Origin of the sequence: Bacillus sp. V2I10, from assembly GCF_030817055.1 — a bacterium.
In the GTDB taxonomy this organism is placed as follows: Bacteria; Bacillota; Bacilli; order Bacillales; family Bacillaceae; genus Bacillus_P.
Genome location: NZ_JAUSYV010000001.1, coordinates 5,056,536 through 5,114,206, shown reverse-complemented (window position 1 = coordinate 5,114,206; position 57,671 = coordinate 5,056,536). Strand labels below are relative to the sequence as shown.

Here is a 57,671-nt window from a genome sequence, read left to right as displayed (position 1 = left end):
CAAACAGCAGGGTTCGATGTGGTTCCGTATTCTGGTAAAAGGCCGGTCAGCTCATGGCGGAACAAGGTATGAAGGAGTTAGCGCCATTGAAAAGAGTATGACCGTAATAAATCACATTCGTGCTCTGGAAGAAAAGCGAAATGCACGCATCAGTGATCCGCTTTATCAGAACACACCTATCCCGATTCCAATCAATGTAGGCGTCATTGAAGGCGGTAATTGGCCTTCCTCCGTTCCCGACCTTGTGAAAATTGAAGGAAGAATGGGTGTTGCGCCAGAGGAAACGATGGAGCAGGCGAAGAACGAAATGGCTGAATGGCTGTTCCAGATAAAAGAAGTTGACGAATGGTTTAAGGATCATGCTCCCGTTTTAGAATGGTTCGGAGCACGCTGGGTTCCAGGGGCAATTGACGCGGAACATGAACTGATGAATACGCTCGTCCATCAATATCGGCAAGTTGCTGGACAGGATCCGGTCATTGAAGCTTCTCCGTGGGGGACTGATGGAGGATTGCTGACTCATGTCGGTGAAACGCCTGCAATTGTTTTTGGTCCTGGAGCAACAGAGGTTGCCCATTATCCAAATGAATACATCTTACTAGATAACGTATTTACAACAGCGGAGATTATTGCCCTTACTTTAATTCAATGGTGTGGTATTGAAGGGGAGTAAAAATCGATTTGAGAATGATGTGAATCGAAAAAAGTAAACGGAACAAACGAAACCATAAATTAGGAGTTCCTGCTGGAACAATTTTCAATGAAATTAACAAAAATCCATCAATTCATGTAGGGAGTGAGGAATGTCGTACCAATTGGACGAGACATTGAAGAAATTGAAGATCAACCCTTTTTGATTTACACACGAAGGATAGAAAAAAATTTAGTAATGAGATTTGATGTCTAAGCTCCGTTTCCTTAAAAATCCAGTAAAGTGAAGCTTCCATTTGGGTAGTGGAACGAATCAGGGTCTTAAGTTAGAATAGGAAATGACTCTACTATCTGCTGTTAAGACAATTCTCTTTTATTATTTCTGAAAATTTAAAATTCAAATGAATAGTAGGTGGGAACCAAATGGACATGAATCTCATTGAAAATCAAGAACCGACAGTTAAAAGAAAATTGAAAGCAAGGCATATGTCTATGATCGCAATTGGAGGTTCTATCGGAACTGGCTTATTTTTGGCAAGTGGTGCAACCATCCAAAGTGCAGGACCTGGCGGATCTCTCACAGCATATGTATGCATAGGAATTATGGTTTATTTTCTTATGACTAGCTTGGGGGAAATGGCGACATATATGCCTGTATCTGGATCATTTTCTACCTATGCTACACGCTTTGTAGATCCCGCATTTGGTTTTGCGCTTGGCTGGAATTATTGGTTTAACTGGGCGGTCACCCTTGCGGTGGAAATAGCTGCGGCAGCTATCATTATGAAATTCTGGCTGCCTGAAGTGCCAAGCATTATTTGGAGTGCATTGTTCCTTGGACTCATCTTTATTCTAAACGCTCTATCCATTAGAAGTTATGGTGAATCAGAATATTGGTTTGCCCTAATAAAAGTCGTGGCCATCATTGTTTTTATCATTATTGGATTATTGACAATCTTGGGGATTTTTGGCGGAGATATGATTGGGTTTGAAAACTTTACTACGGGTGAAGCTCCTTTCAAGGGAGGATTTTTATCGATCATCAGTATCTTTCTTATCGCTGGATTTTCTTTCCAAGGTACAGAACTAGTTGGTATTGCTGCTGGCGAAAGTGAAAATCCTGAAAAAAATGTTCCAAATGCGATTCGCCAAGTATTTTGGCGCATCTTATTGTTTTACATCGGAGCCATTTTAATACTTGGTTTGTTAATTCCATATACGAGTCCAAGTTTATTAAGCGGAGATTTAGAAAATATTTCTGTAAGCCCTTTCACACTCGTTTTTGAACGGGCGGGACTTGCGTTTGCGGCTTCTGTCATGAATGCGGTGGTTTTAACATCGTTACTATCTGCAGGGAACTCTGGGCTTTATGCATCAACTAGGATGTTATGGTCGATGGCAAAAGATAATCAGGCTCCAAAGTTTTTAGCAAAAGTTAACCGCAGAGGAATCCCGATGAATGCTTTGATAATCACGACATTAATTGGAGGACTGGCTTTTTTAACGTCTGTTTTTGGGGATCATGTATTTACATGGCTTTTAAATGCTTCAGGATTAACGGGATTTATCGCTTGGATTGGAATTGCCGTTAGCCATTATCGTTTTAGACGTGCGTACGTAGCACAGGGCGGTGACATAAACGAGTTAAAATACAAAGCAAAATGGTTCCCGTTCGGTCCGATTCTTTCATTTATCCTTTGCATGGTTGTCATTGCAGGACAGAATTACGAGGCGTATTTAAGCGGCAGTATTGACTGGTATGGGGTCGCAGTCTCCTACATTGGTTTACCATTATTTCTAGCGATATGGTTAGGGTACAAGGTTTTTCATAAGACCAAATTAATTTCATTGAAAGATTGTCATTTTGAAAAATCACTGTAGGAAATATAAATAGAGTCTAGCAGCAGATAGAAGAAAATGATATCAAGTATAACCTGAGGTCCCTGCGGGACTCAGGTTCTTTTATTTAGATTGAATTCAGCAATAATTATAGAAAGAAATGTATTGCTATTGCTTGAAAACCTTGATAATAACAAAGAGAGAAAACGGGATAAATCGAATTGAGAAGGTTTTGAATATCAAGGTTAAATAAAGAACACACATATTTGATGTATCTAAAATGTGCGTTCTTTTTGTTTTCATATGTTTCCTTATCAAACATAAATAAAAATAGAATAAAGCTATTTTTTATTTACTTGACGTCCGCTTTTTTTTTGGCTCTGTGAACTTGTATTGCCGATAGAATATTCGTTTCCTGATTCAACATCATTTCTTAGATCCTGTTTCTCGATTTGATCTCTTGTCTGATCCTTATTCTGCATACCTTGTTTAGACATTCCTTTATCCATCTCGCTTTCAAATATAATCATCTTTAATATGCTCAAAAATAAGGAAAAAAATGATTAGTTTGATCAAAAGAAAATTACGGTGGATTCCTAACGTTGTAAATGGAAGAAGAGCATATGCACGGACACCTGGTGATTCGAATTGTATCCTAGAGAAGAAATAACGCCTGAATTAGGAGTTTACTGGAAAAAGGGAAGTAAATGCTGAATTTATGAGAGTATCTTAAAGATATTGGCGAGTAAAATGGTGAAAATGGAAAGAAAAAGCACCAAAATGGAAAGTAAATATCTATCACAGTAGTTACTGCTTAAAAAAACAACACATTCAATGTGTCGATGAGTCAGTTTGCGTTAAAATCATCTGTACTCACACCATTTTGACTTCAGCCCCATCAGCAATGCTTTTTAATACAATATTTCAAATGCAGAAAACGTCTCAGAATCACGTTCCTCTGTTACAGAAACGTTTTCTGCATTGGAATATCTATTTCCTTTTTTTAAAGCATTCAGAAAAACTTCTAAATGTCCGCTTTGTCCTTGAGCCATGATTTCCACAGACCCGTCTTCTCTATTTTTCACCCAGCCTGTCAGTTCGTTTTCCGCAGCTGACGTTTGGGTGTGAAAACGGAATCCGACTCCCTGTACTCTGCCAGTTACAATTATATGTAATGTTTTCATAGTAAAATCGCCTCCTTTTTTGTCTTTTCCCGCTGTTTTCTTATTATAATCAAAATATAAGTGACTCAAAGGAGATGATGCAGTTGAAATGGGAGAATGAAGGATATATCGTATCAGATGACAAAACGCTGCTTCAAATGGGAACAATAGAAGCTTGGCTCAGTGAAGCGTATTGGGCAGCAGGCCGCTCTAGAGAAATCATTATAAAAAGCATCCAACACTCCTTGTGCTTTGGAATGTATGATCCAGATGGCAGGCAAATAGGTTTTGCCAGAGTCATAACAGATCAGGCGGTTTTTTCGTGGATTATGGACGTGATCATTGATCAAGAATTCAGAGGAAAAGGCCTGGGAAAAAAGCTCGTTGAATGCATAATCGAACATCCGGACATTTTGCATACTAAAATGGGATTAGCTACAAAGGATGCTCACGGGCTTTATCGGCAGTTTGACTTTGAAATGGATGAGTGCATGAGGAGGCCACTCTTATAAAAAGCTGCGTTCGCATAGATTGCATAAGTAGACTCATTCACGTCTATCAGTAAAGTTTCGTGTTGCTTTCTATAAAATCGCTCAAAACTCACTCTGAAATAACATTTGAACGTACTTAAAACGACCTGAAAAGCAACGAAGTTTTTAGATAAGAGCCTATAAAAATATCAGCCCGTATGCAAATAAATGCAGCGGGCTTTTCTGCTTAATGTATCATTCTTTTTCTTAATCCGACAGCTACAGCCTCTGCTCGATGCTTCACCCCTAATTTTCGAATGACGGCACTTATGTAATCCCGGAAGGTAAATTCGCTGATCTTCATGTATGAAGCCATTTCTTTCATGCAATATCCATTTGCAAGATGCTGAAGCACTTCCGTTTCCCGGTTGCTTAATATGTGGTTTGAATGGGGAGCCGCAAATTCATGAAAGTAGTGGGATAGCTGCTCTGCGTGATTTTGAATCGAATGTTAACGGCCAGTGTAATGATCGGCGAGAACACAGCCTATGACGTTGCTTACCTGGCTGATTGGAATTATGGCAAGAGTTGAAAGCTTAAATTGATTAATATATTTTTTGGGAAAAGGAACGTTATTTTGTGTGAGGTCAATGAGCTGAAGCTGATTATTCTTAAGGGCATTGTATACTGGCGGGATGTAGTTCAGAGGGCGATTTAGAGAAGGTTATCCCGGCTGTTGCGCTTGATCCTGCAGCTGTGTCTTTTCCAATGCCGTCTGAATTGATCTATGCAATCAGTCAAAAGGTTGTGCCTGCGGGGGTGAAATGAAGAATTGCCCAGAGCATCCAATTTGGATGCTCTTTTTCAGGGTTTTAGGTACTCATACAGCATCTATGATACCCTGAAACAGGGAAAATCCATGTCTTAGGTACTCTTACGGCGTCTATGATACCCTGAATAAGGCAAACTCCGGGTTTTATGTACTCATACATACCCTGAAACAGGAAAAATCCTGGTTTTAGGTACTCATACAGCGCCTACGATACCCTGAAACAGGCGAAATCCATGTCTTAGGTACTCATACGGAGCCTATGATACCCTGAAACAGGGAAAATCCTGGTTTTATGTACTCATACGGCGTCTATGATACCCTGAAACAGGGAAAATCCATGTCTTAGGTACTCATACGGCGTCTATGATACCCTGAAGCAGGGAAAATCCTAGTTTTATGTACTCATACAGCGTCTACGATACCCTGAAACAGGCAAAATCCATGTCTTATGTACTCATACGGCGTCTATGATCCCCTGAAACAGGGGAAATCTTTATTCCTCCTATCTGGGTACTCACGTAATATTCGGGTGCAAGCTCTAAACTTTTAAATGTGCTGGCACCATCTTTGTGGGAAAATAATGATAAATAGTCAAAGACAGGATGGGGAAGCCGTGAAAAATAAGAGATATGCATTGGAATCACTGAATGTTGGCCTGCCGAGGAAGGTTTTATATAATGGCCGTGAAATTGAAACGGGAATATATAAGGAGTCTGTGGATCGGCAGCTTTTCCTCTCTAAAACGAATTTTGAAGGAGATGGCCAGGCAGATCTCGTACATCACGGAGGAGAGGACAAAGCAGTTTGCGTGTATTCGTTTGATCATTATTCTTTCTGGGAAAATGCCTTGAGTATGCGATTAGAGCCGGGAGCTTTCGGAGAAAACCTTACAGTCAGATGGCTGACGGAGGAAGATGTATATATTGGCGATGTTTTTCACCTTGGAGAAGCTGTAGTAGAAGTAAGCCAGCCGCGGCAGCCGTGCTTTAAGCTTGCTATGAAACACCAGGTGAATGATTTGCCGGTTCAGGTTCAAAATACGATGTTTACCGGCTTTTATTTTCGTGTTTTAAAAGAAGGAAAAGTCAGCAAAGAAGATGCTTTGGAGCTGATTGAATCACAAGCAAACGGTGTTTCCATTGCTGCTGCTAACCATATAAAATACCATGATAAACAAAATACGGAGGCTATAATGAGAATCCTTGAAGTAAAAGCATTGTCAGACAGCTGGAGATCTTCTTTTGAAAAAAGGCTTTAGAGATCAGTAAAAAGCACACGGACTTATGACCGTGTGCCAGCTGTACTTCTTTTCTCATAAACCGAAAACATCAACCAGTAGAGCAGCGCACTTACGCATGCAAGGATCCCGAAAATGGCAAACGTCCATTGAAAACCAAACCAGACCGTCATCGGGATGGAAAGCGGGGCAATCGTCCGCCCTACGGTATATCGAAGACTGGCTGCGGCAAAATATTGTCCTCGCATGTGTTCAGGAGCAAGCTTTGAGACGAAGCTTTGCTGCAAACCTGCGGTCATCAGTTCAGCAAATGTAAAGAGCGCCATAGCAAAAATAAGTCCCCAGATAAAGCTGAACTGTCCAAAGAGGAAGATCGACACTCCGTATAAAATAGAGGAAAGAATAAAAACGTTCCTTTCTTTATAGGCCGTCATCCACTTAGTTACGGAAATGGTCAGGATGGCTACAAGCAAGCCATTTTCTGAAAGCAGAAACCCGAAAGCCTGCTCACCCCCGAGAGAGACGGACCAATCTCCAATTGAGAACAGCTGCTCATTCTGCACGGTTTCTTTTGTATACACAGGAATCAGCATATCAAGCTGCATAAAGGTTTGAGCTGCAAGCACGCCTGCACCAATATAAAGAAGGAATGCTTTATCCTTAAAAATAATCTTATACTCCCGAATCTGATGAAGAAGAAATTCATACCACTTGGAGCCGCTGCCAAGCTTGCTGCCGGCAAAAGGGGCGGTTTCGCGCGTCCATAGAAAAAGCAATCCTGCAAGCAAGAAACAAACGACCCCTGCAAACACCAATAATTCAAAGAAATAATTCACATAGAAAATAGCACCCAAAATCGGGCCAATGACGACGGCCAGGTTAATGGACGTGTAGAAGACGGCAAACACATTGCTTCGGTCTTTTTCTTCTACGACATCTGCAATCATGGCCTGACTTGCCGGCCAATAAAATGATCCGAAAACTCCTGCAAGCGCAAAGCAGAAAAAACCAAGAAGCGGAGCTTCAAACCATGGGGAAACGGAAAGAGCAAACGTAAGAAATGACAGTCCCTGACCAACAGCAGACAGCACCATCATTTTCTTCCTTCCGAACCGGTCCGCGCAGTAGCCTCCCATTAAATTCGCCATAACAGAAAAAACCTGCGAAAACACAAGCAGAAATCCTGCCTGCTCCTTCCCGAATTCCTCAGCAAAATAAATCGTCAAAAAGGGGAAAAACATCCAATATGTAATATTCATCAATGCTTCGCCAAATAAGCGTATTTTTAAATTTCGGTCCCAATCCCTAAGTCTCATGCTGCTATCCTCGCTTTTTCAAAATCACACCTTCTCTATGATACCCCTCAGCTGAATAGAAGAGCAACGTATTCATGCTTGTGAATACCTTTAAGAGATGATAAGTTTTAATGAAAGACCGTTTTGGATATATTTATAGAATAAGAGAGAGAATCACCCGCTTTAAGAAAGGAGTAAATCTATGGAATTCAAACTTGATCACATCGTTCATTTTGTTGACAGGCATCCACTTGAAGCCGCAAATATGTTCATAAAACACGATTTACATGCTGTTATGGGCGGACGTCATGAAAACTGGGGGTCTCACAACAGCCTGTGTTATTTCAGCGATCTGGCCTACTTGGAGTTTCTTGCTGTTGAAGACCGCAAGAAAGCAAATGCGGCAAATAATCCGCTTATTCACCGGCTGTTAAAGCAGCGTGCTGAAGGCTTGGGGCAGCTTGCAATCCGGACTGACCGGATTGAGGAAGTGAAACAGAAGCTTGAAGAAAAGGGGCTTGAGACAGGAGAAGTCATTGATGCCAGCAGAAAAAGAGAGGATGGCAGCTTATTAGAATGGAAAATGCTCTTCATACAACAAAGTGATGAAGACTGTCCGCTGCCTTTTTTTATCCAATGGAACCAGACAGATGATGAACGGAAGCAAGACTTGTATAAGAACGGTGCTTTGGGGGCTCAAAACCTGGACGTATCTATTTCAGCCGTACATTATATCGTAAAAGATTTAAATTCCGCTGTTACCAAATGGAGAAAATACTTTGATTTGCCAAGGGGAGAGGAAACGGTGAATGATGAGTGGCGAGCAAGAAGCTATGCCATCAAGCTTCCATCCTTTCAGCTCATTTTTACAGAAGCATCCGGAGCAGGCACCGTTCAGCAAATGCTTGCGAAGAAAGGCGAAGGTCCATATTTGGTTGAATTCGATCCGCCGGTTTTTAAATCCTACTATCAAATTTGCAGCAGTATGTTTAAATAAAAAATCCGCTTCCTTTCTATCTGGAAGCGGATTTTTTATTAAAGAATGGTTGATCTTCTTTTATCTTATATCCTTATTTAATTGGCTTAACCACAATAGCCTGAGAGCTTTTTTTAATCAGACAGTCTTTTAATTCCTCTTCGGAAACCATTCCAAGTGTAAGGGCGGCATCAATTTTTTGCTTGTCAGGCTGTTTTACTGAAATAATACAATCAGTTAAATTTAAGTCTTCTAAAACCTTGACTGTTTTCTCAGGATGATATTGTTCTGAATGCCGGATCTGCCTCTGAATCTTATAATCACCGATTCTCTCTTCCCCTTTACAGAGATTTCCGTGCGCATGATCAAAAAAGGAATTGAAGATTTTTTTCATCTCTGCAAGTTCCTCTTCAATCCTTTTCGCCTTTTCATTCAATAAAGCATATCGTGCAACCATTTCCTCAGGAATTTGAAAGGTTTTTGAATCGCTCATTTGGATGCCTCCGTTTTTCGTGTGATTCTAAACTATATGCTATACAGCCTGGATGTAGAACGTTTGTTTGATTCTTTGTCATGAAACATCTATATTTTAAGAAGGAATAACGCAGCTGATTGTATAACCTAAGAAAGAGAAGGATTTTTAAGTGGAGGGAGAAAAATGGATTTGTTCACGATTCTTTCAGAAGATAAAATTAAACAGGCGATAAAAGATGGCGAGTTTAAACAGCTTCCCGGTATGGGAAAGCCTCTTGAGCTTGAAGATTTGTCCCATATCCCGCCTGAACTCCGAATGTCCTATAAAATGATGAAAAATGCGAACATGATGGATGAAGACATCGAGCTGAAAAAAGCGATTCATACGTTAGAGCAGCTGATTGCCCAATGTCCGGATGAAATGGAGAAAGAAAAGCTGCAGGTGCAGCTGAACGAGAAAGCATTTCAGCTTGATAAAGTTCTAAAGAAAAGAAATACCTTCAGTTCAAGAGCTTCTGCTTTTTATAAAGATAAGATTTATTCGAAATGGTCCTAATAGACATCGATGATGGAGTGATTCTCATGAACGTCGTCTGGTTTAAACGTGATTTACGAATAGCTGATCATAAGCCGCTTGCTGACGCAGCTCTTTATGGGGAAGTTCTCCCGCTGTATGCAGCCGAACCATCCATATGGTCTGGAGAAGACTATTCTGCAAGGCACTTTCAGTTTGTCCGGGAAAGCTTAGAGGAACTGCAGGGTGCTTTGGAAGATAGGGGCGGCAGGTTATTCACCTATATGGGGGAGATGGAAGAGGCGCTTTCTGCACTCTTTGAAACATATGGCCCATTCACTTTGTATGCTCATGAAGAAATGGCAGGGCCACGTGTACATGACAGGAATGCAAGAGTGAGAGAATGGATGAATGGTAGAGGTCTCAGGTTTTTGGAGTATCCTGTTAATGAAAAAAACAGCGGAAGAAAACTTCAGGAAAGATGGAACGGTTTTTGTCGAAGTAAGCATTTCAGCCGCACTGAGCATGTCGAAGTACCAAAAACCATTCCAGAAAGCTTTTTCATTGGGGCGGAAAAACTTAAATCTTTTCCTGGCAGTGGGGAACCAATCAGATTTGGCCAGCAGGGCGGTGAACAGCAAGCGCTTGAAACGCTTGAAACCTTTTTGGAGGAACGATTTCACTTATACGAAGAGCATGGTTCTAACCTTCTTCAATCAACTGTTTCATCAAGCAGGCTTTCGCCATATTTGGCATGGGGAAATATTTCGTTTCGTACAGTTGTCCAGAAAACGTCGATAAAGATAGAAAATTGTGATAATTTGTTTCTTGTGAAACAATTAACATCTTTTCAGGAGCGGCTTAAGGAAAGATGGAAGCTGATGGAGCAGGAAAATCTCCTTGAATTGCTGCCTTTGCCTGATGAAAAAGGTGCAGGCGATAATTTGTTTTTGAGATGGTTTGAAGGGCAAACTGGGATTCCCATGATAGATGCATCAATGATTTGTCTTCATAAAACCGGGTGGATCCCCTCAAAATATCGGGGTATGCTCGCGTCTTTTGCTATCAATACGCTTTCTCTGAACGTGCAAAAGTGTTCGGATTCGCTAGCTTCCCTTTTTCTGGACTATGAGCCCATCATTCATGTTCACCAGATTCAAAAGATGCAGGAGAAAGTGCAGGATCCAGTAAAAATAGGAAAAAAAGAAGATCCAGACGGGGTTTTTATTAAGAGATACTTACCAAGTCTTTCGAATGTTCCTGCTAAACATATCCATGAGCCTTGGCATTATCCCGGTTTTTTTCGCTTGGATTATCAGGCGCCAATAGTAGATATTAAAAAAGTGAATCAGGCTGCAAGGAAAACCAAGTCGGGTATATCAGAACGACCTTCAAAGTCCTCTGATCATGAACAATTGAAATTCGATTTGTGAAAGGAGATTTCTTTTGTACGTAGTAGGAATTGATCTGGCCGGACCTGCGAATCATCAGGATACCGCAATGGCGATTTTTAAGAAGGAAGGGAATGTCCTTGTCCTTCAGAAACTTACCATTAATAATAGTGACAGAAAAATTATTGAAACAATTGGAGCGCTTTCTTCTTGCGGAGAAGAGGTCATAGCAGGATTAGATGCCCCTTTATCCTATCAGGACGGCGGCGGGGATCGTCCCTCTGATAAAGAGATAAGAAATGCTATAAGAGCAGCAGGACTTTATCACGGCTCGATTATGCCGCCTACCTTCCATCGAATGGTGTATCTGACTCTGAGGGGGATTGGCCTAAGCAGATCTCTGCAGAAACTGAACGCATCCATTGTGGAGGTTCACCCTGGAGCTGCTCTGGGACTGAGGCTGAAGGAGGAAGACCGCAATCTTGCTCTTACATATAAAAAGAATGATGAATCAAGGCTTCATCTTATTCCTTATTTTGACCAATGGGGAGTGAAAGGAATAACTGCTGAATCCATTGATTCAAGCCACGGGCTGGATGCATGTGCAGCTGCCCTGGCTGCATGGCACTGGGGAGATCCGGATTATATGCCGAAGTTAAATGTGCCGGCATCACCCCCTTTTCATCCATTTGATTTTTGCTGCTGATTTAAACCACGCTAAATAGGGCGTGGTTTTTTGTTTGAGGAAAAGGGGTTTGGGCAGTCAAAGGGCAAGCTATATTAAATCATCACTGCAGACTCAAAAAATATTAAATAGAGTGCTTTTTTGAAGGAGTTAGAGGGTATGGATAAATGAAGTGTGTGAACACAAGATTCACGAACGAAAAAATGGAAGGATTTGGTAATATCCTGTATAACAGGATAAGCAGCCAGAAAAATGAAAACGATTACTCTTTTTTGTTGACAACATGTATATACAGGAATACAATGAGCTAGTAACTTGTATATACAGGAAGGCAAAAGAATATAAATTGCTGACTCTTTTAAGCAATACTAGGTTAATAATGAAAACGATTACGGGAGGTTGAAAAAGATGAGTGTGAACAAACAGGAAGTCCGCGATATCGTCGATGCTGTCGGCGGCAAGGACAACATTGCAGCAGCTACCCACTGTGTCACTCGTTTACGATTTGCTTTGAAAGATGAAAGGAAAGTGGATAAAGAAAAACTGGATCAGATTGATATGGTTAAAGGATCTTTTTCAACAAATGGCCAATTCCAGGTAGTGATTGGACAAGGTCTTGTTGATAAAGTTTACAAGGAGATGGCAGAACAAACGGGAATGGGCGAGTCTTCAAAAGAAGATGTAAAAGATGCAGCTTCAAGCAATTTGAATCCTCTTCAAAAAGCCGTTAAAATGCTGGCTGATATTTTTATTCCGATTTTGCCGGCTATCGTAACGGCTGGTTTGTTAATGGGAATAAATAATATTCTGAGCGGTTCGGGAATTTTCTTTGATGATAAATCTCTGATTGAAGTTTATCCGCAATGGGCTGATTTATCAGGCATTATCAACTTGATTGCGAATACAGCGTTTACATTCCTCCCAGCTCTAATCGGCTGGTCGGCTGTGAAACGCTTTGGAGGAAGTCCGCTTCTTGGGATTGTTCTCGGTTTAATCCTCGTGCATCCCGATCTTCTGAATGCATGGGCATATGGGGAAGCTCAGGCTAAAGGGGAGGTTCCGGTGTGGAACTTATTCGGCCTCGAGATTGAAAAGATCGGCTATCAGGGGCAAGTTCTTCCTGTTCTGTTTGCCTCTTATTTACTCGCTAAAATTGAAGTCTTTTTAAATAAAAGGGTACCTGATTCAATTAAGCTATTAGTGGTTGCCCCAATTACCTTATTAGTGACTGGCTTTGCTGCTTTCATCTTAATTGGACCAATTACGTTTGCAGCAGGAAACTTCATTACTGACGGTGTTATTGCCATTTTTGATAACTTTGCAGCTCTTGGCGGTTTGCTCTATGGAGGTTTCTACTCACTGCTTGTTGTAACAGGCATGCATCATACTTTCCTTGCAGTTGACCTGCAGCTTGTAGCAAGTGCTGGAGGCACATTCTTATGGCCGATGCTTGCATTATCGAACATCGCACAGGGTTCAGCGGCATTTGCCATGATGCGCATTGTGAAGGATGAAAAACAAAAAGGTTTGGCTCTGACTTCAGGAATTTCGGCTTACCTTGGTATTACAGAACCTGCTATGTTTGGTGTGAATCTTAGATATCGCTATCCATTCATCGCTGCCATGATCGGTTCTGCAATCGCAGGGATCTTTATTACAATCAATCATGTAAAAGCATTCTCAATTGGTGTAGGGGGAATCCCTGGATTCTTATCCATCCAATCTGAATACTGGACGGCATTCTTTATCGGAATGGCCATCGCAATCGTTGTGCCATTCGTACTGACTTACGTATTTGCCAAGTTTAATTGGAAGAAAAAATAATAAACAAAAAGGACAAGCCATTGTCCTTTTTGCCGTTTAAATCTAAAAGATGGTGGTGCATGTGAAAATGAAACAGCCTTGGTGGAAAAAATCAGCGGTTTATCAAATTTATCCGAAAAGCTTTAATGATACGAATGGGAACGGAGTAGGCGACATTCAGGGCATCATAGAAAAATTAGATTACTTAAAAGAGCTCGGCATTGATGTTGTATGGCTGACGCCAATTTATGAATCTCCTCAAAAAGACAACGGCTATGACATCAGCGACTACTATTCCATTCACGAAGAATATGGAACGATGGAGGATTTTGAATCTCTTTTACAAGAGGCTCACGATCGCGGGATTAAAATCATCATGGATATCGTTGTAAATCATACTTCTACTGAGCACGCATGGTTTAAGGAAGCACAATCATCAAAAGAGAATCCTTACCGTGATTTCTATATTTGGAAAGAAGGAAAGGAAGACGGCTCTGAACCGACGAACTGGATTTCAAAATTCGGCGGCTCAGCATGGAAGCTGGATGAAAATACAGGCGAATACTATCTCCATCTGTTTGACGTCACTCAGGCTGACTTGAACTGGGAGAATGAAGAAGTCCGCAGAAAAGTCTATGAAATGATGCAGTTCTGGTTTGAAAAAGGTGTAGACGGCTTTAGACTTGACGTGATCAATCTCATTTCGAAAAATCAGGATTTCCCGGATGATGACGGAAGCACAGCTCCTGGCGACGGCCGCAAGTTTTACACAGACGGTCCGCGCGTGCATGAATATATGAAAGAAATGAACAAGGAAGTTTTCTCGAAATATGACAGCATGACGGTTGGGGAAATGTCTTCAACTACGATCGAAAACTGTATTAAGTATTCAAATCCGGAATCTAGAGAACTTAGCATGACATTTAATTTTCATCATTTGAAAGTGGATTACCCGAACGGGGAGAAATGGGCACTGGCAGATTTTGATTTTGGTGCACTCAAGCAAATTCTTTCAACATGGCAGGTGGAAATGCACAAAGGCGGAGGCTGGAACGCACTGTTTTGGTGCAACCATGATCAGCCGCGGATAGTTTCAAGATATGGAAATGACGGTGAATACCGCATCGAGTCCGCTAAAATGCTTGCGACAACGATACACATGATGCAGGGAACTCCTTATATTTATCAGGGGGAAGAGTTTGGCATGACTAATCCAAAATTCGAAAGCATCAATGAATATCGGGATGTAGAAAGCCTGAATACTTTCGAAATTTTGAAAAACGCAGGGAAGTCAGAAGAAGAGATTATTGAGATTTTAAAAAGCAAATCGAGAGATAACTCACGTACGCCTGTTCAATGGAATGATTCCAAGCATGCCGGATTTACAACAGGAACACCTTGGATCAAACCTGCAAGCAATTATCCGGAAATCAATGCCGAGAATGCTCTTCAGGATGAAAATTCAGTTTTTTATCACTATCAAAAACTGATTCAGCTTAGAAAAGACATTGATTTAATCACTTACGGAGATTATGAACTGATTCTTGGGGATCACTGCAAGCTGTTTGCTTATGTGAGAAACGGTAATGGAGAGAAGCTGCTGGTCATCAACAACTTCTATGAAAAGGAAACAGTATTTACTTTGCCGGATCATTTTGATGCAGCAGGATATTACAGTGAAATTCTTATCTCCAACTATCCTGATTCTGCGCAGACATTTAAAGAAGTGACATTGCGCCCGTTTGAGTCCATCGTTTATCATCTTAAGAAGTAATGGTAAACTAATAGTGGTGGTTAAAGATGAAAACAAACAATAAATATTTGGCAATTTTTCAGGAGCTATCAGACAGGATTAAACAAGGACTTGTAAAAGTGAATGAAACCTTGCCCTCTGAAAACGAGCTCGCCGTGCAATATGAGACTTCAAGGGAAACGATTCGCAAGGCCCTTAATCTTCTTGCACAAAATGGATACATTCAAAAAGTTAAAGGTAAAGGATCAATTGTTCTCGATGTAACGAAAATGAGCTTCCCTGTTTCGGGTCTCGTCAGTTTCAAAGAGCTTTCGCAGAACTTAGGAAGAACCTCTCAAACAGCAGTTGAGAAATTCGGCCTCATCAAACCAGGTGATTTTATCATGCAGCAGCTGAACCTCGGTGCACGTGACGAAGTCTGGGAGGTTGTACGCTCAAGAAAAATTGACGGCGAGAACATCATCCTTGATAAAGATTATCTCAATCGCAGGCACATTCCTTTTTTATCAAAGGAAATATGCGAGGACTCGATCTATAGCTATATTGAAGAAGAATTGAAATTAAAGATCAGCTTTGCAAAAAAAGAAATTGTTGTGGAAGAGTGCACAGAGGAAGATTATCAATACCTGGATTTAAAAAATTTCCAGCATATTGTCGTTGTGAAAAATCACGTTTATCTGGAAGATACAAGTCTGTTTCAGTACACAGAATCACGCCACAGAATTGATAAATTCAGATTTGTTGATTTTGCGAGAAGAGGACATTAAAAAGTCAGGCATGTGCCTGGCTTTTTTTTATGAGTATATATGCAGAATTTGATTGGCAGAAGACCGATAAAATAGCGATTTAAACTGATAAAATTGTAATTTTAAAATGTGAAGTAAAACTGATAAAACATCGAACAAGACTGATAACATTTTGGGGTTGGCTGATCACGACAATTTTTTGCTTCACTTTCCACACCTCATTCAATCTGTCATTATACTGTTAGCATTCACAGACACCAAAGTTTCAATATACTCTGCATAATTTAAAAAACTTTTACAGAACTTAAAACAGCAGCTTTACATTTTTCACCTATGATGGAAGGGAATAATATGATGGAAAAAAGGGAAGTGAAGGTGATTCCATGTGGATTATTGTTTGTTCCATATTCGCCGTTTTTTTAACTATCCTCGCTGTGTCCTGTTTTTTCAGCAGCATGATTACCGTTCCTAGAAAAGTGGCATACGAAAAAACGTATTTGCTTGGAGTAGAGAGCGGAGAAATCAATACTGATATTTTTGAAAGCGCTCAAAAAGAAGAATGGTTTATCGACTCTTTTCATGGCTATCAAATTCACGGAATGTGGTTTCCTGTATCTGAGAGCAAAAAAGCCATCATTATCGCACATGGAATTACCTGGTCTCTGTTCGGGAGCTTCAAATATGTAGAAATGTTTCAAAAAAGGGGATATCACGTGCTCCTATGCGATCACCGTTTTCATGGTTTGAGCGGAGGAGATCACACATCTTTCGGTTATTATGAAAGTGATGACTTAAAAGCATGGGTGGACTGCCTTCATGAAAAATTGGGGAAAGATGCTTTTGTAGGGATTCTTGGGGAATCACTTGGAGCAGCTTCTGCCCTGCAATATGTAAAAAAAGATCCAAGAGTCGCGTTTTGCATCGCGGATTGTGCATTCAGCGATCTGACGGAATTGCTGAAAACAAGGCTCAGAATTGATTTTAAAGTTAAGTTTTACCCGCTGATCTCCTGGACCAGTATTGTAACAAAGATTCGCTATGGCTGGGGATTTGAAGAAATAAAGCCTGCCCGGGACCTTGAACATACGAAAACGCCGATTCTTTTTATTCATGGAAAAGAAGATCATTTTATCCCGATGAAAATGACGCTTGATATGTATCATTTGAAAAAGGGAATAAAGCAGCTGTATTTAGTTCCAAAAGCAGGGCATGCCCAGGCTTTTTTAACAGATCCTAAAGGATATGAGAGAAAGGTTCTGGAGTTTATTGCAACTATAGAAAAGTATAAAGAGAGTGCAGCGGAGATGATATAAGGTTGAGACTGATCAGATGGGTCTTTCAGCAATTTACTCCATAAAAATAACCTCTTCTCGTTTTGAGAAGGGGCTTTTCTTCATTATTTATTCCCTAACCTGCGTCTTTGAATGAAGTAAAAAATGCTTCCTGCAAGCAAAATGCTTAAGCCTGTCAGGATAATGTTGAATGAGCTTGTTGCCGTGTGAGGAAGTCCGTTCCCTCCGTTATTGTGATTGCCTTTATCAGGGCTGTTTCCATGTCCTGGGCCGCTGCCCGGGTTATTTCCATTCCCGGAACCTTTGCCAGGACCGTTTGCATCAGCTGATTCTAATACGGTAAACTCGCTGAAATGGCTTGTATACCCATAAACAGTACCGTCTTCATAGACTCCATCCAGTTTTTTAAGTTTTTCTTTTTCACGGTCCACATAATAGACTCGAGGATTTTCAGCATTTTCAACGAAGAAGGCAATTGCCGCTTCCTCTTTGAATTTAGTCAGAGCTTGTCCATCTTGTGTGAGCGTAAAGTCATATGTGTCAGTTAATGCATCTTCGATTTCTTCCGTTTTTGCAAATGAAATACTGGTTTCTTTTTCTTCAAGATTTGAAAGCGGAATATCAAGTCCGACAGCTTCATTATTGAAAGACAGACTGGATTCTTTCGCTTTTAATGCTGCGATTTGGCTGTTTGTGAACTTCAGTTCAACTGCATCAAATTCAGATGTTCCGAAAAGGTCGATCAGGACTTCATTTGTATGTTCAACATACGGAATGAAAGTATCATCAAATGTAATCGTTGCTTTATTGTCTTGAACATCAACTGAAGGTGTGAAATATTCCATAATGCGTCCTTCAATTTCTGGCTGAACGGATTTTTCTGCTACAAGCTGCTCAAGGAACACTTCATAATCTACGAAGAAAAGATCTTCAGCATAGGAGGCTTCCTTAAAGACATCATATCCGTCACCGCCGGCACCCATAAATCCATTTGTTGCAATACGGTATGATTTTTCCAGCTCTATAGCAGAGAAGGTTCCATCTTCATTCTCGACTTGAACATCCATTATTCTCTCTCCTGCAGGAAGACCTTTAGAGAAAGAGAACTTAACTCCTGCAACTTGAGGGAACTGTCCTTTTCCTTCTTCTGCCGCACTTACTCCGTGCTCAAGTGCTTCGACAATCTGCTCCCCTGTTACATCAAGAACAAATAATGTATTTCCGAAAGGCATGACCGTCAATACTTCTCCGAGATTAATATCACCTTCGTTGATGGATTCACGGATTCCTCCGCCGTTTGTAATCGCGAGCTGAGCACCTTTTGCTTCTTTCGCTTTTGCAAGCATTCCATCAGCTATCAGGTTTCCAAGGTTTGTTTCTTTTGAACGGACGTTTTCGCGTTTTCCGTCCAGAGCAACTTTTGTATGTCCGACTACTTTATCTTTAAAGCTGTTAATCTCTTCTTTGTAGCCATCCAACAATGCTTTTGCTTCAGGATCTTCTGCTATTGTTTTATCGATGGCAATCAGTTCAGTACTTGATTCAGCAGGAACGACTAAACCATCTTTGTTAAAGGCAACATCAAGTTTACCGAGGAACTTGCCGTAATCCTGCACTTGGGCAACAATCGTAGGCGTTTCATCCTCATCTACTACTTTTAATGTATCGACTAGTGTATGTGTGTGGCCGCCGATAATCACATCAATTCCTTCAACTTTTTCAGCAAGCTCAAGGTCTTTTTCGTATCCAAGGTGAGTAAGAGCAATTACCTTATCGACTTTTTCTGTTTCTGTAATGGTTTTTATTGTTGCTTCAGATGCTTTGATAGCATCCTTGAATACAATGTTTTCACCAGGGCTTGAAGCTTCAGGCGTATCTTCTGTTGTCAGACCGTAGAGAGCAACCTTCTCCCCATTCACATCAAGAATGATGTAGGGATAGATAACGCCTTCTTTTTTCAATGGAAAGTCTTTAGGATCTTTTACTAAATCACTCAATTTTGGTTCGTTGCCTACATCTACATTGGAACTGACAATCGGGAACTTCGCTTTTTCAATAAAAGCTCTTAATACATCAGGTCCTTTGTCAAACTCATGATTTCCAAACGTCATTGCATCATATTGCATCATGTTCATAAATTCGACATCGGCAAGTCCGTTCCATCTAGTAAAATATAAATCTCCTGAGAATACATCGCCGGCATCTAATAAAATGCTGTTTTCCTCTTGTGTACGAATTTCTTTTACCTTTGCAGCACGTCGGGCGACGTCATCAAGATGTGCATGTGTGTCGTTGGTGTGCATAACAGTTAATTTCCAGCTGTCAGAAGGAGGCGTGACTTCGCTGCCTTTTAAATCAAGGGAATACTTTGCAAACCCATCAGCTGCTTCTCCTGCATATCGGATATTTTCCGTTTTTTCGGCAAAATCCTTTGCAGCGGGAGTTGATTCAAATACAACTTCAGCATCTCCCTTAATTGGAGCGATTGACCAGTTTCCGTCAGCAGAAGGGTTGATTGTCTGTTCTTCTGTAATATAGTTCATTAAGGCCTGACGATTTTCATCTGCTGAAATGTACGCAATATTTTCTGACTCCATGTTAGGGAATCCGCCGCCTCCGGAAGCACGGTAGTTATTAGTAACAATTAAAAACTCTTGCTCCGGGCTGACTTCCTTGCCTTCATATTGGAAGTTAACGATTCTGCGTGAATCAGCGTTTATCACTTTTCCATCGGCCGAGTATTTAGCGGGCTTTGTCACATCAATTTGATAGGTAACGCCGTCAATGACGTCAAAGTTATAAGATCTGAAGTTTGCATCAAGCAATGGCTGTTCGCCTGTTTTAGCAGGATCAATCTGATTAAATTGTCCGGCAGACATCTCTAGCCATTCCTTTACTTGAGATCCGTTCAGCTTTATGATCTGCACGGTATTGTCGTAAAGATATAAATCACCGATATTTTTGATGGCCAAATCGCCTTTTGCAATATTTGTGTAATAATCAACACCGTTGCGTCCGCCGGCTTTAAACGGTGCAGCAGCGGAAAGGATCGGCAGCCCCTGTAACTTAGGATTTTCGGCAGCGATTTTTTTCGCATACCATGTTTGAGCATCGTTTACAATCTGCACTGAAGGATCATCCTGCACTAAAGCAAAGAAGCTGTTAATGGGTGCTTCTGTTGTTCCTACTGCTTTTCTTACATAGTTAAGAGTGCTTTCGTGAGTTGATTTGATTGAATTTACGATTTCTTCATCTTTAGTTGTGACAGAAGTGATTGGAGCAGCAGTTGACTGAGAATCATTAACCGTCCATTTTCCGTCTTTTTGGCCTAATTTCAAATCGATTATACCTAAGTGGCTTCCCCAGTTCTTAGGCATGACTACCGGCACGCCGTTTACTGTCCCTTTAGCATTGTCGATTTCAGCAATTCCATTGTACTTTTTGTCTCCGGGGAAAAGACCATGCTGATGACCTGATACGATTGCATCAATGCCTGGTACTTCCTTAGCCAAATCAAAGACCATATTTTCAGATCCTGCAGCCTGCGAAGCGGTAACTATTCCAGTGTGAGCCATGACAACAATTAAGTCTGCACCTTTTGCTTTCATTTCAGGTATGACCGTTTTGGCTATTTCAACTATGTCTTTTGTGATAACTTTTCCTTCAAGATGCTTCTTGTCCCAAACGTTGATTTGTGGAGGGACGAAGCCAGTGTATCCAATTTTAACGGTATGCTTATTGCCGGTATTATCAATAAGTTCTTTTTCTTTAATAGCGTATTGTTCGAAATAAGGCTTGTCAGTTTGAGCATCAAAAATGTTTGCACTAACCACAGGGAAGTTTGTCCCTTTGAGAGAGCCGTTAAGATAGTCTAATCCATAATTAAACTCATGATTTCCAAGCGTGCCTGCATCAAACTGAAGGGTGTTCATTGCATCGAAAATAGGATTTGTTTTCGTGCCGGCTGCTATATCAGCACCTAAATTTTTATAAACATATTCACCCAGCGGATTTCCTTGAATAAGATCTCCGTTATCTACTAAAATACTGTTTTTTGCACTTTTTCGGTATTCATCAATTAAAACAGCTGTACGGGCTAATCCGTAGCTCGCCGATTCTTTATCTGAATAGTAGTCATAGTCCATAATGTGGGCATGAATATCGGTTGTTTCCAGCAAACGCAGATCAATCGAGGGAAGCTCCTCAGCCGCTGCATTTAATGCCGGGAAGGGGAGAACACTTAGTAAAACAAGGAAAGCCGCAAATGAATTGAATAATTTCTTGCCAAACGTATTGTTTGTTTTTCTTTTCACAAACATCCACCTTTCAGTATTTATCACAACATTTAAATTTTATAAATATTTTGTCTATAAATCTATGAGTATTTTGTCATTTATTGTTAAAATAAAGTAAAGATTATCAAAACTTTGTATTTACATTTACCGTCTTTTTGTGGGTATAAATGACTGTTATTGAAGATTTTTTTGTCTTTTGGTTCGTAGTTAAAAAGAACTTGTATATCTATAAAAAATTTCATTCTTTAAACTAGCAGCCTTCATAATTCGACAAGAGCATCTTTACCGTCGTATGTTTTGTTTCTTTTACAAAGGGTAGATTAAAAAGTGTTAACTATTTGAGGAGGTTCTGGGATATGAGTAAAAAAATTGCTGTCGTTGTAACGGATCATTTTGAGGACTCTGAATATTCGGAGCCTGCAAACGCTTATCAAGAAGCTGGTCACCAATTGACTGTTATCGAAAGTGAAAAAGGCAAAACAGTAAAAGGGAAACAAGGACAGGAAACAATCAAGGTAGATGCATCGATTGATGAAGTAAATGCGGATGACTTTGATGCGCTGTTTATTCCAGGAGGTTTTTCACCAGATATCCTGCGCGCTGATGATAAGTTTGTCACATTCACGAAAAAATTCATGGATGATAACAAACCGGTCTTTGCTATATGTCATGGTCCTCAGCTGCTCATTACAGCAGAAACGCTTAAGGGGAGAGATGTGACAGGGTATAAATCAATTGCCGTCGATTTAAAGAATGCCGGTGCAAATTTCCATGATAAAGAGGTTGTCGTATGCGGAAATCAGCTTGTGACAAGCCGCACGCCTGATGATCTGCCTGCTTTTACACGTGAAACGCTGAATCTTTTAAAATAAATAAAAAAATAGCCCGCGCACTAGGCGCAGGGCTATTTTTCATCTTCTAGATCCGGATTCTCCGCATTTGGGAGCGGATCTACATTTATAGCATCTTCTGTGTGAATCGCAGTCTTAAGTGCATAAACAATAAAGACAATACAAGTAATCAATAACAGGAATAAAACAATTGTTGCAAGCCACCACATTGCAGCCATTTTTCAGCCCCCTTTGTACACATATATGCAAAAGGGGACGTGCTGAGAATCTTTTTTATTCTTTTTAGAAAGGAAATGCCGATTTAAACTTTGCGGAGATTTCCAAGCTCTTCAACAATAGCCTGCATTTCATTTGGTGAAAATGTATTCTTCTTCATGACTAAATCGTATATATCCTTCAATTCTTCATACATTTCTTCGTCAAAATGTGACGGTTTAATCGCTCCGATGTTAATGACGCGCAGTTTTTCTTTAATTTGTTCAATCATGTATTCTACGTTTTCAACTGATTTTTCTGATAGATTATTCAACTGAATTCATCCTTTCGAACTTTCCCATTTAAGTATTATTTATTGTAACATGTTTTATATAAATAAAAGATGCTTATTAAAAAATCACTTGGGTAAGGTATAGAGAAATGTACTATAAATAGAGCAAGAGGAATAAAAAGGCTTGTTTTTTATGACTCATTGTCTTGTTCGCAGGAGGAAAATGATGATTAAAGTAGTATTTGTTTGTTTAGGGAATATATGCCGATCCCCGATGGCAGAAGGAATAATGAGGCACTTAATTGAGGAGCAGGGTCTAAGCAGGGCTATTGTGACAGATTCAGCCGGAACAGGGGACTGGCATATCGGACATCAGCCCCACGAAGGAACAAGGAAAATTCTTGATCATCACAAAATTGGGTATGAAGGGATACAGGCAAGAAAGGTGACCCTTGATGATCTCATGGAAGTCGATTACATTATTGCGATGGACAATGAAAACCTTGGTTACTTAAGAAGGCTTGCGGGCTACTCCAAAACCGGCTATGTCGGAAGGTTAATGGATTTTGTGCCGGATTCAGATCTGGCAGACGTACCGGATCCTTATTTTACAGACAACTTTGAAGAGGTTTACGAAATGGTGTACACAGGATGTTCTCATTTGCTTGCGCGTATTAAAATAGAACATAACTTATAAGAAGAGGGGTTATTTCAGATGAGTAATGAATCGAACAGTTTGTTTCTAAAAGGCCTATTTGCCGGTGCAGCGGTTGGAGGAGCACTTACTCTTCTCCATAAGCCGACAAGAGATCAGTTTGTCGCACAGGGAAAATCCTTAAAAGACAAAACAGCCCTTTATATTGAAAATCCGTCTCTATTGACAGAAGAGATCAAACAGCAGATTGATCAGGCAAAAAACGTGATTCAGGAAGCTAAAGAAGATATTGAATTTATCAATGAAAAAATAAATGAACTAAAAGAAACAACACCTCAAATGATTGAAATGATAGAAGAAACAAAAGAAAGGTTTATAACAGATCACAAAGAGAGGTGAATAAATGAAAAGCGTGAAGCAGCACCAGCATAAACAGAAATCCATCCTGAGAGATCTGTTTGAGCGTTTTTCAAAAGATGAAATCATTGGCCTTTCGGCAGAGCTCGCCTATTTCTTTTTACTTTCACTGTTTCCATTTTTAATCTTTTTAATGACTCTTATAGCCTTTCTTCCGCTTTCTCAGGAAGATATACTGAATTTTCTTGCGCAATATGCACCCGGAGAATCCGTTGCTATTATCAAAGAAACATTGGCTGAAATCGTCAGCAATTCAAATGGAGGATTGCTGTCGTTTGGGATCCTTGCCACTTTGTGGTCTGCCTCAAATGGGATTAACGCTATTGTCCGTGCCTTTAATCGCGCCTATGATGTCTCAGAGAGCAGATCATTTATAGTAGCAAGGGGTATGTCGGTTTTGCTTACAATTGCGATGGTTTTTGTCATTTTAGTTGCCCTGCTTTTGCCTGTATTCGGGAAAGAAATTGGCATGTTCCTTTTTTCTGTATTTGGACTGTCAGAAGAATTTTTAACCGTGTGGAATATGGGAAGATGGATTGTCAGTGCAATTATTTTGTTCATTGTTTTTACAGCTCTTTATTTCTTTGCCCCGAATAAGCATTTGCACCTGAAGGATGCAATGCCGGGTGCTGTTTTAGCCACAATTGGATGGGCCTTCGTGTCATTTGCCTTTTCTTATTATGTCGGGAGCTTTGGCCATTACAGTGCTGCCTATGGGAGTTTAGGCGGAATCATTGTTCTGATGATCTGGTTTTATCTATCCGGAATGATCATTATGATTGGCGGAGAGTTAAATGCCATTCTATACAAAAGAAAAGGGTCTCATTAATATTTCCAAGGATTGTGTGTCATAGAAAGCGGAAAATAGTGAAACAGTAAAGAAGAAGACAAGGTCTTCAAAATCTTGCTGGGCAGGTGAATCTTCATGGCAAAGCATACGAAAAAAGGCGGAAGCCATAACAAGCAGAATTCAAAAAGCAAGCCGCAGCATAAAACAAGTGGCAGTGCAAACGGTCAGAACGGCTACCACTAAACAAAAAAGCAAACCGCTATTGTGCGGTTTGCTTTTTTATCTGTCTGTCGCCTCAGGTTTCTTCTGAAATCAAGCTGATTCTGCTATTAAAGCAGGATTAATGCTAAATAGAAAAGAATTCGGCCAGATAATTTAATTACTGGGCTATATCAAAAATATGAACGGCTAAATTAAATTGAATATCGAAATAAAACGGGAAATCCGCTAAATAATTGTGAATTTCAGCTAATAAAATGACGATTTCGGCTAAATGATTGACTCAGCAGTGCAGCTGCCACTAAAAAAAGCAAATCGCTATCCCTGCGATTTGCTTTTTTGGTAACGGAGGTTCCGCTTTTCTTCATTGTCCAGCTGCACCTCCTAGCCCCTCGGCCAGAACAAATTCCCCCAAAAAGTCAAACCCGGACTTTTCGGGGGAATTCTTATCTGTCTGTCGGGTCTAAACAGTCGGTTCCGCTTTTCGTTTATTCAGCAAGCTGGATATAACTATGATATGCCGATGAATAAATATGCTCGATATCCTCATCAGTCATATACATCAATGTTTCTGTTTCAATATCCTTCATTTTTGCGATAAATTCGATCATGTTTTTGCGCTCTTGTCTTTTCATAATAATAATTCCTCCTGTTATAGTATTGTTATGATACAGAATGTATTTGTTAATACTATTATATAACAGACAATTCAAAATGTTCAACCTATATTTTAAAAAAACCGCCAATTTTTTAGAGATTAGGGAGTATGAAATTTTTGCGCTTACATATCTAGCTCCATCGCCTAACTCCTCGACCAGAACGGATCCGCCAGTAAAGGCAAAAAGCGCCTTTTCTGTCGGATCCTTATCTGTCTTTCGGAGCTAAACAGGCGCTTGCGCTTTTCTTAATTATTAGCGGTTTTAAAAGCAGGCTGCTTAAAGAAAGCGGTCGTTATGAAAATAAGGAGCAAAATAAAGCTGACTACATGAAAAAAATTAGCTGATGCCACATGCTCAATATATAATCCGCCTAAAAAAGGACCGGATATGCTTCCGATGCTGAAAAAGATGCCGCACAGCAGGTTTCCTGCAGGAAGCAGGTTTTTAGGAAGCAGATCAGCCATAAAGCTGATGCCAAGCGAAAAAGTGGACCCAACAAGCATGCCAGCTGTAAAGAAACAGATAACGAGCGGAATGAGTGTGTCTGCAAAACTTGCGGCCATAAAGCTAATAAATCCAAACAGCATGACGAACAAAAGGGTATTTCTTCTTCCGAAACGGTCGCTGATGATCCCGAGAGGAAGCTGAAAAACAATGGCTCCGATGGCAAAGGAAGATAAGATAATGGAAACAGATGAGACATCTATTCCTGTCCGAAGCGCATACACAGGATAATTTCCGTTAAGAGAGGCTTCCAAAAAACCATATCCGAACGTAGGAAGAAATGCGACCCATGCAAGCTTTGATGCTTTTGCAAAGCGTTTTGCTGTCCCAAAAAATGAAGTCGATCCCATGTCTTGTTCAGGAAAATCATTCTTCAGGAAAAAGACGAAGGCCCATGCGATTAAACTAATGCTGCCTGAAAGAATAAAAGGCAGGCTTGGGCTTATTTCAGCAAGCGGTACCAAAAGCGGCCCTGCTGCAAAGCCAAGTCCGAAAAACAGTCCATAAAGAGAGATATTGCGTCCGCGGTTTTCCTCAGAAGAGATGGATGTGATCCATGTTTGCGTTGAAAAATGCAGCATGTGATCACCTACACCGATTAAAAGCCTGAGTAAAAACCAGAACCAGAATGACTGAATCCAAAGAAAGCCAAACAAGCAGAGAGCAACCATGATTCCTCCAACTAAAATCAGAGGCTTAAAGCCAAACCGCTTCAAGGGCCCTTCCATAAAAGGAGAGGCAATTAAAACACCTATGTAGAGCCCTGTGGCATGCAATCCATTGACAGATGAGGAGTATCCTTCCTGCTCAAAGATGATGGCAATCAATGGGAGAAGCATTCCCTGTGAAAAACCTGAAATAGCGACAATACTGACGAGTATAGCGAATTTGAATTTCGGCATAATCTTGACTCCTTACTCTATTTTCCATCCTGAATGTTACACTCATTATTCAAAGCAGACAATAAAAAATTGCATTTCCTTTTCGGGTCAAATGTTTTTCGGATTTGATGGCATAAAGAAAGGGATGATGCCTTGGAATTTAAAATGAGGGAAGCAGGATTCAGGGCAAATTTTGAATACGGGGAACTGCATGCGCAGGAAATGAAGAATATGGTTTTCGTCCCTATCAGCTGATGTTTTCGTTAATTGCTGTTTGCAGCGGCGGAGTGCTCAGGGGAATTCTGGAAAAGAAAAGATTAGCGGCAGAGGACATCAGGATTCAGGACAAGTGTAAAGAGAAACGAAAATGAAGCTAATCGGATCGAGAGTATTGCCATTCATTATGCCATAAAGGGAAAGGACCTTCCGGAGGAAAAAGTTCAGAAAGAATTGCCTAATGGTGCGTTGGAAGACGGCATTAACATGACTGAAACGTTCGAAATCATAAAATAAGACTGTGCGATATGCACAGTCTCATTTTAAAGTTCGATGATTTCAGGTTCGCTTCCCGCTTTTTGATAATACCTGATTGATTTAGGGGTTATTTTTAAAAGTAAGTAGTTTGGATCGTCTGGTCCGGAAATCCACTCTTTTAACTCCCCGTTCCAGAATTTTTCTTTTAATTCGGCAGATTCTTCTACAGAAGCACTGCCTTCTATTTCTGCATAATCATTTTTCCAGCAGTCGCCTTCAAAGCCAAGAAGAACATGAACGCTTGGATTGCTTTCAATATCTTCTGCCTTGTGGGTATCTTTGTTTGTGGCTGTATATAAAGTAAGTCCATCGTGGAAAAACAGCATGAACCTGGAAAATGGTTTGTTTTGACGGATTGTGGCTAGTGTGCCGATTTTATGTTCTTTGAACATTTGCAGAACTTTTTCTTTAGCTTCACTCATATTCATTCGCTCCTTTCATATCTTTCATTAATCTGCATCAAATACGTCTTTTCATACGCAGCAAAAGCGTGTGGTTTAATTTTCAGCAAAAAAGAGAAAGAATAAGTAGAAGAAAGGGTGAGAATGAAATGAATCGAATCTTTTTTATTGTCGTAATGGCAGGTGTTCCTCTATCAGTTATAGGGAGTCTAATGCACTGGCCGCAGATCCTCATGTTTGCCATTTATTGTATTACTATTATTGCTCTTGCCGGCTATATGGGAAGAGCCACAGAAAGCCTGGCAATCGTGACAGGTCCACGGATAGGAGGACTGCTTAATGCTACGTTTGGAAATGCTGTTGAGCTGATAATCTCTATTTTTGCATTAAAGGCAGGTTTAATTGGAGTGGTGCTTGCCTCTTTAACAGGCTCTGTTCTTGGAAATTTGCTTCTTGTAGCCGGACTGTCGTTTTTCGTAGGCGGATTAAAGTTTAAAAGGCAGGAGTTTAATGTATACGACGCGAGGCATAATTCGGGTCTATTAATTTTCGCTGTTGTTGTGGCATTTGTGATCCCTGAAATTTTTGCAATGGACATGGATGAGGTAAAAACGTTAAACTTAAGTATAGGCATTTCAGTTATTTTAATTATTTTATATTTAGCAGCCTTATTCTTTAAGCTTGTTACGCACCGCGGTGTTTATCAGCATAAAACAGATGAAATCGAAGATCACGAGAAACCTGAATGGACTGCTAAAAAAGCATTGGTTATTCTATTGCTTGCTACAATTGCAGTAGCTTACGTTTCGGAGAATCTTGTACATACATTTGAGGCTGTTGGCGAGAGCTTCGGCTGGAGTGAACTCTTCATTGGGGTCATTATCGTTGCAATTGTCGGAAATGCTGCTGAGCATGCATCTGCAATCATTATGGCATATAAAAATAAAATGAATATAGCAGTCGAGATTGCGGTAGGATCCACCCTGCAGATCGCCATGTTTGTAGCACCGCTTCTGGTCCTGATTTCCTTAATGTTCACAAAAAAAATGCCGCTTGTCTTTACAGTTCCGGAATTGATTTCAATGGTGACGGCCGTTCTGCTGACCATTTCCATTACGAATGATGGGGACACCAACTGGTTTGAAGGGGCAACCCTTCTGGCAGCTTACTTGATCATGGGTATTGGTTTTTATCTTTTGTGAAAAAAAAAGGGACTCTGTGCAAAGCACAGAGTCATTTTTACGTGTAGGACGAAACAATTAGTAAGAAGCTAACCCTCATGAAATCATGTGAGTTATTATAAATGTAGCATATTGTTCAAAAAATGTAAATATTCAGTTTTTAATTCTCTGCTGCAAAAGAAGGACATACATATAGAGATAAAAGGGGATGGAGAGCATGATTTATCGATTGGCCTTTTTTGTAATCGGTTTATTTGTTTTGGCATTTGGTGTGACACTGACGATTAAAGCAAACCTGGGAGCTGGAGCATGGGATGCATTAAATGTGGGATTAACCGATCAAATCGGCTTAACAGTCGGCAGCTGGATTTTTATTGTGGGAATCATAATTATTTTGTTAAACGCTGTTCTTATGAGAGAAGCTCCAAAGGTACTCGGCGTCTTTACCATTTTATTGATCGGCTTTTTTGTTGATTTCTGGATGCTTTCTATTTTTCAGGATATCATCATACAAAATCTATTTTTAAAAGCAGTCATTTTATTTTTAGGGATTTTATTAATAGCAATTGGAGTTTCTATTTATCTTCAAACCAGCTTCCCTGCAAATCCGATTGACCAGCTCATGCTGACGCTGCATCAGAAATTTGGACTAAGTCTGATGGCTGCAAAGACGATTGGTGAAGTGGGTGCGCTTGTTCTTGCTCTTTTATTTGCAGGTCCTATTGGCCTTGGGACAATCATTATTACCTTCGCAATCGGACCGCTGATTCAGCTGTGCAATAATCCTGTAAACGCGGTTATTGGAAAATGGGTGGTAAAAACTTAGTTAAAAAGTTGGATAAAGAAGTAAGAGCTTGAAAACAATAATTGTAAAGCAACCGAAAGGGGTTTAGGAAATGAGAAAATGGATGCTCGTTTCAATGGCTTTGCTCTTATCAATTAGTTTTTCAAGCTCTGTTTTTGCGGCGAACAAAGCAAAAGTGCCAAGCTCTGTTCTGGATATATCCAAGGAGAATACGTATCCGAACCCAACTCAGGATCTGCCGTATCTTCAGCCGAGTGAATTTGCTCAAAGCCTGATTGAAACATCTAAAATTCCGATTGAAAATCCTAATTTAATTCGTCTCCTGAATGAATCAACTATCTCTGATAATCCGCTGTCAATCGGATACAGAGCAACGATTTTCCTCGGGCAATGGGCGTTAAATTATGAATCAAGCGAAACCGCTGTTAACTGGGAGTTTCAGAAAATCAATACAAATTTCTTTGATAACCGCGGCGGCAAGGCAACAACTCAAATACATTATAAGCAAGAAGCCCAAAAGCTGGTAAAAGGCGGACTAACTGCTCATATTCCCAGTGAAGATGATGTGAAAAAAATGATGCTCTTGAAGGCGATGAAAAAGACAAACCTGCCTTTATCGTTTCAGACAATCATCGGAACAGGATCAAAAAAAGAACAGATCTATAACATCCCGCCAAAAAGAGTCGGATATTTAAATGCATACGCACCGGCAGTCAATGAAAAGGGCAAAGTAACATACGGCGAAGTCTACTTAGTGTTAAAAGGAAATAAACGAAGAATTTCTGTTCAAAATGTGACATCCCAGGGAATTGGGGCCTGGATTCCCGTTCAGGATCACGCTTCTTTCGGATTTACCGTTTCAGAACAACCGAGATAATCAGAAAAGCGAGCCTTCAGCGGCTCGCTTTTTTCATATAACAGATTTTCTTTTTTGGAAGTCAAAATCCTGATAGTAACTATTCTTCACTAAAAGGTTTGGACCAAGACATGAAACAGCCGGGCAATGGCAGTTAAGCTCGCGGGCAAGCTTAGATTCATTCCAGCGGTCATAGGCGGATTGGAGCGTATCATTTTGAATGTTGCCAAGCTCCGGTGTATCTCCAAAGTCGGTTACAATGATGTCTCCATTAAAAATATTAACATTAAGCCTTGAACGGCCGTCAGGATCATTGCGTACTGTTACGTTCTTGCTTTCCCGAAGTCTTCTGATCAGCAATATGTCTTCTTCTTCGTCACTGCAGGCGTAAAAAGGCAGTGTGCCAAACAGCATCCACACATCTTCATTTCGTATATCAAGCAGCTGATGAATAGCTGCTCTGACTTCTTTTAAAGAAAGTGTCTCTAGGGCACTTGCGAAATCAGAGGGATACATTGGATGAATTTCATGACGCTGGCATTTCATATCATTCACGATTTGCCCGTGAATTTTTTCAATATGAGGCAATGTCCGCTTATTCAGCATCGTCTCTGCAGAGACCATAACTCCTGCATCAACAAGGGCACGGCTGTTTTCAATGATTCGATCAAAATAAGCAGTGCGCTGTTCATAAGTTGGCTTCCGGTCCATCATCGCAAATCCGCCTTCTGCAAAATCATCGAGCGTTCCCCAGTTATGAGAGATATGTAAAACGTCCAGGTATGGAGCAATTTTTTCGTAACGCGCCAAATCAAGCGTTAAATTTGAGTTTATTTGCGTACGAACCCCCCGCGCGCGGGCATACTTTAGTAAAGGAAGCACATAATTGTCTACTGATTTAAGCGACATCATTGGTTCTCCGCCAGTAATACTGATCGATCTGAGCGTTTCTGCTTCGTCAAGCCTTTTTAGGATTAAATCAATCGGCAATGCTTTCGGATCTTTCGGGGAGAGCGTATAGCCTACAGCACAATGCTCACAGCGCATGTTGCACAGAGTCGTTGTCGTAAATTCAACATTTGTTAAGGTTAATTTGCCATATTGCTTAATATCTAAATAAGCCTCCCACGGATCATAAGAAGGTGTAATGGGCTGCAGTATATTTCCAGCTGGTGCATTCATTCATAAAACTCCTTTTTCAAGTTCACATAGAGAACATTCTATCATGAACATCATATTTTGGAATACCTTCTCCGAATGTACTGTTGTCAAAGAAGGGCGAATAAGCTACGATATCACTATCAGTGAAAGGAGAGATACATCTTGGGCAACGCCGTTCATGATAAAGACTCACAGTTAAAATATTTAAAAACACGCTTAAATATGTTTATGAATGTCATCGATTCAATGGATCCTGAGTCAACAGACGTCGAGGATATTGATCGTTTAATTAAAATGCTTGATGAGCTTGAAGTGAAGCAGGAACAGTTTAAAAAGGACTGGGATAAAAAATAGCTTTATAAGGGGCACTAGGGATGGTGCTCTTTTTTGTTGCTGTGTTATGTACCTTGAAATTATACTTTCATGTGTTTCTAAGTCCTAAATATGTTACATATTTTGAATAAATTTTATTCTCCTTTTGTTAGTCTAAATGTCACGCATGCAAAAACCAATATTCTCCTAATTCAACCTTCTTTGGAATTGGATTTACAATCCCTCCACACTAGTCAATACTTTTAGCCTCAAAAAATTTACAAGTATTTAAAATAATCCCAAATCCTATCAACATTTTCCTTCTAGAATAGAGAAGTACTAAAAAACTATTCGGAGGTGCAAGATGAAAGGTTTTAATTCCCTTATGGCCATTTTGATGGCCGGATCTCTATTCATGCAGCCCGTGTCTGTTCTTGGAGAAGGAACAGATGACGCGGAAAAGAGTGAAATACTTAAAAGTGAAATGATTTCTTCAGGCATCAAACACACTGAAAATCAAGTTGAAAATTTTGGCGGATCTGCTGGAAACAGTCAAAGAATAAATGTACTTGAAGCAGATCTGACCAACCCCAATGTATCCGTTATTACATCCAAGGCGTTGGAAAAAGTCATTGCCAGCGAAAGTCTTCCTTCACAGGCTTCAAGAGAGGAATTTAAGGGAAAAGACATCGTTGCCGGCATTAATGGAGATATGTTTAATATGCAAACAGGAATCAATATGACTTTGCAGGTTAAAAACAGCAATCTTCTTATTAATCACAGCTATCCTTCCCACATTCCTCTTTTTCCTGTTTTTGCAGTAGATAAAAATAAAAAAGCCTTCATCGATGAAGTTGAAATGAGAGGAACGCTTACGTTTGATGGCAAAAGCGTGAATGTAGATACACTGAACCGTAACGAAAATGCGGGAGAAAAGCTCGGAATATATACACCTCAGCTAAATCAAAAAGGACAGCTGACGTTTGATGACCGCAACCAAACGTTTATAAACAATGGGGCAATTGCTGTTGTAAGAAAAGTTGAGAACTTGGAATCTATTAAAGCGGGACAAGCTTACACAGGTAAAATTGAGAAAATCTTTTCATCCTATGAAACTATGGATATTCCTGAAGACGGGATCATAATTGCAGGCTTTGGATCAAAAGCAGATTTGATCAGGAGCGAGCTTAAAGAAGGTATGAGCATTTCATTTCAGTTTGACCTCTTTGCAGGTGAAAACAGGGTTCTGAAAAACGATATTACTGAAGCAACAGGCGGTTACAATTGGCTGGTGAAAGACGGAAAGGCGCTTACAAAAGAAGAGTTTATTGCAAAATATGGAAATCACGTCCTTCTTAAAAGTGCGAGAACAGCAATAGGAATAACGGCAGATCAAAAAGTTATTTCTATGACAATTGATAAACCAAGTACTCTTTTTGACAAAAGCAAAGGGGTAACGCTTGTTGAAATGGCTGAACTCATGGAAAAACAGGGGGCAGTTGCTGCACTTGGACTTGACGGGGGCGGTTCCACAGAAATGATTGTCCAGTCCAAAGGCCAAAGTGCTCTGGAAACAGCGAATCATCCCGGAGACGGTTATTCCCGCTCCATTACAAACGGAATTCTTTTTGTAAATCATGCAGAAAAAACAGGTGAAATCGGAGAAGTAGTCGTGGAAAAGGATATCACGATTTTTAAAAATGCAGCTTTTCCATTTGGAGTGAAAGCAACAGACAACAACGGGAATCCGGTATCAATTGCAAGCCGTTCCGTTACTTGGGGAGCTTCAAAAGGAACGATTGATAAAACTGGACTATATAAAGCTCCGGAACTAGCAGGAACGGACAAAGTGGAAGCCGTTATTAATGGAAAAAGCGGCCAGGCATCTGTTAATGTGATTGACCAGGTAGATGAATTCCATTTTACTGACGGGGGACCAGTTATTCTTCAGCCTGGAGAAGAAAAGAAACTGGAGGTAACAGCAAGGAAAGATGGGAAAGATGTTGTTCTGACTGGAGACGCTATTGAATGGAAAATGGCTCAAGAATATGGAGAAATTGCTGCAGATGGCACGATTAAAGTTAGAGAAGATGTGCCTGCAGGAACAAGAACGACTGTTTCTGCCAAGCTAGGAACCATTGAAAAACAGATTGAGCTTTTGATTGGACTTAAAGAGCAGGTTGTAGACGACTTCGAAACATATCCTAATGAAGGCTATGAGGTAACAGGCTACATGGGGGGAACGCACCGGCTGTCAATCGAACAAGCTAAACTCGGGGAGACAAGTCTCCGCGTCGATTATGATTCTAAAAAGTGGACACGCAAGTACAACGGAACCATTAATGTCGTTCCTCACTGGTACCGTTCATCAGCTGGCAAATGGCCGGATGAGCTTGCTGATTCTATGTATGAAACTTATAAAACAGACATCAGACCGAAGAAATTTGGAGTATGGGTCTACGGGGACGGAAAAGCGCCGTGGGCACGCCTGATTTTTAAAGCGAATAATGTTAACAAAACCTTGGATCTTGCACCTAAAGTAGACTGGATCGGATGGAAATACCTTGAGGCTGAACTTCCTCAGGACTGGGCGCTGCCGATTGTTTTCAACTATCTTTATTTTGTAGAAACAAATAAAAACGTACCGGACTACAGCGGAACCGTCTTTCTTGATCATATGAGATTCATGTATTCAAGTGAAACAGAGGATTTTAACGGTCCAGAATTTAAAGAGGTAACACCATCAGGCAATATGGTCTATGAAAACAACATTTCGTTTTCTTCTCTTTTAATTGATCAGGAGTCGGGAGTAGACGCTGATTCAATTGAAGTGAAACTAAATGGTGAAAAGATTCCTCACACATACCAGGCTGATACGGGCAGAGTGGAAGCATCCGCTGAAAATCTGTCAGAAGGTATTTATCATCTGACAGCTACGGCACGCGACACAAGTGGAAATATTTCCGTTCCGGCTGTAGACAAGAAAATAACGGTAGATCTAAGTGAAGATACAGAGGAGCCGGTTCTTTCAAATGTAACTCCGACAGGAAAAGTGATAGAAAAAACTGATGAACCAAGAATTACATTTAAGCTTAGGGACGAAAAGAGCGGAGTGAAGCAGGGCAGCACTTCAGTGAAAATTGACGGCCATTCTGCATCTGTTCATTATGATGAAAAGACTGGGTGGGCATATGCACTGCCTGAAAAACCTCTTATAAATGGCAAGCACTCGTTTATGATTGAGGCTAAGGATAACAGCGGGAATGTGATGACACCATATGTAAAAGAATTTGAAACACAGGTGCTAAAGCAGCCGGAAAAAGCAAATCAATTTAACATTTCCATTTTGCCTGATACTCAAGGATTTACTTATTCAAAGCGTTTGTTTGAACGGGCTGAAAAAGAAGATTCCGATTTTGTCATGCATGTCGGGGACATCGTGGATACTTCATCTGAAGCTGAATGGAATAGAGCAAAGGAAGATATTAATCTTCTTTCAGGAAAACCGTTTTTTGCTACACCGGGAAACCATGAATCGTTTCAGGGGAACATTGACTATTATTCAAACTTCATTGGCTCTCCTACTTACCATTTTGAGTATGGAAACACATTGGTTGTAAGTTTGAACAGTGCCTTTGGCCAAAGCATTTCAGCTTCTGATTCCACTCAGTTCCATTACCTTGGGAAAGTTCTTAAGGAAAACAAAAAGAAAAACGTTCTTGTCGTAACGCATAATACAACGAAGGACGATTTTGGCACGAAGCATGAAATGAATCCTGCAGATGCCAAGCAATTTGAAACCATTCTTGGAACTTACAAAAAGAAAAATAAACATGTAAATATTCAAGTATTGTTTGGCCACCTTCACATCCTTCAATCCTGGCAAAAAGATGGTGTGAAATACACTATAACAGGAAATGGAGCAAGCAAAGGATATGTAACAAACGATAAAGGAAATATTCTTGGCAGCGGAATTCTGGAAGTCACAAACGCTGGAATGCAATACAAGTTCAATCCTCTGCTTACGGATGTTTCCATTGTAGATGATGCTCTTAACGAAAAACGCCAGATGAAAATAGCAGCGGGAGCAAAACGCAGCTTAAATCTGTTTGGTGACTTCAGAGAGATTACAGGAAACTATATTGTGAACTTAAGTTCACTCGAAGGTGTCAATATTAAATGGTTTTCAGATAATGAAAAGGCAGTAAAAGTATCTGAGGATGGAACAATTCAAACGGTTAAGAGAGGAACAGCAAATATTACAGCCATCTCAGGTGGCAAGAGCAGTACCATTACTGTGACTGTAATAGACCCTGATTTAATTAAACCAGTAAACATTGAAGTGAATCCAAATACTGAACAAGTGATTGAAGGAAAAAACATTCGCTTAACCGCTACAGCCATTGATAAGGATGGAAATAGATTCGGCATGAACACAGACAAGATTTTCTTTGAACTGTCTCCTCCCGAATTAGCAGAATGGAGAAGCGGCAAGATTAAAACAAAAAAAAGCGGAACTCTGAACGTTGCCTATCAGTATTTAGATATTAAACGAAGCTTAGATATTCAGATCCTTCCTAAAGAAGTAAAATAGGTAGGAGCTGTCCGGACTGTGTCCGGGCAGTTTTTTTGTGAAAATGAAAACCCTAGGCTAGGCCTAGGGTTCTAAAAAAGCTTTAAGCGAGGTACTAATAAAACTCATCTGTGGGAAACTGTTCAGTGGCCCTTCTGACTGGCCAGAAACAAAGACTTTCAGCCGCATGAACGGATGGTTTTTATTTAAAATTCGCTGTTGGCTGGCATATGGGTTAGGGTGCTCCTTGACTGGGTTTTCTGCAATCCATTTTTTTAGCCGGACAGCAGACTCCGCATTTCTAATCTGTAAGCCTTTCCATCCAAAACACAAAAGAGTATAATAAAAATTGAATGAAATTGACCGAATTCTATAGACAATAAGGGGAGAAACAGGATGGAAAATTTTTATCAAAGCATGTACAACTTAATTGTCGAGACATCTACAAACCTTCCTAAGGATGTCCGCCGTGCAATTTTGAAAGCAAAAATGAAAGAGAATGCAGGTACGCGTGCTGCATTGTCTCTTGCAACTATATCGGAAAATATCAAAATGGCTGATGAAAATGTATCGCCAATTTGTCAGGATACAGGACTTCCGACTTTCAAACTGAAGGTTCCCGTTGGTGCTAATCAGCTTCAAATGAAAGAAGAGATCAAACGCGCCATTGCTCAAGCGACAAAAGACGGAAAGCTTCGTCCAAACTCAGTGGATTCGTTAACCGGTGAGAACAGCGGTGATAATCTTGGATACGGCACACCCGTCATTAAATTTGAGCAATGGGAAAAAGACTATATTGATGCCCGTTTAATTTTAAAAGGCGGCGGCTGTGAAAATAAAAATATTCAATACAGTCTTCCGTGCGAGCTTGATGGACTTGGAAAAGCTGGCCGGGACTTGGACGGCATCCGCAAATGCATTCTTCATTCTGTTTATCAGGCACAAGGACAAGGCTGCAGCGCAGGGTTCATTGGAGTGGGAATTGGCGGAGACCGCACTTCCGGCTATGAGCTTGCAAAAGAACAGCTTTTCAGAAGTTCAGAAGACGTCAATCCAAACCCGGATCTTCAAAAGCTTGAAGAGTACATTGTGGAAAAAGCCAATCAGCTCGGAATCGGTACAATGGGCTTTGGCGGGGAAGCTACTCTGTTAGGGTGCAAGGTTGGAGTAATAAATCGGATTCCTGCTAGCTTCTTTGTATCTGTTGCATATAATTGCTGGGCATATCGCCGTTTAGGGGTAAACATTGATGCTGCAAGCGGTGAAATTCAAAATTGGCTGTACCAAGAGGGTGAGATGCCAAACTTGAATGATGCAGATCAAGCGGATGAAGCACCTCAAGCTTCACGTGAAGTTGTGCTGGAAGCGCCAATTACAGAAGAAAAAATCCGTGAATTAAAAGTTGGGGATGTTGTTCATATCAATGGAATGATGTACACGGGCCGCGACGCGATTCACAAATACTTATCTGACAATGACGCCCCGGTCGATCTTGACGGTCAAATTATCTATCATTGCGGTCCAGTCATGCTGAAGGATGAAGATGGAAATTGGCACGTGAAGGCTGCCGGGCCGACAACAAGTATTCGTGAGGAGCCTTATCAGGGCGATATCATGAAAAAATTCGGTATTCGCGCGGTCATTGGAAAAGGCGGCATGGGGCCAAAAACGCTGAAAGCCCTTAATGAACATGGAGGAGTCTATCTGAATGCAATTGGCGGAGCCGCACAATACTATGCAGATTGTATTAAATCAGTTGAAGGCGTAGATCTTATGCAGTTCGGCATTCCAGAAGCGATGTGGCACCTGAAGGTTGAAGGATTTACCGCGGTAGTCACAATGGACTCACACGGCAACAGCCTGCATGCAGATGTTGATCAGTCCTCTCTTGAAAAGCTCTCACAATTCAAAGAACCTGTTTTCAGTTAAGGAGAAGCCGGATTTATTCCGGCTTTTTTTTATTAAATTAAAAAGAGAAACTTGGCTAAAAAGACAAAATGATTGAAAAAACAAAATAGAAGTAATTAGGAGAAATCAATAAAATCAGTTGCCTAAACGAAACTCAAATATATGAGTAAAATCCGCTAAATAAATAGGGAGTTTTGCAATAAAAGACCTATGGACTTTCTTAAGTTCCCTCCCATATGTTACCTGCTGAAAAACAGTATTTAATTCACGCTCTTTCCGACACTATAAATAGAAACTATGTCAGGGGAGCGATTTTTTTGAAATACTGTTGCACTATTTTAAGCGTTCTGCTGTTTTTATCATTCGGAATTCATGAGGCAAAAGCGTCTGTCTCTAACCAGCCGATCAACTGGGGCTTTGAAAAAAGCAAAAATCACAAATCAGCAAATCCTGGTTTGCCGCTTGAGAAGCTGCTGAATAAGTATAATTCTTTTTTTATGGGTGACCCGACTCAAAAATATATTTACTTAACATTTGATAATGGTTACGAAAACGGCTATACGGGAAGCGTCCTTGATGTGCTGAAAAAAAGAAAAGTTCCCGCCGCTTTTTTTGTAACAGGTCATTATTTGCTCGATCAGCCGGAGCTTGTCAAGCGTATGGCAGATGATGGCCATATTGTTGGAAACCATTCATGGCATCACCCGGACTTAACAAAAGTCAGTGATGAACGGTTTAAGAAAGAGCTGGACTCGGTAAGACTGAAAACGGAGCAGCTAACAGGCTACCATGGCATCAATTATTTGCGCCCGCCAAGAGGTGTTTTCAGTGAACGGGTTTTGTCTTTATCAAGAGAACTTGGCTATCAGCCGGTATTCTGGTCGCTTGCCTTCGTCGACTGGCATACGAATGCACAAAAAGGCTGGAGATACTCATATGATCAAATCATGACTCAAATTCACCCCGGCTGTATTCTTTTGCTGCATACTGTCTCTAAAGATAATGCAGAAGCACTTGACCGTGCGATAGAAGATTTAACAAAACAAGGATATATCTTTAAAAGCCTTGATGATCTGATGATTGACCGAACATTTCACCAGCCATTCCTTTACTCCCTTTGACCTAGGCTCGGAGGGAGTTTTGCGTTTCCCGCTTGTGTATTCATGGTATAATACACAGTATCAAAAATAAGGGATTTGAGATGACTATGTGGGAAGAACGTATACGAATTGAACCTCCATATGATTTTGACCGTGTGCTTGATCGTTTATCAATGGATCCGCTTCACCATGTCCGTATAGAGAAGCGTGAGGTTTCTATTCCTCTCCGAAACCAGAACAACGATCCTTTTGTTGTAACCGTAAAAGGAATGGGCACTAAAATGGCTCCTGAATTTCTTCTCAGCGGCAAATCGGATAAAAACTTTGCAATAAAAGAAACGATGCGTATTTTTCAGTGGGATGTTTCTTTAGTTGATGTTCAAACACATTTTCGTTCTTCAAACATTGCAGAAATATTCGAAGCGCATGACGGGACGCCGATCGTGCTTGATTTTAGTCTTTACGGCTGTCTGATGAAGTGCATTATTCATCAGCAGCTCAACCTGAAATTCGCCTATACACTGACAGAGCGTTTTGTTCATACATTCGGTGAGCAGATTGATGGTGTATGGTTTTACCCGGCTCCTGAAAAAGTGGCTGAACTTGATTACAGCGATTTAAGGGAGCTTCAGTTCAGCGGCCGTAAAGCGGAGTATGTGATTGATACATCAAAGCTTATAGCTGAAGGCAAAATAAACCTTGAAGAACTTCAGTATATGGAAGATGCAGATATTCATAAGGAGCTTGTAAAAATACGCGGAGTAGGTCCCTGGACCGTCCAGAATCTGCTTTTATTCGGACTTGGCCGTCCAAACCTTTTTCCGTTTGCAGATATAGGTATACAAAATGCATTAAAAAAGCATTTTCAGCTTGAACGGAAACCAACCTTTGAAGAAATGGAGATCCTAAGCAAAGAGTGGTCACCTTATTTAAGCTATGCATCTCTTTATTTATGGAGAAGCATTGAATAGAAATGGAGCGGCAAACATGAAGACCAATCAGAAAAACATCGGAATTACCCTTGAAAAAGGACAGACTTTTCCTCTCACAATAAAAAGACTCGGCATTAATGGAGAAGGGGTAGGCTACTTTAAAAAACAAGTCGTTTTTGTGCCCGGCGCCCTTCCGAACGAGGAAGTTGTGGTAGAAGCAACGAACATAGGACAGAAATTTGCAGAAGGCAAGATCAAGAAAATCAGAAAGGCATCCCCTCACAGAGTAGATGCGCCTTGTCCGGTTTATCATGAGTGCGGAGGCTGTCAGCTTCAGCATTTTTCCTATGAACAGCAATTAAAAGAAAAGAGAGACATTATTGTTCAGGCGATGGAGCGGTATTCAGGGCTTGATTTAAGTAAAGTTGAAATCAGACAAACAATAGGCATGGATGATCCCTGGAACTACCGAAATAAAAGCCAGTTCCAGACTGGTTTACTAAACGGCAAAGTCATTTCCGGCCTTTACAGCAAAAATTCCCATCATCTTGTAAATATTGATCACTGTATTGTACAGCATGAAGCAACAAATAAAGCAACTCAAACAGTAAAGCAGATTTTGCAGGATTTGAAGGTCTCAATTTATGATGAACGTAAGCGCAAAGGCATCGTACGTACGATTGTCAGCCGAGTCGGCTTTACAAGCGGTGAGGTACAGATTGTTTTGATCACATCACAGGAGAATCTTCCGCGCAAAGAACTCATTGTCAGTGAAATTCAGAAGCGCCTTCCTGAAGTGAAATCCATCATGCAGAATGTGAACGGTGAAAAAACGTCTTTGATCTTCGGAGAGAAAACCATTCACATAGAAGGCGAAGAAGTTATTCAGGAGAAATTAGGCGATCTTTCGTTTGAATTATCAGCACGTGCCTTTTTTCAATTAAATCCTGTTCAGACAGTCAAGCTGTACAACGAAGTAAAAAAAGCGGCGCAGCTTACAGGTTCTGAAAAAGTAGTTGATGCATATTGCGGAGTCGGCACCATCGGCATGTGGCTTTCTGAAGGTGCGAAGGAAATCAGAGGGATGGATACAATCGCGGACTCCATTATTGATGCGAAGAAAAATGCAAAGAAGCATGGAGTTAAAAATGCAACTTATGTAAAAGGAACGGCTGAGCACTGGCTGCCTAAATGGCTTGGGGAAGGGTGGCGTCCTGATGTTGTTGTAGTGGACCCGCCGCGTACAGGCTGTGATTCAAAATTATTAGGCGCGATCTTAAAGGTCAAACCGGAGAAATTCGTCTATGTTTCCTGCAACCCATCAACACTTGCAAAAGATATTCAAACACTTTCAAAAGTGTATAAAGTGAAGCACATTCAGCCTGTAGACATGTTCCCGCATACAGCACATGTGGAAAGTGTCACATTGCTTGAAAAGAAATAATCCAAAGAAATGAAAAGGTGAAAATTATGAACGATACATGGTCATTGCTGACAGAAGCGAAGCCATTTTTACAAGAGGCATGGAAGAAAGCAGCATACACAAACCCGACAGCTATACAGGAAAAAGCGATACCAATGATATTGGATGGACGTGACGTTATCGCTGAATCCCCAACAGGTACAGGAAAAACACTTGCTTACCTGCTTCCGCTTTTAGAGCGCATCAATGCAGAAAGCAAGGGAGTTCAAGCGTTAATTATGGCTTCTTCTCGCGAGTTAGTCATGCAGATTCATCAGGAGATTCAAAAATGGTCGGAGGGAAGCGGCATTTTAGGAGCTTCTTTCATCGGCGGAGCAAATGTGAAAAGACAGCAGGAAAAGCTGAAAAAGCGTCCGCAGATTATTGTCGGTACACCAGGCCGTGTCTCTGAGCTTATTAAACAAAAGAAAATCAAAATGCATGAAGTAAAAACAATCGTCCTTGATGAAGGCGATCAGCTCCTTCAGCCTGAACATTTGTCAGATATTAAAAACATTATTAAAACAACACTGAAGGACAGACAGCTCTTGCTTTTCTCGGCAACTCTCCCGGAAAAAACGGAAGCAGAAGCGAGAAGCCTGATGCAAAACCCGGAAGTCATTAAAGTAAGCAGAGATGAAAGTGTCCAATCTGAAGTCGATCATATTTACTTCACTGCAGAAGCGAGAGATAAAATAGATCTTCTTCAAAAGTTCTCCAGATTAGAAGGAGCTAAAACAATTGCATTTGTAAAAGATATCGGAAATGCAGCTGTTTTAGCAGAAAAGCTTATGTACAAAGGATTGCCGCTAGGCATTCTTCACGGGGATTCTACAAAGCGCGAGCGGGAAACAGCCATCAAAAGTTTCCGTACAGGAGAGCTTCCGATGCTCCTCGCTACAGATGTAGCGGCAAGAGGCCTCGATATTGAAGGGGTTACACACGTTATTCATTATGACCTTCCCGAAACAGTTGAGCAGTATGTTCACCGCTCGGGCAGAACAGGACGAAATGGAGCAGACGGAACGGTCGTTTCGCTTGTAACAGAACGAGAAGAGCGTGAACTGAAGCAAATCTGCAGAGGATTAAAGGTTGAGCTTCATAAAAAGCGTTTTTATAAGGGCGAAATTGTAGAATCTAAATAAAAAAATCCCGCAGCCAGATGGCTGCGGGATTTTTTATATACTTCTCTTCTCTCATGCAAATTACAAAACGTGTTAGGAAATGTAACATACTTACTACTTTTTTAAAGGAAATATGAAATAATAATAATCTCAATTACCATTTTGAAGTATGCTGGAGGTTTCAAAATGACTAAACAAAAATTAGTAGTAGTAGGAAACGGAATGGCAGGGGCTCGCTGTGTGGAAGAAATTATTAATACTGACGCCGAAGCGTTTGATATTACCATTTTCGGAAGTGAACCGCACATTACCTATAATCGAATTTTACTATCAACAGTTCTGCAGGGCAGTATGACTTTCGATGATCTTAGAATAAATGACCTTAATTGGTATACAAAACATAATATACAGCTGTTTACAGGTGAAACAGTTACGAATATCGATACATTGAATCAAATTATTCAAACAGATAAAGAGAGGGAGTTAACCTATGACAAGCTAATTCTTGCCACTGGTTCTGTACCATTTTTTCTTCCGGTTCCAGGTGCTGATAAAGATGGAGTGATCGCTTTTCGCACAATCGAAGATTGCCGGAAAATGATTGAAAGTTCGCTTCAATATAAAAAAGCAGTGGTTATCGGAGGAGGATTATTAGGATTAGAGGCGGCGAGAGGACTTTTAAACCTTGGGATGGAGGTTAGTGTCGTCCATATTTCTGAATATTTAATGGAGCGGCAGCTTGATCAGACAGCATCCATCCTTCTTCAGAAAGAGCTTGAAAGGCAAGGCATGCACTTTCTTTTAAAAAAGAAGACACAAGAGATCATCGGAAACGGCCGTGCAAAGGGCGTTCGTTTTCAAGATGGAACAGAGGCTGAGGCAGATTTGGTCATTATGGCAGCGGGAATCAGACCAAATATACAGCTGGCACAAGATAGCGGGATACATATAAATCGCGCTATTACTGTAAACGACTATTTAGAAACAAGTGCCGCCAATATTTACGCTGTCGGAGAGTGTGCAGAGCATCGCGGCACCGTTTACGGACTGGTTAAACCTCTTTATGAACAAGGAGCAATAGCAGCGAAACATATTTGCGGCATCAAAACTCAAGGTTATCAGGGATCAGTCCTCTCCACTCAGCTGAAAATTTCCGGAGTGGATGTATTTTCAGCGGGGCAGTTTGCTGATGAAGATTCAACAAAATCAATAACTTCATTTGATGAGGTGGATGGCTGTTATAAAAAGGCGGTATTTCAGGATCGCAAACTCATTGGCGCTGTCCTTTTTGGAGATACAAGTGCCGGTGCCAAATTATTTGATCTGATCTTGAAAAAGAAAGATATATCCGGAGAGGAAAAGAGTGTCCTGTTTCAATCCTCATCAAATGCCGGTGGCAATCTGATTGCAGAAATGGCATGGAGTGATCTGATTTGCAATTGTAACGGAGTAACAAAAGGAGGCATTATTGAAGCTGTACAAAAGAACGGATTAACAACAGTTGAACAAGTGAAAACATGTACAAAGGCATCAAGTTCTTGTGGGGGCTGCAAGCCGGCAGTAAAAGAGCTCTTACTATATGTAAATAGTGATAAATTTAATGAAGTGATTGAAAAAAAGAGCATGTGCGTATGCACTGATTTAACAGAAGATGAAGTTGTTCATGAAATGCAGCTCCATAATTTATCATCTAATCAGGAAATCATGACTTTACTTGGATGGAAAAATAAGGAGGGCTGCACAACCTGTCAGCCTGCTCTTACATATTATCTGGGAATGATTTACCCAGAGTATGAGAAACGTCAAAAAATGATTTTTATAAACGAAAAAATGAATGCTGTTCGGCAAAGCGACGGGTTGTACACGGTTATTCCCCAAATGTACGGTGGAATGACAAATGCAAAAGAACTGCGGAAAATTGCGGATGCAGCAGATAAATACAGCATCTCGCAGGTTGCTGTAACAAGTGATCAAAGAATTCATTTAATGGGAGTTAAAAAAGAAGATCTAAAAGGGATGTGGGCTGATTTAAACATGCCGCTATCTTCAAAGGCCGGCAGCTATGTTCAAAACATTAAAACGTGTACTGGCGAGCATATCTGCGGGTGCGATAAAGAGCAATCGCTAAAGCTTGCTGTGGCTTTAGAAAAGAAACTAGACCTCATTTCAGTGCCGTACCGTGTAAAAATAGGTGTTTCTGCCTGTATGCATAATGGAGCAGGATCCACAACGAAAGATATAGGCATTATGGGAATTGACAGAGGCTGGGAAATGTATGTCGGCGGGAGCAGCGGACGCAATGTGCGGGCGGGGGAATTATTATGCGTCGCAAGTACAGTTGAAGAAGTGATTAATTTGACCTGCGGCTTTATTCAATATTACCGGGAAACAGCTAATTATTCTGAAAGGACCTGGCAATGGATTGAGCGCATGGGTTTACTTCATATCAGGGAAGTATTGTTTAATCAAGAACTTATCTTGCAGCTCCTTCATTATTTTGAAAGGGATGCATCTCAGCGAAAAAATGTCATGGAAAACCAGCAGCTTTTTACTTAGCATTTTTGACAAATGATAAAGTGTATTTCAGGAGGATGTGAGATCTTGACAGAGTTATTATTGAAATATTTCCGTGAGAAGCAGCAGGAAGTGCAATCGGAAAAATCATACGATACACAATGTCCATTTTGCAGTATGCAGTGTAAGATGCAATTGCTTGAACAATCGATTGTCACAAGAAAAAAGTATATGACAATCGGCAAAGACAATCCTGCTTCAGAGGGCCGTTTATGTATAAAAGGAATGAATGCCCATCAGCATGCTTTGCACAATGAACGTCTTAAATCTCCGTTATTAAAAGTAAATGGTGAATTTATTCAAGTTTCCTGGGAGCAGGCTTTGGACCGCATCAAAGAAAATTTTGCTGAAATTCAAGCAAAAGATGGGCTAAATGCTCTGTCTGTTTATGGAAGTGCTTCAATTACAAATGAAGAAGCGTATTTACTTGGCAAATTTGCAAGAGTGGCTTTAAAAACGAAATACATCGATTATAATGGCCGTTTGTGCATGTCTGCAGCGGCTTCAGCTGCAAGTCAAACATTTGGGATGGATAGAGGTCTAACAAACAGCTTATCTGAAATCCCCTTCGCTAAATGTATAATCTTAGCGGGTACAAACATTGCGGAATGCCAGCCTACGATTATCCCTTATTTTGAGAAGGCGAAAGAAAATGGTGCCTTTATCATCGCGATTGATCCAAGGGAAACAGCTACCACGGATCTTGCTGACCTGCATATGAAAGTGAAACCAGGGAAGGACGCAGCACTTGCTAATGGATTGCTGAAAGTGCTTATAGAGGAAGATTATATTGACCATGCGTTTATCAGGGAACGTGTGAATAGCTTTGAGGAAGTAAAAGAATATGTTTCTTCTTTGGATTTGGAGGATATTGCTCAAATGACAGGTGTTTCGGCTGATCAAATCCGTCTTGCAGCCAAAATGTTCGGGCAGGAAGAATCAGGAATGATCTTTACGGCGAGAGGTGTTGAACAGCAAACAGATGGATCTGCAGCTGTTCGGAATTTCCTGAATATTCTCCTGGTTACGGGGAAAATTGGAAAGCCTAACTCCGGTTATGGAGCCATTACGGGACAGGGAAATGGTCAGGGGGGGAGAGAGCATGGTCAAAAAGCAGACCAGCTGCCAGGATACCGCTCTATTGAAAACGATGAACACAGATCATATATTGCGAGTGTGTGGGGAATCAATAAAGAAGATTTACCAAGAAAAGGTGTCTCTGCTTATGAAATGATAGAGAAAATACATGAAGGTGAAATTACCGGCATGTTTTTAATGTGCTCAAACCCTATTGTTTCTAATCCAAATGCTGATTTTGTCAAAAAAGCATTAAAAAAATTAAAGTATCTTGTAGCTGTGGATATGTTTGTTTCAGAAACTGCTAGATTAGCAGATGTGATTTTACCTGCTTCATCCTATTTGGAAGATGAAGGAACGATGACAAATTTAGAAGGTCGAGTCACATTGAGGGAAGCAAGTTTTCCTTCACCAGGAGAAGTGAAGCATGATTGGCAGATTATTTGTGATCTCGCACATGTTCTAGGAAAAGGCAAGTATTTTCCCTTTCAATCTGCTGAAGAGATTTTTAATGAATTAAGAGTGGCAAGTCGGGGGGGAACAGCTGATTATTATGGCATTACATATGATCGTCTAAGAAAAGAAGGCGGAATTCTGTGGCCTTGTCCAGATCTTGATCATACAGGGACAAAAAGATTATTTGAACAAGCTTTTGCGCATGCGGATGGAAAAGCGGCTATGGCTTTAGTTCCAAACAGCCCGAAAGTCCGGAAAGAAGAACCAAGTAAAGAGTTTCCGTTATATTTAACAACAGGAAGGGTAATGTCACACTACTTGACTGGGGTGCAAACAAGAAAAAGCTCATCATTAGCAGCCAGAAATTTTGAATCATTTATGGAAATTCACCCTAAAACAGCCAAGGAATATCATATTCAAAATCATACGTTAGTGAAAATTGAGTCAAAGCGGGGGAGCATTATAGTTCGAAGCAAATGGTCAGAAAAAATTCGCCTGGACACAGTTTTTGTTCCCTTTCATTGGGCGGACTCTCAAAATATTAATCTGCTTGTTTCAAAAGATTTAGACCCGACATGCAAAATGCCTGGATTTAAGGTGAGTGCAGTTAAAATTGCACCTCTTGTTTAGTCAGGGCAATCATTTAGAAAAAAATCAAACCGGCTGTTTTTACAGCCGGTTTTTCTTATGAAATAAAAACGAAATAGTTTAAATTTTTAAAAAACAATGTCAGAAAACCTTACATAAGAAGTTAAGTTTATTTTTTGCTGTGATATAGTTTAAGAAACTTTCTAAGAGGAGGAACGCCAAGTGAAGAAAAAGCTAATTCTTATCGGCAATGGAATGGCGGGCGTCAGAACCATTGAGGAGGTATTGAACGTATCAGGCGAAGAATTTGAGATTACGATTTACGGAAGTGAACCACATCCGAATTATAATAGGATTTTGCTTTCAAAGGTATTGCAGGGAGATACAGAAGTTAAGGATATTACATTAAATGACTGGGATTGGTACAAAGAAAATAATATTCAATTACATACCGGAGAAACGATCACAAAGATTGATACGGAAATGAAGACTGTTATTTCCGATTCAGGAAGAGTCGAGCGATATGATGAATTGATAATAGCGACAGGATCACTTCCTTTTATCCTTCCAATCGCCGGTGCTGATAAAAAGGGTGTCACGGCTTTTCGTGATATTAGAGATACAGACGAAATGCTTGAAGCCTCTAAAAAATATAAAAAGGCAGCTGTAATCGGTGGCGGATTGCTGGGTCTGGAGGCGGCAAGGGGGCTTTTAAACTTAGGGATGGATGTCTCTGTGATTCATCTATCATCTTATTTGATGGAGCGTCAATTGGATCCGATCGCTGGAAAGCTATTGCAAAAAGAATTAGAAAGTCAAGGGATGAAATTTCTGTTAGAAAAGCAAACTGAAGCAATTATCGGTCATGATCGGGCAAAAGGTTTGAAGTTTAAAGACGGAACGGAAATGGAAGCTGACTTAGTCGTAATGGCAGTAGGTATCAAACCAAATACGAGGTTAGCAAAAGAAAGCGGTCTTTCAGTGAATCGCGGAATTATCGTCAATGATTACCTGCAAACAAATATCCCCCATGTATATGCTGTAGGCGAATGTGCAGAGCATGATGGTATTGCTTACGGATTAGTTGCACCGTTGTATGAGCAAGCGAAAGTATTAGCTAAACACATTAGCGGGAGTGAAACAAACCCGTATAAAGGCTCTGTTGTATCTACTCAATTGAAAGTATCAGGTGTAAATGTATTTTCTGCTGGTGATTTTACAGAAGGAGAAGATAAAAAAGCAATTAAGGTTTTTGATGAACAGGATGGAATTTATAAGAAAATCGTATTGCGCGGAAATAAAATTATCGGTGCCGTTTTATTTGGAGACACGAATGACGGCAGCCGACTGCTCGCGATGATTCAAAAGCAAGCCGATGTTTCAGAGACATCCAAAGTATCCATTCTTCAGCCTATCGGTGAATTGGCGGGATCAAGTCTTGTTGAGAGCATGAGTGCTGAAGAGATGATTTGCGGATGTAATGGAGTATCAAAGGGAGCCATTGTTCATGCTATTCAAAAGCAAGGATGCTCTACAGTCGATGAAATAAAAGCCTGTACTAGTGCTTCTCGTTCTTGTGGAGGCTGTAAGCCGCTCGTTGCGGAGCTATTGCAGTGTACGCTTGGTGAAGATTTTGATGCAGGCGCTCAAAAAGAAGCGGTTTGCGGCTGTACAGATTTATCCAGAGATGAAATTGTAAATGAAATTAAGGCAAAAGGATTGTCGCATACAAAAGAAGTCATGAACGTTCTTGGGTGGAAATCGGAGGAAGGCTGTTCGAAATGCCGTCCAGCTCTTAATTATTATTTGGGAATGGTAAACCCGACTGAATATGAGGATGAGAGAGAATCCCGCTTTGTCAACGAACGCATGCATGCGAACATTCAAAAAGACGGAACATATTCTGTTGTACCCCGAATGTACGGCGGTGTAACGAATGCTAAAGATTTACGACGCATTGCTGATGTTGTGGAAAAGTATGAAATCCCGTTAGTAAAAGTAACTGGCGGACAGCGACTTGACTTATTTGGAGTTAAAAAAGAAGACTTGCCAAATGTATGGAAGGAGCTGGATATGCCTTCTGGTTATGCTTACGGGAAATCACTTCGTACAGTGAAAACGTGTGTCGGAGAACAGTTCTGCCGCTTCGGCACACAAGATTCCATGTCACTTGGAATTGCCCTTGAAAAAAAATTCGAAGGATTGCAAACTCCTCATAAAGTAAAAATGGCCGTTTCTGCCTGTCCTAGAAGCTGTGCAGAATCCGGATTCAAAGATATTGGGTTTATTGGCATTGAAGGCGGATGGGAACTCTATGTAGGAGGAAATGGCGGAACGCACGTACGCGGCGGAGACTTGCTGATCAAAGTGAAAACGGAAGAAGAAGTGATGGAAATCACAGGTGCATATTTGCAATATTACCGGGAAACGGCAAACTATTTAGAGCGTACCTCCGCATGGATTGAGCGGGTTGGATTGACTCATGTTCAATCTGTATTGGAAGATAAGGAAACATGTAAAAAGCTTAATGACCGAATGAATGAAGCTATATCTGTCTATAAGGACCCTTGGAAAGAAATTGTAAATAATGATAAAACAAAGAAAGAATTGTTTGAGAATGTCGTTATGTCTTAATACAGCGGTCTGCAATGAAAAGGGGGAAATCATTCATGGTAAATAATAGTTTAATAAAAGTGCTGGTTTGTGCTGCTGATGAACTTCCAGAACGTTTAGGAAAAACGGTTCGTGTTGAGGGAAATGAGGTTGCGGTATTCAGATTATCTGATGGAAGAGTCCGTGCAGTCGAAAACCGCTGTCCGCATAAAGGTGGCGTGCTCACAGAAGGAATTGTCAGCGGTGAATATGTCTATTGCCCAATGCATGACTGGAAGATCTGTTTAGATGATGGCAAGGTCCAGGATCCAGATAATGGCTGTGTAAAAACATATCAAACGATAATAGATGATAATGATATTTACCTTCTTTTGTAGAATGGGATTCGGTCAATGTAAATAGTATGGAGTCCTGAATCAGTTAGATACTACTCAGAGCTGGAGGAAAAGGATGAAAAAAGGAAAAGTCTATATAGTTGGAGCTGGACCTGGTGACCCGGAATTAATTACCCTCAAAGCTGTGAAATGTCTTGCAGCAGCAGATGTCATCCTGTACGACCGTTTAGTCAATCCTGTCTTGCTGGAACATGCAAAGGAAGAAGCTGAGTTCATATACTGTGGTAAAATTCCGGGAAACCACTGTGTCCCACAAGAGGTTATTCAGAAATTGCTCATTGAAAAATCTCTTGAAGGAAAAACAGTTGTGCGCTTAAAAGGCGGAGATCCATTCATCTTCGGACGGGGTGGAGAAGAGGCAGAAGCGCTCGCCCGACTTGGCATTGCTTTTGAAATTGTGCCTGGCATAACAGCAGGAATAGCAGCGCCTGCGTATGCAGGCATTCCTGTTACCCACAGGGAGTATGGAGGTTCCTTTGCTTTTGTCACAGGTCACTGTACGACAGGTAAACCCGATAACATCCGTTGGGATTGCTTAGCAAAAGGTGTTGACACTATATCCATTTACATGGGAATGAAAAATCTTCCTTATATATGCAAAGAGCTTCAAACATTCGGTAAAAGTCCCCAGACGCCAATAGCTGTCATTGAACAAGGAACGACAATGAATCAGCGCATTGTAACAGGAACTCTCGAATCAATAGTGGAAATTGTTAAAAGTGAAGAAGTGACAAACCCGGCCATGATTGTAATAGGAGAAGTTGTTAATTTGTCGGAGCGTTTATCTTGGTTTTCACAAAGAAAAAGAGAAAAGGTATTTATATAAATAAAAACCTCTAGTTCTAAAGATGAAGATCTATAAGCGAAAAACTAATGACAATTGGAACATGGCAAATAGATAAATTAATACAAAAACGCTTAGGGAAATACCTAAGCGTTTTTGCTTTTCACAACTTATTTGTCAAATGGATGAGGACTTCCTTTTATCATTCTTTTAAATTCAGCAATATATATAAATAAAAACCTCTAGATCTTAAGGTGAAGATCTATAAGCGAAAAACTACTGATAATGGATACATGACAATAGATAATTAATTAATACAAAAACGCTTAGGAAAATACCTAAGCGTTTTTGCTTTTCACAACTTGTTTGTCAAATGGATGAAGACTTGCTTTGTCATTCTTTTAAATTCAGCAATAAAAGGAAATGCATGATAAAGACTAAATTTTAACCGACTTCTTACCGATAACCCATGTCTTTCTCCACGAAAACTGTGCTGAAATTAAGATTGTCAGTGCAGCAATTCCAACAACAGAAAAGACTGCAAATCCAGCATCGTATGTTCCTGTAATTTGTTTTAATGTACCCAGTATGTTTGGTACAAAAAAACCTCCTACACCGCCTGCTGCCCCTACAATTCCGGTAATAAAACCAATTTCCTCGGGAAATCGCTGTGGAACTAGCTGGAAAACAGCTCCGTTACCCATACCAAGGAACAGCATCCCGAAAAACAGCAGAATCGTAACTGCAGTAAAAGATGAAAGAACACTAACTCCAAGCATGCTGATTGCCACTCCAACAAATAGGAACAATAGAAGTTTAACCCCGCCTATCTTATCTGCGATAAATCCTCCTACTGGACGAAAGAAACTGCCTGCTATAACACATAATGTTACAAAGTCACCCGCTCTAACCCTTGATAACCCGTATTCATCCACAAAATAGATGCTCAAAAAGCTGGTAAACCCAATAAAACCTCCGAAGGTTACACTATATAGCAGGCAGAAATACCAAGTATCCTTCATTTTAAATACATTAAAATATTCTTTGACTGGTTTAGCAGCAGGCTGTGATGGAGCGTCCTTTGCGATTAATAGATAAATGACGAAAACGATAGATAAAGGGATTAAGGCCAATCCCATTACATTATGCCAGCCAATTGATTCTGCAAGACGCGGTCCAAATAATGTTGCAAAAAGTGTACCGCTATTGCCTGCTCCAGCTATCCCCATGGCAAGGCCCTGCAAGTGGGGAGGGTACCAGCGGCTAGCCATGGGAAGTGCAGCAGCAAAGCTTGCACCAGCTACTCCAAGCAAAATTCCAATCATATAAAGTTCTGCTAAACTTTCTCCTAATAACCATCCCCACAAAAGGGGCACCATCGTAACGAGCATACCGCCAATTGCTGTTTTCCTAGGGCCGATACGGTCTGTCAGAATACCTAAAATGAGCCGGAATAACGATCCTCCTAAAATTGGAATGGCTACAATCAATCCTTTTTCAGCAGGTGACAGTCCAAAATCCTTTGTAATGTAAACACCTAATGCCCCTAATAAAACCCAAATCATAAAACTGACATCAAAATAAAGAAATGATGCAAATAGGGAAGGGGCATGACCGCTTTTTCTCAAGTCATTTAATTTCATTATCATCTCTCCTAATTTAATTTTTTAAATATTCACTTATTCTACTATTAATGATTTGAGATTTCTTTATATATGTGAGGAAACATGACATGCTTTTAGTTGAAGATGCTATAAATAAAAAAAGAGCTGCCGCAGGCAGCTCTTTCATAGATATCATGATGTCAATCATTGATGTATAGTTAAAATTTGTAAAAATCTTAAAAAATATACGAATATCCATTAAAATAATTATCCACAATGAAAACCCATAAAATTTAAAGGTTCCACAAGTTTATACACATTATCCACAATTTAAATAGAGGTTGTCCACAATATTATTAAAAAATCTGACAATTTTTCATCTAACTGTATTAATAAGTGTCTAATGAAAATTATCCACAAAACACACATAGGTGTTGATAACATTATCCACAGCTTATCTAAGAAAAATAATAAAAAAGAGAGCGCATTAAGCACTCCCCTTTTTGTATTATACATAAATCGTTATTTCCCCTGACGCTCATCTGCAGCTTTAGCTCTTGCTTGAGCCGTTTTATCTGCCTGATCTGCGAGTTCAGCTGAATATTCTTCATAAACTCCATCAGATTCTTTTTTAAGATTTTTTGGAACTTGTGCTAAATTATTTTTGCTTTTGCTTCTAGAATGCTGGCTATTTGCTCTGCCCATTTTTTAGCCCCCCTGAAGTTAGCTTGAACATAATATGTTCATTGCTTAGTTTATCTCAACTGGAGGATGGTATGCTGGCAGTTAATGACTCGATTTGCTTTTTATGTATCCGCCTGCACGATCAGCCATTTTAAATTCTCTTGAATAGGTTACTTCCTGTGCACCGCTTAAAGAATTGCGGGTTTTTTCGCGTTTTCTTTTATCAGCCATTTCGTTCACCCTTTCTTTTATGTGTCAGCACTATTTTTGTCATCTTTCAGGAATCTCATACAAGAAAACCTGCTCGAAGTTGAGCAGGTTTTGTATCATTACGCTTCTTTAAGATGCTGTTCCTCTGGCGATGCAGCAGTACGCATTGTATAGAAGGTGTATAGGTCTTTTGAAATTTCGTATAAGTTATAAATATCCTCGCCCTGATTGATTTCGTCCAGAAGAGGTTTTCTTGTTTCATTAGCATTTACTACATAAGGCAGCTTTTCAGCGGCTTTTGTTGAGCGGATGTTTTTCTTTCTGATGCGGAGAAAAATCCGTTCAATGTCAAGCTCAAAAAAGAGTTCATTGAAAAAAGCATCTTTAGCAGCCTGGTTATAGCCTTTTCCATGAAATGGCTTCCCAAGCCATGTTCCAAGAAACCCGGCATTGTCCTGAATATCAAATAAACTGATCGTTCCGATTGGAGAGCCCCATTCATCGAGAATGGTACGTGAAATCAATTCCCCGCGTTCTTCTGCTTCAATCGTTTGTTTTGTTAAAAATAGATATTCATTAATTGATGCAGCTTTGTGGCGCACAAAAGGGAAGACATCAGGGTGAACCATTTGATCATAGAGCGGCTGACTGTCTTGAATATCACGTTTTTTTAGCATCTGCTATCCCTCCAACCAGAGGGCAGACTTACAGACTTGTCGTGTTGAAGTCCCACCCTCGAAATTTTTTAAATTAGATAAAAAAATTTCGGGGTGGGAATCGAACCCACTAGGACCAGTTTACTGGTGGCGCACCATTTGCCTTCCCACGCATTTGCATCATTCGGTTTTTAGTACTTATTTTATTACTCTATCCTCTCGTATCATACTCGATTTTTTTTCAAAATGAAACTATTTTTTTGTTATTTTTTTATGAATTTGAGCACATTTTTTTATGCGGGAAAACGCGTATATTTCAAGAGGAAAATTCAGGTTTTTTGAAAGGCGATTTTCCCGTTAATCATTGTCAGCTCGGGCTTTGCAAGGTAGTGAAAAGGGTGGTGATTCCATAGCACTATGTCCGCGTCTTTTCCTATTTCAAGACTCCCTGTCCGGTCATCAATTAACAGGTTTTTGGCAGCAGTAATAGTAATGGCTTCTAGCGCCAATTTTTCCTCAAAACCTTCTCTTACGGCGATGGATGCCACAACATTTAAGTACTGAATAGGTGTATATGGATGATCTGTTGTAATGGAAACCTCAACGCCGCGGTCTGCTAATGCCTGATAAGTAAGCCAGCTTTTATTTTTAAGCTCTACTTTGGACTTTCTTGTTAGCGTAGGACCTACACTAACCTTTATGTTTTTCCCTATAAACTCATCTGCAATAAGATGTCCTTCAGTACAATGTTCAATTCTGAAATCAAGATTGAATTCTTCAGCAAATCGTATGGCTGAAAGGATATCATCTGCGCGGTGAGCATGAATACGCACCGGTATTTCGCGATTAAGCACTTTGCGGATGGAAATCGATCTGAAATCATCTGGCTCTTTGCTGCACTGTGCTTTGTAAAAAGCCTCTCTGAGCATCCCCATAATACCCATTCTCGTAATGGAATCTTTGTTGCCATGACTGTGTATACGTTTGGGATTTTCCCCAAGTGCGATTTTCAAAGCGGCCGTTTCAACGACGATCATGTCCTTAATATTTACGCCATGTGTTTTTATGACAGATGTTGTTCCTCCGATCACATTTGCACTTCCAGGCATAATATGAACGGTGGTAATGCCATACTGAATGGCATCCTTAAAACCTTGATCAAGAGGATGAACCCCGTCAAGAGCGCGAATGTGCGGAGAGAGCACTTCAATGGTTTCATTGGCATCATTTCCTGCCCATCCCGTACCTTCATCATAAAGGCCAAGATGTGTATGAACATCAATGAAGCCAGGGAACAAAAATTGCTCCTTGCAGTCGATTATTTTAGTTCCTTCCGGGCATGGCAGCTGTTTGCCGATTGCCATAATTTTGCCGCGGGAAACATAGAGATCGGTTTGATAAAGTGGTTTTGATGTAACGGGATAAATTGTTGCATTCCTAAATAAAAAGCTATCCATGATAAACTCCTATTCTCGTGTCCTTATGTGGATTTTAATATGTCAGATAGCGCTTCTTCAAGCACTGAATGTGAAAATTGAAAGTTATTTTCCAGTGCGACTTTCGGAATCACCCGCTGGCCTTCGAGAACAAGAATGCTTTTTTCTCCGAGTGCAAGCTTTAAAGCAAGGCTTGGAGCAGGAATCCAATGAGGACGGTGCAGCACTTTGGCAACCGTTTTTCCGAAATCCTTCATTTGAACAGGATTTGGAGATGCTGCATTAACAGGACCTTCAATCGATTTTTGAAGAAGCAAAAAGTGAATAAGTTTCACTACATCATTTATATGAATCCAAGACAGCCATTGTGTGCCGGAGCCAACCGTTCCTCCAGCAAATAATTTATAAGGCAGTATAATAGAAGGAAGAGCGCCTTTCTCTCCTAATATAATACCGAAGCGTGTAAATACGGTCCGCACATCAAGCTCTGATATTCTGGCTGCTTCTTGCTCCCATTTAATAACCGTTTCTGAGAGAAAGTCTGATGCTTTCGGACGGGATTCCTCTGTAAATGTTTCTTCTTCCGATGTCCCGTAAATTCCGACAGCGCTGGCATTTATTAGCACCTCAGGCTTCGTCTCGAGATTCTGGATGATCCTGTATACTTCATTAGTTGTTTTGACTCGGCTTTCAACAATTTGTTTTTTTGCTTCTTCCGTCCACCTGTCATTTATGGATTTACCTGCAAGGTTAATGAAAGCACTTATTCCATCAAGTTCGCGTTCAGGAGCGGCTCCTTCTGTCATCCATTCAATGTATTGAAGCCCGGATTTCGTACTTTCTTTTTTCGTTCTGCTTAAAATCAGCACTTTGTTTCCGTTTTCTAAAAGATAGTCCGTGAGCTTCTTTCCTATAAAACCGGTTCCGCCAGCAATCGCAATTTTCATTGTATCACTCCTTGTTATTCTCTATCCTTATATTTCATCAATCAAACCCCGATAATCCTTCTTAATATGCTGAGAAAGATAAGATTCTTCAAATGTCGCCAAAGCGTTTACATTAAGCCGTCTGAAAGCGAAATATGATAAGATGGAGGAGAGGTGTCAATATGCCAATAATAACGAAAATTACGACTCAAAAAAGCAGTGAAGAGCGTTTCAATGTCTTTTTGAATGAGGGCAGCGGCGAAAAATTCGCATTCAGTGTTGATCAGAATGTCCTTTTGAAATTCGGTCTTAGAAAAGGTCTTGAACTGGACGAGATGGAAATCCTGGAAATTCAATATGGAGATTCAGTGAAAAAAGCGTTCAATAAAGCCATTGAATATTTAGGATTCCGAATGCGCTCTGAAAAAGAAGTAGCGGAC

The 57,671-nt window shown here is 40.4% G+C and carries 51 protein-coding genes and 1 pseudogene (2 of these 52 cut by a window edge); 33 read left to right on the top strand and 19 right to left on the bottom strand.

All coding sequences use genetic code 11. From position 1 onward, the window contains the following. A protein-coding gene (locus QFZ72_RS25825) for a peptidase (protein WP_373464719.1) crosses the window boundary here: on the top strand, positions 1-673 show its 3' portion. 605 nt of this gene lie to the left of the window's left edge; 673 of the gene's 1,278 nt are visible here — the last part of the coding sequence; its start codon lies off the left edge, out of view; the stop codon is at positions 671-673. A gap of 401 nt (positions 674-1,074) precedes the next feature. After that, positions 1,075-2,532, top strand: a complete 1,458-nt coding sequence (locus QFZ72_RS25820) for an amino acid permease (protein ID WP_307439034.1) — start codon at positions 1,075-1,077, stop codon at positions 2,530-2,532. A gap of 299 nt (positions 2,533-2,831) precedes the next feature. Here the strand turns inward: QFZ72_RS25820 and QFZ72_RS25815 are convergent, their stop codons facing one another. Next, on the bottom strand, positions 2,832-3,020 hold the full coding sequence (locus QFZ72_RS25815) for a hypothetical protein (protein WP_307439032.1): 189 nt from the start codon (positions 3,018-3,020) through the stop codon (positions 2,832-2,834). A 381-nt stretch (positions 3,021-3,401) separates the two neighbouring features. After that, positions 3,402-3,674: an acylphosphatase gene (locus QFZ72_RS25810; protein ID WP_307439030.1), complete on the bottom strand. Its 273-nt coding sequence runs from the start codon at positions 3,672-3,674 to the stop codon at positions 3,402-3,404. 77 nt (positions 3,675-3,751) lie between these two features. Between QFZ72_RS25810 and QFZ72_RS25805 the strand changes: the two genes are divergently transcribed. Beyond that, complete coding sequence (locus QFZ72_RS25805; RefSeq protein WP_307439027.1) at positions 3,752-4,165, top strand: GNAT family N-acetyltransferase; 414 nt, start codon at positions 3,752-3,754, stop codon at positions 4,163-4,165. Between the two features lie 205 nt (positions 4,166-4,370). On the opposite strand, the gene QFZ72_RS25800 is transcribed toward QFZ72_RS25805, so the two are convergent. After that, complete coding sequence (locus QFZ72_RS25800; protein ID WP_307440014.1) at positions 4,371-4,562, bottom strand: response regulator transcription factor; 192 nt, start codon at positions 4,560-4,562, stop codon at positions 4,371-4,373. Positions 4,563-5,535: 973 nt separating this feature from the next. On the opposite strand from QFZ72_RS25800, the gene QFZ72_RS25795 reads away from it, so the two are divergent. Further along, entirely contained in the window at positions 5,536-6,213 is a 678-nt protein-coding gene (locus QFZ72_RS25795; RefSeq protein WP_307439026.1) for an MOSC domain-containing protein, read from the top strand. 23 nt (positions 6,214-6,236) lie between these two features. Here QFZ72_RS25795 and QFZ72_RS25790 read toward each other — a convergent pair whose 3' ends face one another. Continuing rightward, positions 6,237-7,508: an MDR family MFS transporter gene (locus QFZ72_RS25790; protein WP_307439025.1), complete on the bottom strand. Its 1,272-nt coding sequence runs from the start codon at positions 7,506-7,508 to the stop codon at positions 6,237-6,239. 181 nt (positions 7,509-7,689) lie between these two features. Between QFZ72_RS25790 and QFZ72_RS25785 the strand changes: the two genes are divergently transcribed. Beyond that, positions 7,690-8,484 carry a VOC family protein gene (locus tag QFZ72_RS25785; protein ID WP_307439024.1) on the top strand — a complete coding sequence of 265 codons (795 nt, stop codon included), beginning with the start codon at positions 7,690-7,692 and terminating at the stop codon, positions 8,482-8,484. Between the two features lie 73 nt (positions 8,485-8,557). Here the strand turns inward: QFZ72_RS25785 and QFZ72_RS25780 are convergent, their stop codons facing one another. Then, positions 8,558-8,956: a hypothetical protein gene (locus QFZ72_RS25780; protein WP_307439022.1), complete on the bottom strand. Its 399-nt coding sequence runs from the start codon at positions 8,954-8,956 to the stop codon at positions 8,558-8,560. Positions 8,957-9,121: 165 nt separating this feature from the next. Between QFZ72_RS25780 and QFZ72_RS25775 the strand changes: the two genes are divergently transcribed. From QFZ72_RS25775 to QFZ72_RS25745, 7 genes are all read left to right on the top strand, one after another. Further along, a complete protein-coding gene (locus tag QFZ72_RS25775; protein ID WP_307439021.1) occupies positions 9,122-9,493 on the top strand; it encodes a DnaJ family domain-containing protein in 372 nt (123 codons plus the stop codon). 26 nt (positions 9,494-9,519) lie between these two features. After that, a complete protein-coding gene (locus QFZ72_RS25770) occupies positions 9,520-10,884 on the top strand; it encodes an FAD-binding domain-containing protein (protein WP_307439019.1) in 1,365 nt (454 codons plus the stop codon). 13 nt (positions 10,885-10,897) lie between these two features. Beyond that, on the top strand, positions 10,898-11,548 hold the full coding sequence (locus QFZ72_RS25765) for a DUF429 domain-containing protein (protein ID WP_307439017.1): 651 nt from the start codon (positions 10,898-10,900) through the stop codon (positions 11,546-11,548). A gap of 387 nt (positions 11,549-11,935) precedes the next feature. After that, complete coding sequence (gene treP / locus QFZ72_RS25760; protein WP_307439016.1) at positions 11,936-13,351, top strand: PTS system trehalose-specific EIIBC component; 1,416 nt, start codon at positions 11,936-11,938, stop codon at positions 13,349-13,351. Between the two features lie 67 nt (positions 13,352-13,418). Next, on the top strand, positions 13,419-15,104 hold the full coding sequence (gene treC, locus QFZ72_RS25755) for an alpha,alpha-phosphotrehalase (protein ID WP_307440012.1): 1,686 nt from the start codon (positions 13,419-13,421) through the stop codon (positions 15,102-15,104). 26 nt (positions 15,105-15,130) lie between these two features. After that, positions 15,131-15,850 (top strand): trehalose operon repressor, encoded by a 720-nt coding sequence (treR, locus tag QFZ72_RS25750; RefSeq protein ID WP_307439014.1) that lies wholly within the window; start codon positions 15,131-15,133, stop codon positions 15,848-15,850. 362 nt (positions 15,851-16,212) lie between these two features. Further along, the gene (locus tag QFZ72_RS25745; protein WP_307439012.1) at positions 16,213-17,142 is read left to right on the top strand and encodes an alpha/beta hydrolase; all 930 of its coding nucleotides are present in this window, start codon (positions 16,213-16,215) and stop codon (positions 17,140-17,142) included. An 83-nt stretch (positions 17,143-17,225) separates the two neighbouring features. On the opposite strand, the gene QFZ72_RS25740 is transcribed toward QFZ72_RS25745, so the two are convergent. Beyond that, on the bottom strand, positions 17,226-21,434 hold the full coding sequence (locus QFZ72_RS25740; RefSeq protein ID WP_307439011.1) for a bifunctional 2',3'-cyclic-nucleotide 2'-phosphodiesterase/3'-nucleotidase: 4,209 nt from the start codon (positions 21,432-21,434) through the stop codon (positions 17,226-17,228). Between the two features lie 338 nt (positions 21,435-21,772). Here QFZ72_RS25740 and QFZ72_RS25735 point away from each other — a divergent pair, with 338 nt between their 5' ends. Next, positions 21,773-22,288, top strand: a complete 516-nt coding sequence (locus tag QFZ72_RS25735) for a type 1 glutamine amidotransferase domain-containing protein (RefSeq protein WP_307439010.1) — start codon at positions 21,773-21,775, stop codon at positions 22,286-22,288. Between the two features lie 32 nt (positions 22,289-22,320). On the opposite strand, the gene QFZ72_RS25730 is transcribed toward QFZ72_RS25735, so the two are convergent. After that, positions 22,321-22,485 (bottom strand): hypothetical protein, encoded by a 165-nt coding sequence (locus QFZ72_RS25730; RefSeq protein ID WP_307439009.1) that lies wholly within the window; start codon positions 22,483-22,485, stop codon positions 22,321-22,323. An 83-nt stretch (positions 22,486-22,568) separates the two neighbouring features. Then, a complete protein-coding gene (locus tag QFZ72_RS25725) occupies positions 22,569-22,796 on the bottom strand; it encodes a DUF1128 domain-containing protein (protein ID WP_083328402.1) in 228 nt (75 codons plus the stop codon). 184 nt (positions 22,797-22,980) lie between these two features. On the opposite strand from QFZ72_RS25725, the gene QFZ72_RS25720 reads away from it, so the two are divergent. From QFZ72_RS25720 to QFZ72_RS25710, 3 genes are read left to right on the top strand one after another with little or no spacing between them, the layout of a single operon-like run. Next, the gene (locus QFZ72_RS25720; protein WP_252203561.1) at positions 22,981-23,451 is read left to right on the top strand and encodes a low molecular weight protein-tyrosine-phosphatase; all 471 of its coding nucleotides are present in this window, start codon (positions 22,981-22,983) and stop codon (positions 23,449-23,451) included. An 18-nt stretch (positions 23,452-23,469) separates the two neighbouring features. Beyond that, on the top strand, positions 23,470-23,808 hold the full coding sequence (locus QFZ72_RS25715; RefSeq protein WP_307439008.1) for a YtxH domain-containing protein: 339 nt from the start codon (positions 23,470-23,472) through the stop codon (positions 23,806-23,808). Positions 23,809-23,812: 4 nt separating this feature from the next. After that, positions 23,813-24,655 (top strand): YihY/virulence factor BrkB family protein, encoded by an 843-nt coding sequence (locus QFZ72_RS25710; RefSeq protein WP_307439006.1) that lies wholly within the window; start codon positions 23,813-23,815, stop codon positions 24,653-24,655. Between the two features lie 425 nt (positions 24,656-25,080). Here QFZ72_RS25710 and QFZ72_RS25705 read toward each other — a convergent pair whose 3' ends face one another. The 3 genes from QFZ72_RS25705 to QFZ72_RS25695 form a co-directional block, all read right to left on the bottom strand. Next, positions 25,081-25,203, bottom strand: coding sequence for a hypothetical protein (locus QFZ72_RS25705; RefSeq protein ID WP_307439004.1), 123 nt, complete (start codon positions 25,201-25,203; stop codon positions 25,081-25,083). A 120-nt stretch (positions 25,204-25,323) separates the two neighbouring features. Next, positions 25,324-25,470 carry a BH0509 family protein gene (locus tag QFZ72_RS25700; RefSeq protein WP_223439661.1) on the bottom strand — a complete coding sequence of 49 codons (147 nt, stop codon included), beginning with the start codon at positions 25,468-25,470 and terminating at the stop codon, positions 25,324-25,326. Positions 25,471-25,739: 269 nt separating this feature from the next. Further along, on the bottom strand, positions 25,740-26,900 hold the full coding sequence (locus QFZ72_RS25695) for an MFS transporter (protein ID WP_307439002.1): 1,161 nt from the start codon (positions 26,898-26,900) through the stop codon (positions 25,740-25,742). Positions 26,901-27,032: 132 nt separating this feature from the next. Here QFZ72_RS25695 and QFZ72_RS25690 point away from each other — a divergent pair. After that, positions 27,033-27,392, top strand: a pseudogene (locus QFZ72_RS25690) (OsmC family protein). Between the two features lie 26 nt (positions 27,393-27,418). Here the strand turns inward: QFZ72_RS25690 and QFZ72_RS25685 are convergent. After that, positions 27,419-27,841, bottom strand: coding sequence for a pyridoxamine 5'-phosphate oxidase family protein (locus QFZ72_RS25685; RefSeq protein ID WP_307439001.1), 423 nt, complete (start codon positions 27,839-27,841; stop codon positions 27,419-27,421). A 122-nt stretch (positions 27,842-27,963) separates the two neighbouring features. Here QFZ72_RS25685 and cax point away from each other — a divergent pair, with 122 nt between their 5' ends. The 3 genes from cax (at position 27,964) to QFZ72_RS25670 (ending at position 30,677) form a co-directional block, all read left to right on the top strand. Then, positions 27,964-29,016: a calcium/proton exchanger gene (gene cax, locus QFZ72_RS25680; RefSeq protein ID WP_307439000.1), complete on the top strand. Its 1,053-nt coding sequence runs from the start codon at positions 27,964-27,966 to the stop codon at positions 29,014-29,016. 196 nt (positions 29,017-29,212) lie between these two features. Next, positions 29,213-29,821, top strand: a complete 609-nt coding sequence (locus QFZ72_RS25675) for a YczE/YyaS/YitT family protein (protein WP_307438999.1) — start codon at positions 29,213-29,215, stop codon at positions 29,819-29,821. Positions 29,822-29,891: 70 nt separating this feature from the next. Next, positions 29,892-30,677, top strand: a complete 786-nt coding sequence (locus tag QFZ72_RS25670) for a YfkD famly protein (protein ID WP_373464641.1) — start codon at positions 29,892-29,894, stop codon at positions 30,675-30,677. A gap of 33 nt (positions 30,678-30,710) precedes the next feature. Here QFZ72_RS25670 and yfkAB read toward each other — a convergent pair whose 3' ends face one another. Further along, positions 30,711-31,838 carry a radical SAM/CxCxxxxC motif protein YfkAB gene (gene yfkAB, locus QFZ72_RS25665; RefSeq protein WP_307438998.1) on the bottom strand — a complete coding sequence of 376 codons (1,128 nt, stop codon included), beginning with the start codon at positions 31,836-31,838 and terminating at the stop codon, positions 30,711-30,713. 141 nt (positions 31,839-31,979) lie between these two features. On the opposite strand from yfkAB, the gene QFZ72_RS25660 reads away from it, so the two are divergent. From QFZ72_RS25660 to cobA, 12 genes are all read left to right on the top strand, one after another. Beyond that, complete coding sequence (locus QFZ72_RS25660; protein WP_223439676.1) at positions 31,980-32,171, top strand: SE1561 family protein; 192 nt, start codon at positions 31,980-31,982, stop codon at positions 32,169-32,171. A gap of 322 nt (positions 32,172-32,493) precedes the next feature. Then, positions 32,494-36,723, top strand: a complete 4,230-nt coding sequence (locus QFZ72_RS25655) for a phosphodiester glycosidase family protein (protein WP_307438997.1) — start codon at positions 32,494-32,496, stop codon at positions 36,721-36,723. 375 nt (positions 36,724-37,098) lie between these two features. Continuing rightward, entirely contained in the window at positions 37,099-38,631 is a 1,533-nt protein-coding gene (locus QFZ72_RS25650) for a fumarate hydratase (protein ID WP_307438996.1), read from the top strand. A 296-nt stretch (positions 38,632-38,927) separates the two neighbouring features. Next, a complete protein-coding gene (pdaA, locus tag QFZ72_RS25645; protein WP_307438995.1) occupies positions 38,928-39,731 on the top strand; it encodes a delta-lactam-biosynthetic de-N-acetylase in 804 nt (267 codons plus the stop codon). An 86-nt stretch (positions 39,732-39,817) separates the two neighbouring features. After that, the gene (locus QFZ72_RS25640; RefSeq protein WP_307440008.1) at positions 39,818-40,681 is read left to right on the top strand and encodes a DNA-3-methyladenine glycosylase family protein; all 864 of its coding nucleotides are present in this window, start codon (positions 39,818-39,820) and stop codon (positions 40,679-40,681) included. A 16-nt stretch (positions 40,682-40,697) separates the two neighbouring features. Continuing rightward, positions 40,698-42,086 carry a 23S rRNA (uracil(1939)-C(5))-methyltransferase RlmD gene (gene rlmD / locus QFZ72_RS25635; RefSeq protein ID WP_307438993.1) on the top strand — a complete coding sequence of 463 codons (1,389 nt, stop codon included), beginning with the start codon at positions 40,698-40,700 and terminating at the stop codon, positions 42,084-42,086. A 26-nt stretch (positions 42,087-42,112) separates the two neighbouring features. Continuing rightward, complete coding sequence (locus tag QFZ72_RS25630) at positions 42,113-43,249, top strand: DEAD/DEAH box helicase (RefSeq protein ID WP_307438991.1); 1,137 nt, start codon at positions 42,113-42,115, stop codon at positions 43,247-43,249. 165 nt (positions 43,250-43,414) lie between these two features. Next, the gene (gene nirB, locus QFZ72_RS25625) at positions 43,415-45,784 is read left to right on the top strand and encodes a nitrite reductase large subunit NirB (RefSeq protein ID WP_307438989.1); all 2,370 of its coding nucleotides are present in this window, start codon (positions 43,415-43,417) and stop codon (positions 45,782-45,784) included. A 45-nt stretch (positions 45,785-45,829) separates the two neighbouring features. Next, positions 45,830-47,965, top strand: a complete 2,136-nt coding sequence (gene nasC, locus QFZ72_RS25620) for an assimilatory nitrate reductase catalytic subunit NasC (RefSeq protein ID WP_307438987.1) — start codon at positions 45,830-45,832, stop codon at positions 47,963-47,965. Between the two features lie 180 nt (positions 47,966-48,145). Then, positions 48,146-50,557, top strand: a complete 2,412-nt coding sequence (nirB, locus tag QFZ72_RS25615) for a nitrite reductase large subunit NirB (RefSeq protein ID WP_307438984.1) — start codon at positions 48,146-48,148, stop codon at positions 50,555-50,557. Between the two features lie 35 nt (positions 50,558-50,592). After that, on the top strand, positions 50,593-50,913 hold the full coding sequence (gene nirD / locus QFZ72_RS25610; RefSeq protein WP_307438982.1) for a nitrite reductase small subunit NirD: 321 nt from the start codon (positions 50,593-50,595) through the stop codon (positions 50,911-50,913). A gap of 73 nt (positions 50,914-50,986) precedes the next feature. Further along, complete coding sequence (cobA, locus tag QFZ72_RS25605) at positions 50,987-51,757, top strand: uroporphyrinogen-III C-methyltransferase (protein WP_307438980.1); 771 nt, start codon at positions 50,987-50,989, stop codon at positions 51,755-51,757. A gap of 395 nt (positions 51,758-52,152) precedes the next feature. Here cobA and QFZ72_RS25600 read toward each other — a convergent pair whose 3' ends face one another. From QFZ72_RS25600 to QFZ72_RS25575, 6 genes are all read right to left on the bottom strand, one after another. Further along, the gene (locus tag QFZ72_RS25600; RefSeq protein WP_307438978.1) at positions 52,153-53,358 is read right to left on the bottom strand and encodes an MFS transporter; all 1,206 of its coding nucleotides are present in this window, start codon (positions 53,356-53,358) and stop codon (positions 52,153-52,155) included. A gap of 483 nt (positions 53,359-53,841) precedes the next feature. After that, entirely contained in the window at positions 53,842-54,024 is a 183-nt protein-coding gene (locus QFZ72_RS25595) for a YfhD family protein (RefSeq protein WP_070879716.1), read from the bottom strand. 81 nt (positions 54,025-54,105) lie between these two features. After that, on the bottom strand, positions 54,106-54,234 hold the full coding sequence (locus tag QFZ72_RS25590; RefSeq protein WP_307438975.1) for a YfhE family protein: 129 nt from the start codon (positions 54,232-54,234) through the stop codon (positions 54,106-54,108). A 98-nt stretch (positions 54,235-54,332) separates the two neighbouring features. Then, positions 54,333-54,890 carry a GNAT family N-acetyltransferase gene (locus QFZ72_RS25585; protein WP_307438973.1) on the bottom strand — a complete coding sequence of 186 codons (558 nt, stop codon included), beginning with the start codon at positions 54,888-54,890 and terminating at the stop codon, positions 54,333-54,335. 308 nt (positions 54,891-55,198) lie between these two features. Next, positions 55,199-56,326 (bottom strand): amidohydrolase, encoded by a 1,128-nt coding sequence (locus QFZ72_RS25580; RefSeq protein WP_307438971.1) that lies wholly within the window; start codon positions 56,324-56,326, stop codon positions 55,199-55,201. A gap of 23 nt (positions 56,327-56,349) precedes the next feature. After that, entirely contained in the window at positions 56,350-57,252 is a 903-nt protein-coding gene (locus QFZ72_RS25575) for a TIGR01777 family oxidoreductase (RefSeq protein ID WP_307438969.1), read from the bottom strand. Between the two features lie 161 nt (positions 57,253-57,413). On the opposite strand from QFZ72_RS25575, the gene recX reads away from it, so the two are divergent. Beyond that, positions 57,414-57,671: the 5' portion of a recombination regulator RecX gene (recX, locus tag QFZ72_RS25570; RefSeq protein ID WP_307438965.1), read on the top strand. 552 nt of this gene lie beyond the right edge of the window; the window shows 258 of its 810 coding nt (coding positions 1-258); the start codon lies at positions 57,414-57,416; its stop codon lies beyond the right edge, outside the window.

Excerpts from the sequence above, each read along its gene's own strand:
- QFZ72_RS25775 (WP_307439021.1), top strand. The coding sequence starts at position 9,122 with ATGGATTTGTTCACGATTCTTTCAGAAGATAAAATTAAACAGGCGATA.
- yfkAB (WP_307438998.1), bottom strand. The coding sequence starts at position 31,838 with ATGAATGCACCAGCTGGAAATATACTGCAGCCCATTACACCTTCTTAT.
- QFZ72_RS25770 (WP_307439019.1), top strand. The coding sequence starts at position 9,520 with ATGAACGTCGTCTGGTTTAAACGTGATTTACGAATAGCTGATCATAAG.
- QFZ72_RS25655 (WP_307438997.1), top strand. The coding sequence starts at position 32,494 with ATGAAAGGTTTTAATTCCCTTATGGCCATTTTGATGGCCGGATCTCTA.
- treC (WP_307440012.1), top strand. The coding sequence starts at position 13,419 with ATGAAACAGCCTTGGTGGAAAAAATCAGCGGTTTATCAAATTTATCCG.
- QFZ72_RS25810 (WP_307439030.1), bottom strand. The coding sequence starts at position 3,674 with ATGAAAACATTACATATAATTGTAACTGGCAGAGTACAGGGAGTCGGA.
- QFZ72_RS25710 (WP_307439006.1), top strand. The coding sequence starts at position 23,813 with ATGAAAAGCGTGAAGCAGCACCAGCATAAACAGAAATCCATCCTGAGA.
- QFZ72_RS25600 (WP_307438978.1), bottom strand. The coding sequence starts at position 53,358 with ATGAAATTAAATGACTTGAGAAAAAGCGGTCATGCCCCTTCCCTATTT.
- cobA (WP_307438980.1), top strand. The coding sequence starts at position 50,987 with ATGAAAAAAGGAAAAGTCTATATAGTTGGAGCTGGACCTGGTGACCCG.
- QFZ72_RS25670 (WP_373464641.1), top strand. The coding sequence starts at position 29,892 with ATGAGAAAATGGATGCTCGTTTCAATGGCTTTGCTCTTATCAATTAGT.
- QFZ72_RS25805 (WP_307439027.1), top strand. The coding sequence starts at position 3,752 with ATGCAGTTGAAATGGGAGAATGAAGGATATATCGTATCAGATGACAAA.
- QFZ72_RS25780 (WP_307439022.1), bottom strand. The coding sequence starts at position 8,956 with ATGAGCGATTCAAAAACCTTTCAAATTCCTGAGGAAATGGTTGCACGA.
- QFZ72_RS25575 (WP_307438969.1), bottom strand. The coding sequence starts at position 57,252 with ATGAAAATTGCGATTGCTGGCGGAACCGGTTTTATAGGAAAGAAGCTC.
- QFZ72_RS25820 (WP_307439034.1), top strand. The coding sequence starts at position 1,075 with ATGGACATGAATCTCATTGAAAATCAAGAACCGACAGTTAAAAGAAAA.
- QFZ72_RS25700 (WP_223439661.1), bottom strand. The coding sequence starts at position 25,470 with ATGAAAAGACAAGAGCGCAAAAACATGATCGAATTTATCGCAAAAATG.
- QFZ72_RS25785 (WP_307439024.1), top strand. The coding sequence starts at position 7,690 with ATGGAATTCAAACTTGATCACATCGTTCATTTTGTTGACAGGCATCCA.
- QFZ72_RS25590 (WP_307438975.1), bottom strand. The coding sequence starts at position 54,234 with ATGGCTGATAAAAGAAAACGCGAAAAAACCCGCAATTCTTTAAGCGGT.
- QFZ72_RS25675 (WP_307438999.1), top strand. The coding sequence starts at position 29,213 with ATGATTTATCGATTGGCCTTTTTTGTAATCGGTTTATTTGTTTTGGCA.
- QFZ72_RS25815 (WP_307439032.1), bottom strand. The coding sequence starts at position 3,020 with ATGATTATATTTGAAAGCGAGATGGATAAAGGAATGTCTAAACAAGGT.
- QFZ72_RS25790 (WP_307439025.1), bottom strand. The coding sequence starts at position 7,508 with ATGAGACTTAGGGATTGGGACCGAAATTTAAAAATACGCTTATTTGGC.
- QFZ72_RS25695 (WP_307439002.1), bottom strand. The coding sequence starts at position 26,900 with ATGCCGAAATTCAAATTCGCTATACTCGTCAGTATTGTCGCTATTTCA.
- treR (WP_307439014.1), top strand. The coding sequence starts at position 15,131 with ATGAAAACAAACAATAAATATTTGGCAATTTTTCAGGAGCTATCAGAC.
- rlmD (WP_307438993.1), top strand. The coding sequence starts at position 40,698 with ATGAAGACCAATCAGAAAAACATCGGAATTACCCTTGAAAAAGGACAG.
- QFZ72_RS25650 (WP_307438996.1), top strand. The coding sequence starts at position 37,099 with ATGGAAAATTTTTATCAAAGCATGTACAACTTAATTGTCGAGACATCT.
- nirD (WP_307438982.1), top strand. The coding sequence starts at position 50,593 with ATGGTAAATAATAGTTTAATAAAAGTGCTGGTTTGTGCTGCTGATGAA.
- QFZ72_RS25735 (WP_307439010.1), top strand. The coding sequence starts at position 21,773 with ATGAGTAAAAAAATTGCTGTCGTTGTAACGGATCATTTTGAGGACTCT.
- QFZ72_RS25595 (WP_070879716.1), bottom strand. The coding sequence starts at position 54,024 with ATGGGCAGAGCAAATAGCCAGCATTCTAGAAGCAAAAGCAAAAATAAT.
- QFZ72_RS25585 (WP_307438973.1), bottom strand. The coding sequence starts at position 54,890 with ATGCTAAAAAAACGTGATATTCAAGACAGTCAGCCGCTCTATGATCAA.
- QFZ72_RS25745 (WP_307439012.1), top strand. The coding sequence starts at position 16,213 with ATGTGGATTATTGTTTGTTCCATATTCGCCGTTTTTTTAACTATCCTC.
- QFZ72_RS25705 (WP_307439004.1), bottom strand. The coding sequence starts at position 25,203 with ATGAAGAAAAGCGGAACCTCCGTTACCAAAAAAGCAAATCGCAGGGAT.
- QFZ72_RS25685 (WP_307439001.1), bottom strand. The coding sequence starts at position 27,841 with ATGAATATGAGTGAAGCTAAAGAAAAAGTTCTGCAAATGTTCAAAGAA.
- QFZ72_RS25630 (WP_307438991.1), top strand. The coding sequence starts at position 42,113 with ATGAACGATACATGGTCATTGCTGACAGAAGCGAAGCCATTTTTACAA.
- QFZ72_RS25795 (WP_307439026.1), top strand. The coding sequence starts at position 5,536 with ATGATAAATAGTCAAAGACAGGATGGGGAAGCCGTGAAAAATAAGAGA.
- cax (WP_307439000.1), top strand. The coding sequence starts at position 27,964 with ATGAATCGAATCTTTTTTATTGTCGTAATGGCAGGTGTTCCTCTATCA.
- QFZ72_RS25730 (WP_307439009.1), bottom strand. The coding sequence starts at position 22,485 with ATGGCTGCAATGTGGTGGCTTGCAACAATTGTTTTATTCCTGTTATTG.
- QFZ72_RS25715 (WP_307439008.1), top strand. The coding sequence starts at position 23,470 with ATGAGTAATGAATCGAACAGTTTGTTTCTAAAAGGCCTATTTGCCGGT.
- nirB (WP_307438989.1), top strand. The coding sequence starts at position 43,415 with ATGACTAAACAAAAATTAGTAGTAGTAGGAAACGGAATGGCAGGGGCT.
- QFZ72_RS25720 (WP_252203561.1), top strand. The coding sequence starts at position 22,981 with ATGATTAAAGTAGTATTTGTTTGTTTAGGGAATATATGCCGATCCCCG.
- QFZ72_RS25640 (WP_307440008.1), top strand. The coding sequence starts at position 39,818 with ATGTGGGAAGAACGTATACGAATTGAACCTCCATATGATTTTGACCGT.
- QFZ72_RS25580 (WP_307438971.1), bottom strand. The coding sequence starts at position 56,326 with ATGGATAGCTTTTTATTTAGGAATGCAACAATTTATCCCGTTACATCA.
- treP (WP_307439016.1), top strand. The coding sequence starts at position 11,936 with ATGAGTGTGAACAAACAGGAAGTCCGCGATATCGTCGATGCTGTCGGC.